The sequence below is a fragment of the Paenibacillus sp. M-152 genome (assembly GCF_003856555.1).
GTDB lineage: Bacteria > Bacillota > Bacilli > Paenibacillales > Paenibacillaceae > Paenibacillus > Paenibacillus polymyxa_C.
Genome location: NZ_CP034141.1, coordinates 3,562,572 through 3,620,242 on the forward strand (window position 1 = coordinate 3,562,572; position 57,671 = coordinate 3,620,242).

The 57,671-nt window shown below is 41.8% G+C and carries 48 protein-coding genes and 5 pseudogenes (2 of these 53 cut by a window edge); 22 read left to right on the forward strand and 31 right to left on the reverse strand.

The features are described 5' to 3' along the window. From EGM68_RS15630 to adhE, 4 genes are all read right to left on the reverse strand, one after another. A protein-coding gene (locus EGM68_RS15630; RefSeq protein WP_129549538.1) for a copper amine oxidase N-terminal domain-containing protein crosses the window boundary here: on the reverse strand, window positions 1–1,444 show its 5' portion. Its footprint begins 779 nt before the window's first position; the window shows 1,444 of its 2,223 coding nt (coding positions 1–1,444); the start codon lies at window positions 1,442–1,444; the stop codon falls past the left edge of the window. 217 nt (window positions 1,445–1,661) lie between these two features. Further along, complete coding sequence (pflA, locus tag EGM68_RS15635; RefSeq protein ID WP_013371803.1) at window positions 1,662–2,420, reverse strand: pyruvate formate-lyase-activating protein; 759 nt, start codon at window positions 2,418–2,420, stop codon at window positions 1,662–1,664. Window positions 2,421–2,485: 65 nt separating this feature from the next. Beyond that, complete coding sequence (pflB, locus tag EGM68_RS15640; RefSeq protein WP_013371804.1) at window positions 2,486–4,747, reverse strand: formate C-acetyltransferase; 2,262 nt, start codon at window positions 4,745–4,747, stop codon at window positions 2,486–2,488. Between the two features lie 327 nt (window positions 4,748–5,074). Continuing rightward, window positions 5,075–7,687: a bifunctional acetaldehyde-CoA/alcohol dehydrogenase gene (adhE, locus tag EGM68_RS15645; protein WP_013371805.1), complete on the reverse strand. Its 2,613-nt coding sequence runs from the start codon at window positions 7,685–7,687 to the stop codon at window positions 5,075–5,077. A 258-nt stretch (window positions 7,688–7,945) separates the two neighbouring features. On the opposite strand from adhE, the gene EGM68_RS15650 reads away from it, so the two are divergent. Further along, entirely contained in the window at window positions 7,946–8,662 is a 717-nt protein-coding gene (locus EGM68_RS15650) for a Crp/Fnr family transcriptional regulator (protein WP_014599995.1), read from the forward strand. A 145-nt stretch (window positions 8,663–8,807) separates the two neighbouring features. On the opposite strand, the gene EGM68_RS15655 is transcribed toward EGM68_RS15650, so the two are convergent. The 7 genes from EGM68_RS15655 to EGM68_RS26195 all read right to left on the reverse strand — a co-directional run bounded on the left by EGM68_RS15655 (window position 8,808) and on the right by EGM68_RS26195 (window position 14,688). Further along, window positions 8,808–9,575 carry a DODA-type extradiol aromatic ring-opening family dioxygenase gene (locus EGM68_RS15655; RefSeq protein ID WP_129549539.1) on the reverse strand — a complete coding sequence of 256 codons (768 nt, stop codon included), beginning with the start codon at window positions 9,573–9,575 and terminating at the stop codon, window positions 8,808–8,810. Window positions 9,576–10,280: 705 nt separating this feature from the next. Then, window positions 10,281–10,625, reverse strand: a complete 345-nt coding sequence (locus EGM68_RS15665; protein WP_013371810.1) for a winged helix-turn-helix transcriptional regulator — start codon at window positions 10,623–10,625, stop codon at window positions 10,281–10,283. 242 nt (window positions 10,626–10,867) lie between these two features. After that, window positions 10,868–11,599 carry a ThuA domain-containing protein gene (locus EGM68_RS15670; RefSeq protein ID WP_129549541.1) on the reverse strand — a complete coding sequence of 244 codons (732 nt, stop codon included), beginning with the start codon at window positions 11,597–11,599 and terminating at the stop codon, window positions 10,868–10,870. Between the two features lie 19 nt (window positions 11,600–11,618). Then, window positions 11,619–12,587: a sugar phosphate isomerase/epimerase family protein gene (locus tag EGM68_RS15675; RefSeq protein ID WP_013371812.1), complete on the reverse strand. Its 969-nt coding sequence runs from the start codon at window positions 12,585–12,587 to the stop codon at window positions 11,619–11,621. 78 nt (window positions 12,588–12,665) lie between these two features. Then, window positions 12,666–13,748, reverse strand: coding sequence for a Gfo/Idh/MocA family protein (locus EGM68_RS15680; RefSeq protein ID WP_129549542.1), 1,083 nt, complete (start codon window positions 13,746–13,748; stop codon window positions 12,666–12,668). Further along, the gene (locus tag EGM68_RS15685) at window positions 13,741–14,508 is read right to left on the reverse strand and encodes a sugar phosphate isomerase/epimerase family protein (RefSeq protein WP_040103432.1); all 768 of its coding nucleotides are present in this window, start codon (window positions 14,506–14,508) and stop codon (window positions 13,741–13,743) included. Before EGM68_RS15685 ends, EGM68_RS15680 begins: the two co-directional genes overlap by 8 nt. Window positions 14,509–14,541: 33 nt before the next feature. Next, window positions 14,542–14,688, reverse strand: coding sequence for a hypothetical protein (locus tag EGM68_RS26195; protein ID WP_233902221.1), 147 nt, complete (start codon window positions 14,686–14,688; stop codon window positions 14,542–14,544). Window positions 14,689–14,995: 307 nt separating this feature from the next. Between EGM68_RS26195 and EGM68_RS15695 the strand changes: the two genes are divergently transcribed. Continuing rightward, the gene (locus EGM68_RS15695; RefSeq protein ID WP_016822319.1) at window positions 14,996–15,814 is read left to right on the forward strand and encodes an AraC family transcriptional regulator; all 819 of its coding nucleotides are present in this window, start codon (window positions 14,996–14,998) and stop codon (window positions 15,812–15,814) included. Window positions 15,815–15,898: 84 nt separating this feature from the next. Here the strand turns inward: EGM68_RS15695 and EGM68_RS15700 are convergent, their stop codons facing one another. From EGM68_RS15700 to EGM68_RS15720, 5 genes are all read right to left on the reverse strand, one after another. Further along, window positions 15,899–17,383: an alpha-N-arabinofuranosidase gene (locus EGM68_RS15700; protein ID WP_129549543.1), complete on the reverse strand. Its 1,485-nt coding sequence runs from the start codon at window positions 17,381–17,383 to the stop codon at window positions 15,899–15,901. 324 nt (window positions 17,384–17,707) lie between these two features. After that, the gene (locus EGM68_RS26465) at window positions 17,708–17,986 is read right to left on the reverse strand and encodes a hypothetical protein (RefSeq protein WP_025674979.1); all 279 of its coding nucleotides are present in this window, start codon (window positions 17,984–17,986) and stop codon (window positions 17,708–17,710) included. 99 nt (window positions 17,987–18,085) lie between these two features. Further along, window positions 18,086–18,406 (reverse strand): protein YxiS, encoded by a 321-nt coding sequence (locus tag EGM68_RS15710; RefSeq protein ID WP_025674978.1) that lies wholly within the window; start codon window positions 18,404–18,406, stop codon window positions 18,086–18,088. Window positions 18,407–18,461: 55 nt separating this feature from the next. Then, window positions 18,462–19,406, reverse strand: coding sequence for a Gfo/Idh/MocA family protein (locus EGM68_RS15715; protein ID WP_129549544.1), 945 nt, complete (start codon window positions 19,404–19,406; stop codon window positions 18,462–18,464). Between the two features lie 162 nt (window positions 19,407–19,568). Further along, entirely contained in the window at window positions 19,569–20,258 is a 690-nt protein-coding gene (locus tag EGM68_RS15720; RefSeq protein WP_040103425.1) for a TerC family protein, read from the reverse strand. Between the two features lie 354 nt (window positions 20,259–20,612). Between EGM68_RS15720 and EGM68_RS15725 the strand changes: the two genes are divergently transcribed. Together EGM68_RS15725 and msrA are read left to right on the forward strand one after the other, a co-directional pair. Next, a complete protein-coding gene (locus EGM68_RS15725; RefSeq protein WP_058711553.1) occupies window positions 20,613–21,230 on the forward strand; it encodes a TVP38/TMEM64 family protein in 618 nt (205 codons plus the stop codon). A 181-nt stretch (window positions 21,231–21,411) separates the two neighbouring features. Then, window positions 21,412–22,383 (forward strand): peptide-methionine (S)-S-oxide reductase MsrA, encoded by a 972-nt coding sequence (msrA, locus tag EGM68_RS15730; RefSeq protein ID WP_013371823.1) that lies wholly within the window; start codon window positions 21,412–21,414, stop codon window positions 22,381–22,383. Between the two features lie 93 nt (window positions 22,384–22,476). Here msrA and EGM68_RS15735 read toward each other — a convergent pair whose 3' ends face one another. Further along, window positions 22,477–23,280: a lipid II flippase Amj family protein gene (locus EGM68_RS15735; protein ID WP_025674972.1), complete on the reverse strand. Its 804-nt coding sequence runs from the start codon at window positions 23,278–23,280 to the stop codon at window positions 22,477–22,479. A 152-nt stretch (window positions 23,281–23,432) separates the two neighbouring features. On the opposite strand from EGM68_RS15735, the gene EGM68_RS15740 reads away from it, so the two are divergent. After that, the gene (locus tag EGM68_RS15740; protein WP_013371825.1) at window positions 23,433–23,630 is read left to right on the forward strand and encodes a DUF2188 domain-containing protein; all 198 of its coding nucleotides are present in this window, start codon (window positions 23,433–23,435) and stop codon (window positions 23,628–23,630) included. A 210-nt stretch (window positions 23,631–23,840) separates the two neighbouring features. On the opposite strand, the gene EGM68_RS15745 is transcribed toward EGM68_RS15740, so the two are convergent. Continuing rightward, entirely contained in the window at window positions 23,841–24,545 is a 705-nt protein-coding gene (locus tag EGM68_RS15745; RefSeq protein ID WP_013371826.1) for a YitT family protein, read from the reverse strand. A 420-nt stretch (window positions 24,546–24,965) separates the two neighbouring features. Next, the gene (locus EGM68_RS15750) at window positions 24,966–25,892 is read right to left on the reverse strand and encodes a DMT family transporter (RefSeq protein ID WP_040103421.1); all 927 of its coding nucleotides are present in this window, start codon (window positions 25,890–25,892) and stop codon (window positions 24,966–24,968) included. Between the two features lie 305 nt (window positions 25,893–26,197). Between EGM68_RS15750 and EGM68_RS15755 the strand changes: the two genes are divergently transcribed. Then, window positions 26,198–26,611 carry a YhjD family protein gene (locus tag EGM68_RS15755; protein WP_040103420.1) on the forward strand — a complete coding sequence of 138 codons (414 nt, stop codon included), beginning with the start codon at window positions 26,198–26,200 and terminating at the stop codon, window positions 26,609–26,611. A gap of 175 nt (window positions 26,612–26,786) precedes the next feature. On the opposite strand, the gene EGM68_RS15760 is transcribed toward EGM68_RS15755, so the two are convergent. Continuing rightward, a complete protein-coding gene (locus EGM68_RS15760; protein ID WP_040103419.1) occupies window positions 26,787–29,312 on the reverse strand; it encodes a transglycosylase domain-containing protein in 2,526 nt (841 codons plus the stop codon). A gap of 180 nt (window positions 29,313–29,492) precedes the next feature. Here EGM68_RS15760 and EGM68_RS15765 point away from each other — a divergent pair. The 5 genes and pseudogenes from EGM68_RS15765 to EGM68_RS15785 form a co-directional block, all read left to right on the forward strand. Further along, window positions 29,493–29,855: pseudogene (locus EGM68_RS15765) on the forward strand (Y-family DNA polymerase); the annotation flags it as partial. A 136-nt stretch (window positions 29,856–29,991) separates the two neighbouring features. Further along, entirely contained in the window at window positions 29,992–31,164 is a 1,173-nt protein-coding gene (locus EGM68_RS15770) for a tyrosine-type recombinase/integrase (protein WP_240664053.1), read from the forward strand. Beyond that, complete coding sequence (locus EGM68_RS15775) at window positions 31,161–33,368, forward strand: site-specific integrase (protein WP_129549545.1); 2,208 nt, start codon at window positions 31,161–31,163, stop codon at window positions 33,366–33,368. The genes EGM68_RS15770 and EGM68_RS15775 overlap by 4 nt, the downstream gene beginning before the upstream one ends. Continuing rightward, window positions 33,355–35,016, forward strand: coding sequence for a tyrosine-type recombinase/integrase (locus tag EGM68_RS15780; RefSeq protein ID WP_129549546.1), 1,662 nt, complete (start codon window positions 33,355–33,357; stop codon window positions 35,014–35,016). Before EGM68_RS15775 ends, EGM68_RS15780 begins: the two co-directional genes overlap by 14 nt. Window positions 35,017–35,021: 5 nt before the next feature. After that, complete coding sequence (locus EGM68_RS15785) at window positions 35,022–35,546, forward strand: hypothetical protein (RefSeq protein WP_129549547.1); 525 nt, start codon at window positions 35,022–35,024, stop codon at window positions 35,544–35,546. A 198-nt stretch (window positions 35,547–35,744) separates the two neighbouring features. On the opposite strand, the gene EGM68_RS15790 is transcribed toward EGM68_RS15785, so the two are convergent. After that, entirely contained in the window at window positions 35,745–36,581 is an 837-nt protein-coding gene (locus tag EGM68_RS15790) for a helix-turn-helix transcriptional regulator (RefSeq protein ID WP_129549548.1), read from the reverse strand. A 175-nt stretch (window positions 36,582–36,756) separates the two neighbouring features. On the opposite strand from EGM68_RS15790, the gene EGM68_RS15795 reads away from it, so the two are divergent. The 3 genes and pseudogenes from EGM68_RS15795 (at window position 36,757) to EGM68_RS26410 (ending at window position 39,768) form a co-directional block, all read left to right on the forward strand. Further along, a complete protein-coding gene (locus EGM68_RS15795; protein ID WP_129550336.1) occupies window positions 36,757–37,908 on the forward strand; it encodes an MFS transporter in 1,152 nt (383 codons plus the stop codon). 19 nt (window positions 37,909–37,927) lie between these two features. Beyond that, complete coding sequence (locus EGM68_RS15800) at window positions 37,928–38,323, forward strand: carboxymuconolactone decarboxylase family protein (protein ID WP_129549549.1); 396 nt, start codon at window positions 37,928–37,930, stop codon at window positions 38,321–38,323. A 202-nt stretch (window positions 38,324–38,525) separates the two neighbouring features. Further along, window positions 38,526–39,768: pseudogene (locus EGM68_RS26410) on the forward strand (ISL3 family transposase). 34 nt (window positions 39,769–39,802) lie between these two features. Here the strand turns inward: EGM68_RS26410 and EGM68_RS15810 are convergent. Next, window positions 39,803–40,180, reverse strand: coding sequence for a helix-turn-helix domain-containing protein (locus EGM68_RS15810; protein WP_165264045.1), 378 nt, complete (start codon window positions 40,178–40,180; stop codon window positions 39,803–39,805). Between the two features lie 155 nt (window positions 40,181–40,335). Between EGM68_RS15810 and EGM68_RS15815 the strand changes: the two genes are divergently transcribed. Continuing rightward, complete coding sequence (locus EGM68_RS15815) at window positions 40,336–41,328, forward strand: DGQHR domain-containing protein (protein WP_129549551.1); 993 nt, start codon at window positions 40,336–40,338, stop codon at window positions 41,326–41,328. A gap of 62 nt (window positions 41,329–41,390) precedes the next feature. Here EGM68_RS15815 and EGM68_RS15820 read toward each other — a convergent pair whose 3' ends face one another. Both EGM68_RS15820 and EGM68_RS15825 read right to left on the reverse strand, forming a co-directional pair. After that, complete coding sequence (locus tag EGM68_RS15820; protein WP_129549552.1) at window positions 41,391–43,190, reverse strand: UvrD-helicase domain-containing protein; 1,800 nt, start codon at window positions 43,188–43,190, stop codon at window positions 41,391–41,393. Further along, window positions 43,187–45,238, reverse strand: coding sequence for an ATP-dependent nuclease (locus EGM68_RS15825; RefSeq protein ID WP_129549553.1), 2,052 nt, complete (start codon window positions 45,236–45,238; stop codon window positions 43,187–43,189). The genes EGM68_RS15820 and EGM68_RS15825 overlap by 4 nt, the downstream gene beginning before the upstream one ends. Before the next feature lie 179 nt (window positions 45,239–45,417). Here EGM68_RS15825 and EGM68_RS15830 point away from each other — a divergent pair. Then, window positions 45,418–45,920, forward strand: a pseudogene (locus EGM68_RS15830) (Y-family DNA polymerase); the annotation flags it as partial. A 495-nt stretch (window positions 45,921–46,415) separates the two neighbouring features. On the opposite strand, the gene EGM68_RS15835 reads toward EGM68_RS15830, so the two are convergent. From EGM68_RS15835 to EGM68_RS15855, 5 genes are all read right to left on the reverse strand, one after another. Next, a complete protein-coding gene (locus tag EGM68_RS15835; protein ID WP_129549554.1) occupies window positions 46,416–47,684 on the reverse strand; it encodes a DNA polymerase IV in 1,269 nt (422 codons plus the stop codon). A 244-nt stretch (window positions 47,685–47,928) separates the two neighbouring features. Beyond that, the gene (locus EGM68_RS15840) at window positions 47,929–48,366 is read right to left on the reverse strand and encodes a protein-tyrosine phosphatase family protein (RefSeq protein ID WP_129549555.1); all 438 of its coding nucleotides are present in this window, start codon (window positions 48,364–48,366) and stop codon (window positions 47,929–47,931) included. Between the two features lie 31 nt (window positions 48,367–48,397). Continuing rightward, window positions 48,398–48,817 carry an arsenate reductase (thioredoxin) gene (gene arsC, locus EGM68_RS15845; protein WP_129549556.1) on the reverse strand — a complete coding sequence of 140 codons (420 nt, stop codon included), beginning with the start codon at window positions 48,815–48,817 and terminating at the stop codon, window positions 48,398–48,400. Between the two features lie 25 nt (window positions 48,818–48,842). Continuing rightward, window positions 48,843–50,132 carry an arsenic transporter gene (locus EGM68_RS15850; RefSeq protein WP_129549557.1) on the reverse strand — a complete coding sequence of 430 codons (1,290 nt, stop codon included), beginning with the start codon at window positions 50,130–50,132 and terminating at the stop codon, window positions 48,843–48,845. A gap of 146 nt (window positions 50,133–50,278) precedes the next feature. Continuing rightward, complete coding sequence (locus EGM68_RS15855) at window positions 50,279–50,629, reverse strand: ArsR/SmtB family transcription factor (protein ID WP_058829790.1); 351 nt, start codon at window positions 50,627–50,629, stop codon at window positions 50,279–50,281. A gap of 131 nt (window positions 50,630–50,760) precedes the next feature. Here EGM68_RS15855 and EGM68_RS15860 point away from each other — a divergent pair, with 131 nt between their 5' ends. From EGM68_RS15860 to EGM68_RS15880, 5 genes and pseudogenes are all read left to right on the forward strand, one after another. Next, entirely contained in the window at window positions 50,761–51,210 is a 450-nt protein-coding gene (locus EGM68_RS15860) for a MarR family winged helix-turn-helix transcriptional regulator (RefSeq protein WP_058710339.1), read from the forward strand. A 61-nt stretch (window positions 51,211–51,271) separates the two neighbouring features. After that, entirely contained in the window at window positions 51,272–51,451 is a 180-nt protein-coding gene (locus EGM68_RS15865) for a hypothetical protein (RefSeq protein WP_129549558.1), read from the forward strand. Between the two features lie 61 nt (window positions 51,452–51,512). Beyond that, a pseudogene (locus EGM68_RS15870) lies at window positions 51,513–52,303 on the forward strand (arsenite methyltransferase). Window positions 52,304–52,327: 24 nt separating this feature from the next. Further along, window positions 52,328–52,822: an arsinothricin resistance N-acetyltransferase ArsN1 family A gene (locus EGM68_RS15875; RefSeq protein ID WP_129549559.1), complete on the forward strand. Its 495-nt coding sequence runs from the start codon at window positions 52,328–52,330 to the stop codon at window positions 52,820–52,822. Window positions 52,823–54,046: 1,224 nt separating this feature from the next. Then, window positions 54,047–54,994, forward strand: a pseudogene (locus tag EGM68_RS15880) (DNA polymerase IV); the annotation flags it as partial. A 127-nt stretch (window positions 54,995–55,121) separates the two neighbouring features. Here the strand turns inward: EGM68_RS15880 and EGM68_RS15885 are convergent. Further along, a complete protein-coding gene (locus EGM68_RS15885) occupies window positions 55,122–55,979 on the reverse strand; it encodes a GRP family sugar transporter (protein WP_058829805.1) in 858 nt (285 codons plus the stop codon). 136 nt (window positions 55,980–56,115) lie between these two features. Continuing rightward, window positions 56,116–56,955 carry an AraC family transcriptional regulator gene (locus EGM68_RS15890; RefSeq protein ID WP_129549560.1) on the reverse strand — a complete coding sequence of 280 codons (840 nt, stop codon included), beginning with the start codon at window positions 56,953–56,955 and terminating at the stop codon, window positions 56,116–56,118. Window positions 56,956–57,235: 280 nt separating this feature from the next. Between EGM68_RS15890 and EGM68_RS15895 the strand changes: the two genes are divergently transcribed. Beyond that, window positions 57,236–57,671: the 5' end (the start) of a glycoside-pentoside-hexuronide (GPH):cation symporter gene (locus EGM68_RS15895; protein ID WP_129549561.1), read on the forward strand. The gene runs 929 nt beyond the window's last position; 436 of the gene's 1,365 nt are visible here — the first part of the coding sequence; the start codon lies at window positions 57,236–57,238; its stop codon lies off the right edge, out of view.

Here is a 57,671-nt window from a genome sequence, read left to right on the forward strand (position 1 = left end):
TCACGTACATCTTCACATCTCGACCTGTTTCATTGACATGATGGACAAGAATACGCGTACTGCCTGAGCCTGTTTCCTGATACACGATACCATCCTGGAACACACGCTCTGGGCTGTTAGCACGAATCAGAAGACGTGGTGAAGAAGTGCTTGTCACTGGAATAGTGGCCATAGCAGGCACCTGACTGCCATCTACACTGTATTTATCGCCATATGGCGTGAAAATTTTATTGAAATCATCTTCGTTGTACAGCAGTTCATTTGTAATTTTAATTGTTTCACTTTTGGTACCTGTTGCGCCATGCTTATCAGTCACGGTCAGTTTAATTGTTACATCACCTGGTTGGAAGAAGGCAAGTTTCTTGTTCTCCCAATCACGCTTAGTGATAGCATTCTCATCGTCAGTACTCAGGTCGGTAATGGTGATTTTTTCACCCATCTTGTACTCTTTTTTATCTGTTGTAAACAGAGCCACTGGCGGCTGGTTTGGTGGTCTTACTGTAATTGTTACTGAGTAAGGATCACTCCAGTTCCCAGCAGAGTCAAGAACGGAATAGGTAACTACATATGTACCCGGCTCCTGAAATACGTCCTGCTTCCCTTCCCAACGTTGATTTACAATCGGAAGACCTGTAGGAGAAGATTCCTTGGTCAAATACGTAACTTGGGTTTCACCCGCGTAGATATCCTTTTGTTGAACCGTAAAAGAAGCTTTTGGTTTCTGATTCAAATCCATGATAACTTGTTTAGTTGTATTATTCACGGTATAAGGAATATTTAAGGCCTGTGTAATCGAGGTCAACGGCACCATAAATACGTTCTTTTGCTGGAAAGCCGGCCCCTTCATTTGTCTAGCTTCACCATTAACCGTATAAACCTTGCTGTCTGTTTTGAAGCGTAGAACATTCGTTCCTTGGGTGATTACGGTTTCTTTAGTGGCAGTGTCATAGCTAAACTGCAATCCGACACGACTGACAAGAGAACGGATAGCTACATAGGAAACTCCGTCTTTGACTGTCATCGGCTGAGTTGCTGTATATACCTGTCCGTTTTGTTCCATTTTAGCACTGTTCAAATACAAAATCAGTTGATTCGCATTCATGGATGTTGGAGCTCCACCAGGATTGGTAATCGTTCCGTCTCCACCGTATACATCATTGGTTACGTTCGATCCGTTAGTAGTATCTGTAGGCAGACCAGTCAATGGATCATTGGATACACCTGTGTTATTAGGTGTTACCGTATTATTTTGTGTGCTTATTCCATCTTGATCTCCGATACTATTCTGAACGCCGGAATCAGCAACATTGGTCTGAGCCTGCTGTGCGCTAACCGAATCGGTGGATTGAACAGTTGTTGATGCTGCTTCTGCTCCTACAGGGGCTACTGCAGCCACCTGAGATACCGCCAGGACGGTGAGCATGGTCCATTTCTTGAAATTCATTGTCTGTCTCCTTCTATCCCCAAATTATTATCATTCCCGTGAAAAGTCATACTATTAGACGCGACAGTTGTCAAAAAGTTTCTGGAAATTTTGACGATCATGAAAAAAAGGGAACATTCTCCTGTGATTGCAAAAATTCAACAACAAAAAACCGCCGTCCATCTGATCTGATGTGGCGGCGGCTTCATAACCTGAAAGTAGTTCTGATCCATTTACATTATGATGGACGACAGGCAGTATTCGTTCCTGCAGTCTCCAGACGACCCTCTTCAATGAGTCGATAAGCGCGTTGAACTTCTTCATCTGTAGGGGACGGAACTCCCTCCAGCGGATACGCCTTACCGAGCATTTCCCATTTATAAACACCCATTTGATGGTAAGGTAAAATTTCGAATTTTTCGACTCCGTTCAACGTTCCAATGAACCGTCCCAAATTTAGTAGATCTTGCTCGTCATCATGAATACCCGGTACAAATACGTGTCTAATCCACATCTTGCGCCCTTGCTCAGACAACCATCGGGCCGTACTTAACATACGGTCGTTAGACTTGCCTGTAAGCTTAATATGCTTGTCGTTATCGATGTGCTTAATATCTAGTAGTACCAAATCCGTTACGTCCAGCAGATCATGGATACGACCTGCATCATTAAAGCCGTTACTGTCCAATGTCGTGTGCAAATTCCAGCGACGTTTCACTTCTTTGAACAGCTCTGCTACAAAATGAGCTTGCAATGTCGGTTCTCCACCGGATACGGTTAATCCGCCTCCTGAAGAACGGTAATAGGCTAAATATGGCTCAATCTCAGCCAATACTTCTTCTAACGTCATCGGGTTACCTTCATTCAAGGCCCAAGTGTCCGGATTATGGCAATATTGACATTTTAACAAGCATCCTTGCATAAAGAGCACGAAGCGGATGCCGGGACCATCGACGGTCCCGAAGGTTTCCAATGAGTGTATGTGACCTTTCAACATGTTGCATCATCCTTCCCGCATCCGCTATGCGTGCGTCAGTGTATTATTTGATACGTAAAACTTATTTACATTGTACCGTGGAAAGTACGGTTAATAACATCCAATTGTTGCTCACGAGTCAGCTTGATAAAGTTAACGGCATAGCCGGAAACACGAATCGTAAGTTGTGGATAGTTTTCTGGGTGCTCCATTGCATCCAAAAGTTGTTCACGAGCAAACACATTGACATTCAGATGATGTGCGTGGCTTCCAAAATAGCCATCCATCATCGAAACAAGGTTTGTTTTGCGTGTTTCTTCTTCTTTACCCAGTGCTTTAGGCACGATAGAGAAGGTATTCGAAATACCATCTAAGCTGTGTTCATAAGGCAATTTGGCTACGGAACTCAGAGATGCCAGAGCACCTTTTTTATCACGACCATGCATCGGGTTTGCACCTGGTGCGAACGGTTCGCCTGCTTTACGTCCATCAGGTGTTGTACCTGTTTTCTTACCATATACCACGTTGGAAGTAATAGTCAGTACTGATTGAGTAGGAACCGCATTACGATAAGCTTTATGTTTGCGGATCATGCTCATGAAGCTTTCTACCAGTTCTACAGCGATAGTATCTACGCGGTCATCGTTGTTACCGTAGCAAGGGTATTCGCCTTCGATTTCAAAGTCAACAGCAATTCCTTTTTCGTTACGAATTGGTTTAACTTTTGCATATTTAATGGCGCTCAAGGAGTCGGTAGCAACTGACAGACCCGCAATACCACAAGCCATGGTACGAAGAATATCACGGTCATGCAACGCCATTTCAATGCGTTCGTAGCTATATTTATCATGCATATAGTGAATAACATTCAAAGTGTTCATGTACAGTTTTGCCAGCCATTCCATCATAGGTTTGAAACGGCTCAACACTTCTTCGTAATCCAGCACTTCGCTTGTAATGGCTGGGAACTCAGGTCCTACTTGAACGCCGGATTTTTCATCCTTACCACCGTTAATGGCATACAGCAGAGCTTTTGCCAAGTTGGCACGAGCACCAAAGAATTGCATTTGTTTACCAATTCTCATGGCGGATACACAACAAGCAATACCATAATCATCGCCGTAGATTGGACGCATCAAATCGTCATTTTCATATTGAATGGAGCTAGTTTCAATAGAAACTTTTGCACAATATTTTTTAAAGCCCTCAGGCAGTTTTTCTGACCACAGTACAGTCAAGTTAGGCTCTGGAGCAGGTCCTAAGTTGTACAGTGTGTGCAAGAAGCGGAAGCTGTTTTTGGTAACACGAGTTTCTCCAGTGACAGACATACCACCAATGGATTCTGTTACCCAAGTTGGGTCACCACTGAACAGTTCATTGTAGTCAGGTGTACGCAGGAACTTAACAATACGCAGTTTCATAACAAAATGATCGACCAGTTCCTGAGCTTGTTCTTCGTTCATCGTACCTTCCTCAAGATCACGTTGAGTATAGATATCAAGGAATGAAGATACACGTCCCAAGGACATTGCTGCACCATTTTGTTCTTTAATCGCTGCGAGATATCCAAAATATACCCATTGGAAAGCTTCTTTTGCATTGTTAGCAGGTTTAGAAATATCAAAACCGTGCTCAGCAGCCATTTGTTTCAATTCATTCAAAGCACGAATTTGTTCAGAAATTTCTTCACGTAGACGGATTACGTCTTCTTCCATGGAATCAACTTCAAGGCTTTTCAATTGAAGTTTTTTATCTTGGATCAAGAAGTCTGCACCATACAGAGCTACGCGACGATAGTCACCGATTATACGACCACGACCATATGCATCTGGCAAACCAGTAATGATGCCAGCTTTACGAGCTGCTCTCATTTCATCAGTATAAGCGTCAAATACACCTTGGTTGTGTGTTTTACGAATATGAGTGAAAATGTCAACAATGCTTTGTGGCACTTCAAAACCATAGGCTTTGCAAGCGTCGATCATCATCCGAATTCCACCAAACGGCTGCAAAGAACGTTTGAATGGAGCATCTGTTTGTACACCGACAATTTGTTCTTTGTCCCGGTCCAAATAGCCCGGTTTATGTGAAATAATGGTGGATGGCGTATTTACGTCTACATCAAGCACGCCGCCGTTTGCCAACTCTTTTTTAGTAAGATCAGATACAATTTCCCACAATGCAGTTGTATTGGCGGTAGGACCAACCAAAAATTCTTCATTGCCAACATAAGGTGAGATATTGGTTTCAATAAAATCGTTGACGTTAACTTCTCTAGTCCATTTTCCTTTTTTAAAACCTCTCCAGCCAGATTGTTGCTCTTGTAATTCTCTCTCAATCACCGACATGTAAATCCCTCCAAATTGTTTGGTCTTCCGGACTTGTGATTTTTTTCACGTTTAAACTATTTCTTGAGCCCGGCCTTTTCACCGATGCCTTACGCTCAGTGTCGGGACCTTTCTTACACTCTTATTGTAGAATAATGATAGAGTGTAGTATGTGACATAAATCACAATATGAGTGATTTTTATCACTTTATTTTCCCTAGCTTCACGCCTATACCTTCAGCCTCGCCGCTCACCTCCCTTCCCAAACCAAGAGGCCCTCTATATAGAGAGCCTGCATTGGTATTGTATAGGAAAATGCTTTGTTACAAGCCTCTTCATACTATTATATTATTGATCAAAGCGTCCGTAGAAGGCATTGCGGTATACATCAGCCAATTCAGTAACCAGCGGCAGCTTTGGATTTGCAGTTGTACATTGATCCTCAAAAGCGCGGTCAGCCAGATAATCTACACGTGATTCAAAGTCTTTTGGATCGAATCCGAGTTGTTGGAACGATTCCTCGATACCGAGCGTTTTGTTCAACTTACGGATCGCGTCAATTAAGCTGTTAACCCCTTCTTCAGTGGTACGTGCAGGCAGTCCCAGTATGCGTGCAATTTCTGCATAGCGCTCATCTGCAACAAAGTGCGAATATTTAGGGAACGAAGCAAATTTTGTCGGTTTTTTCGCATTGTAGCGAATAACGTGCGGCAGCAAGATAGCATTCGTGCGGCCATGCGCCGTATGGTATTGTCCGCCCCATTTATGTGCAAGACTGTGGTTAATACCCAAGAATGCATTAGCAAACGCCATACCTGCAAGTGTAGAAGCATTATGCATTTTTTCGCGAGCCAACTTGTCGCCGATCAGAGCCGATTGCTCCAGGTATTGGAATACCAGTTGAATGGCTTTAATTGCCAGACCATCTGTGTAATCATTGGCCATTACAGACACGTAAGCCTCGATAGCATGTGTCAGAACGTCCATACCTGTATCGGCTACAGCTGTTTTAGGCAGCGAATATACAAACACAGGGTCAATAATTGCCACATCAGGAGTCAACTCATAGTCAGCCAGCGGATACTTCGTGTTGCCCAGGTTTTTGTCTGTAATTACTGCAAACGATGTGACTTCCGAACCTGTACCCGAGGTTGTAGGGATAGCTACAAATTGTGCTTTTTGACCCAGACGTGGGTACTTGTAAATCCGTTTACGAATATCCATGAATTTTTGCTTCAAGTTATTGAAATCAGTATCCGGATATTCATAGAACATCCACATGCCTTTAGCAGCATCCATTGGCGAACCGCCGCCGAGTGCGATGATGCAATCCGGTTGGAAACGTCTCATCATTTCAGTACCACGCTCTACCGTAACTGTCGATGGATCTGGCTCAACTTCAGAGAACACTTCAATCGCAACTGGTGTTTGGCGCTGGTGCAAATAATGAATTACGCGGTCCACATATCCGAGTTTCACCATCATAGGGTCAGTGATAATGGCTACACGTGTGATATCAGGCATTTTAGCAAGATACTGTGTCGAATTTTTCTCAAAATAAATTTTGGAAGGTACTTTGAACCATTGCATATTCACCGTCCGTTTCGCCACCCTTTTCACATTAATCAAGTTAACTGCAGATACGTTCGACGAAGTCGAGTTACGACCGTACGAACCGCAACCAAGTGTCAACGAAGGAAGGTTGGTGTTGTAAATATCACCGATTGCACCATGTGTGGAAGGTGCATTTACAATGATACGACCTGTTTGCAAACGGTTTGCAAAGCGAGCGATAACGTCCTCATCTTGCGAATGGATAGCTGACGAGTGACCCATACCGCCGAACTCTACAACTTCAGCAGCACGTTGGATACCTTGCTCTGCATTTTTCACTTTGTAGCAAGCCAATACCGGACTCAATTTTTCCGCAGATAATGGGAATTTGGTTCCTACTCCTTCAATTTCAGCGACCAAAATTTTTGTTCCTGCCGGTACTGTAATGCCGCTCATTTCAGCTATTTTTACAGCAGACTGTCCGACGATGGCCGGGTTCACTGCACATTTTTCTACATTCATAGCCCCTTGAGTGAGCTTAGCTGCTTCTTCTTTATTTACAAAGTAGCAACCATTAGCAATCATCAATTTCTTCACTTGCTCGAAGATAGGCTCTTCGATAATTACGGCTTGTTCCGAAGCACAAATCATACCGTTATCAAAAGATTTAGAAAGGATAAGGTCGTTCACGGCCTGTTTGATATCGGCTGTTTTTTCAATAAAGCAAGGTACGTTACCAGGACCTACGCCAAGTGCAGGTTTACCACAGCTATAAGCTGCCTTAACCATGCCTGATCCGCCAGTTGCCAAAATCAATGCCACATCAGGGTGGTTCATCAGTACATTTGTTTTATCCATCGAAGGTGCTTCAATCCATTGGATGCAATCCGCTGGAGCACCATGTTTAACAGCTGCTTCAAGCAATACGCGGGCTGCTTCCGCACTACACGATTGAGCAGATGGATGGAAGCCGAAAATGATTGGGTTACGTGTTTTAATGGCAATTAACGCTTTGAACATCGTAGTCGAAGTCGGGTTTGTTACTGGAGTAATCCCCATGATGATACCGACTGGCTCTGCAATCTTTTGGAAGCTATCGAAATCATTATCTTCAATGACACCAACGGTCTTCTCATTTTTGATGCTGTGATAGATATATTCTGTTGCAAACATGTTTTTGGTGATTTTGTCCTCGTAAACACCGCGTCCTGTTTCTTCAACAGCCAACTTCGCTAGGTGCATGTGCTTATCCATCCCTGCGAGTGCCATAGCTTGTACGATTCCGTCAATCTGCTCCTGATTCATACTCATGAAAGCTTGCTGTGCCCGGTTCGCCCGGTCAATCAGCGTTTGAATATACTGCTCTGCGCTTTGCTCTTTTTGGATAACCTCGTTTTTAACAGCCATTTCCCTCATCCTCCTGTTATCTCGTGTACTATCTCTTGTTCACGCACTGATCGTAACACAGCTTTTCAAGATATTTTGTGATTTTTTTCACAATCTATTTAAAATTTTATTTTATGAAGTGAATTAAATCACAAAGTTTGGAATTCTGCCACTTTTACCCCCTCTTCTTGCCCCAAAAACTCATTGCACAGGTATATAATGAATTTGAATTGATCAAGTTGCAGATAAAAAACATAGGATACAAAGGGGAAATGGACGATGAGAAACCCTACAAATGTAATGGAAGCCCGCGGCAACACCTGTTGCTTCTCGGAGGCCAGCTTCAACCGGTTGCAAGTGATGATGAAAGATCGAGTTATGCCAGAAAGCTCGCATTTGTTCTGGGAAGGAGATACAGCGGATAAGCTGTTTTATATTAAGCGCGGACGCGTAAAGGTAACCAAAACAACGGATGAGGGTAAGGAACTTATTCTATATATGTATCAAAGCGGCGATCTTGTTGGTCAAGCTGATCCTTTCTTCGGCACCAAGCATTCCTTTTCTGCTGAGGTTCTGGAGGACAGTGATATTGGCGTAATCGATCATACAGATTTGGAGCTGCTTATTTGCCAGCATTGTGATTTTGCGATTGACTTTATGAAATGGATGGGATCGCATCATCGCATTACTCAGACCAAGTTCCGCGATTTGATGATGTACGGCAAGCCTGGCGCTCTATGTTCCACACTCATCCGACTATGCAACACCTATGGTGAGCCTCACGGCGACTATATCTTGATTCATAAAAAGATTACTCATACTGACTTATCAAATATGATCGGTGCTACCCGGGAAAGCGTAAATCGGATGCTCAGTGATCTGCGTAAGAAAAATGCAGTAGAATACGATAATGGTATGATTGTTGTCAAGGATTTGGAAATGCTGCAAGGTGTATGTCATTGTGAATTGTGCCCACGTGAGATTTGCCGGATATAATAAATTGTTTTTTAATGTAAAAGGGAGTGCTGTAAGCCATTATTAGCTTATAACACTCCCTAATTTTATTCCACTCCCCATTTTTTAGAGAACGGACGGGACAGTAACAAAGCACATAACTCGACCTTCTTCTGCCCTACACGCTTTAAAACTGAAAGCATAGATAACTTAAATTTCCCATCTCATAGCTTCTATGGATGACCTTAGCTTTGTTTGCAGGATTGCCACTACCCATTGCAATAAACAACGGTACAAAGTGTTCTGCTCTAGGTACGGCCTGACGAGCATATGGCGCTTCGCTTTCATAGTGATCCAAAGCTTCTATATCTCCGCTTTGCACTTTTTCGATAATCCAGTCATCAAAATCAATTGCCCAAGGCTCCGTTTTCGTTTCTCCCCATTTGACAATACGCAGATTATGGACAGTCACGCCACTGCCAATGACCAGAATATCTTGTTCTCCCAACTCACGCAACACCTCACCAATGGCAAATTGTGCTTTGGGCGAGAGGTACGGATTTACGGAAATCTGAACTACCGGAATGTCTGCCTCAGGATACATACGATGCAACAATGTCCAGGAACCATGATCCAGTCCCCTCACCCGATCAGTTTGTACATCGATGCCCTTTTGTTCATATAACTTTTTCAACTTATTAGCTAGTTCAACAGAACCATGTGCTGGATACTTCACTTCGTACAGTTCGGGTGGGAAGCCTCCAAAATCATAAATTGTATCGTATATGTCATCCATTGAACTAATCGTTAACACTTGCGTCTCCCAGTGAGCTGTAAAGATAACAATCGCCTTAGGGTGAACGCTTTTCCCCAACTGCTCTAGAAATGCAGTGTAGTCCGTCTGTTCAATAGCAAGCATAGGTGATCCGTGGGCTAAAAATAAAGATGGTACCATTAAAAAATCCCCTTATCGCAAACAATTTATTTTATTCACTTAGTAACTTTATGTAAGGAATAATACATAAGTAATATAGTAATGTCAATATAGATGCCAGCATATACTTAAAGATCAGCAATTCTTTAAATAAAGATTGATATAGGTATAAAGTCATAGTAATATGTAACTAATAAATTTAAAAATATTATTATATCCCGATACAAAGGACTGGTTTCTATGGAGATACATACTTCGAATTGCCCAAAATGCGGTTCCGTTTTCCGTCAAAATCTTAGAAACCTGTGTAATACTTGTATTCAAGAAGAAAATATATTCTTTGACCGCTGTTCTAACTATCTATGGAAGCATCCTTCTACTCATACCCACCAACTCAGTGATGTGACTGGCACACCTATGGATTTGCTCACAGAGTGGGTAAGAGCAGGCAAATTTCCCTCCACATACAGTCAGCTTGATTATCCTTGCGAGTCCTGCCGTTCTCCCATTTATGCAGGAAGACTTTGCCACTCGTGCTTAGGCACATTTCGTTCAGCCGCCCTGGATATTCAATCCCGTGTCCCTCGCCGTACAAAAGCCGGAGTATTCTCAGTAGCAGGGCGCGCTAAAAGCTATTAAGCCGTACTGCCTACCACAAAATAAAAAAACAGCCTTTTCCTAGGAAGAGGCTGTTTTGCTATGAGAAACACTTAATGAGTTTGGTGATCATCTAATCCATTCCTCAGCCCAAAATTGAATCTGCTCCATAACCGGCTGAAGTGCACGACCTTTGGTGGTTAGCTCATATTCAATGCGGACAGGAGTTTCCGGATATACATGGCGTGTAAGAATCCCTTCATTTTCCAGATCCTTCATCCGCTCTGATAACATTTTGTCACTCATTGTGGGAATCAGATTGGAAATATCCTTAAACCGCTTGGGACCGCTCATCATGGATTGAATAATCAATCCATTCCAGCGCTTACCCAGACATGAAAAGGCGGTTTCAAAACGCGGACACATTTTTGTAAATTGCGGTTGACTCTCCAAATTTTTCACCTTCTTTTGCATTTCGGTTTGATAAAGCTTTCCTTTTGTTAGTATATATCATTTTAGCATACTTTATCCCGAAAGAAAACACTTTCTTAAATTTAATACCTGTGCTGATAAAGTTGCCATGACCAAAACTGATTATACAACAAACCAATGGGCAGGTATATGTCTAATTCGTTAAATACAAAAAGGCGGAATCCCCAGAGGTTCCGCCTTTAAACCTGTTATTTATATAATTCATCAATATGTGATAATTGTAACTATACCAACACTCCACCAAGCGGCCTTACCGGTTCACTTCTACCATATACTGGTTTTTTATTACTTGTCGGTGAAGCCCAACGGATGCTGTTAGCAATGACCTTCAAAATATCAGGCTGGTAATAAGTCGGATAGGTCTCATGTCCTGGTCGGAAATAAAATATTTTACCATTGCCTCGATGGAAGGTACATCCAGTTCTAAATACTTCGCCGCCTTCAAAGTTACTGATAAAGACCAGTTCATCCGGCGCAGGAATATCAAAGAACTCGCCATACATCTCTTCCTGCTCTAAGAGAATTTTGCCGTCTATTCCTTCCGCAATAGGATGTGACGGATTTACTGACCAAATAATCTCCTGCTCGCCTGCAACTCTCCATTTTAAATCACAACTAGTGCCCATCAGAGCTTTAAATGGCTTGGCGAAATGGCCTGAGTGCAATACGATGAGGCCCATTCCTTCCTGCACACGCTTGACGACACGCGCTGTAACTTCATCGCTCACCTGATCGTGGGCTTTATGTCCCCACCACAGCAGCACATCTGTGGAATTGAGGATTTCTTCTTCCAAACCATGTTCGGCATTCTCACGCAAAGTAGCTGTTCTAATGGCAAAACCTTCATCTGCCAAGCCGTCAGCCAATGCTTGGTGTATGCCGTTAGGATAAATCCGTTTGGCTTCTTCATTTAACTTTTCGTTCAAAAATTCATTCCAAATGGTGACGTTAATCATCACAGTTCCCCCTATTAGGTTAGACCCACCACATCTCGCTCAGCGGTTCTTCAATCAGGACCTGGCGAAGATTATGGACAGCTTTAGTAAAGCCTTCTTCCACGGACATCAGACCGTCTTCATGCTCAATACTTACTACATAATCGTATCCCACCAGACGCAGAGCACTGATAATATCTGCCCAGGTTTTTACATCATGACCATAGCCCACAGTACGGAACTGCCATGCTCGATCTAACATATTCGTATACTCCTGCATATCGGTAAGTCCGTATTTATTAACATTGATCGGATCAATCGTCGTATCCTTGGCATGGAAATGATGAATGGCTCCCTCTCGGCCTAAAATTTGAACCGCCTGTACGGGATCAATTCCCTGCCACCACATATGGCTCGGATCCAGATTAGCACCAATGACCTCTCCTGCCGCTTCACGCAAACGAAGCAAGGTTGCTGGTGTATGAACGGAGAAGCCCCCATGTAACTCCAGCCCTATTTTAACATGGTGATCTGCTGCAAATTTACCCGTTTCAGTCCAGTAAGGAATAATTTTATTCTCCCATTGCCACTTCAGCACTTCCTGGAAATCATTAGGCCACGGAGCCACAGGCCAGTTTGGATACTTCGCATCCTCGTGATCACCTGGACAGCCTGAGAAAGTGTTCACAACAGGAACTTCCAGCTTTTCTGCCAATCGGACGGTTTTAAGAAATGTGTCATGATCTGCCTGTGCCAAATGCTTTTGTGGATGAAGCGGATTACCATGACAGCTAAGCGCGCTAATCGTTAATCCCCGGGATTCTACTGCCTTTTTAAAATTTTTGAGCGCCGTATCGTTCTCTAGCAACTCATCAGGCTTGCAATGCTTATCTCCCGGGTTGCCACCTGTTCCGATTTCTACAGCATCCAGTCCCTGAGAAGCCACATAATCCAGCGCCTCCTCCAATGAACGTCCACCGAACAACACCATAAATACTCCAAGTTTCAAAAGAAATCCCTCCCTGTATCATATGTGAAAAAAGCTGCTTTCATTATAGTGATTGTCTATTCGGGATCATTACAAGGCTTAGTCAAAATAAACTGCTTTTCCTGTACGGGCCGATTCATAGATGGCTTCCAAAATTTCAGTAACCACCAGTGCCTGCTCCGGCTTCACAAGGAGTTCTTTGTCGTCCAGAATAGATTCAATCCACAGACGGGCTTCACGGTCTGCCTCATTTTCCGTTTCACCGGAGTAAAAGGCCACTCCTCCTGCATCTAGATCTATTTTCGTGTCAAACAAGCGGCTGTTCTTTTCTCCGTTAATACGCAACCCATCCTGCATATCTGCTCCACCCTCGGTACCGCATAACAACGTCTTGGCTTCACCAAACTCTACAACATTTAATGCCCAGCTGGATTCCAATACAATTGTGGCTCCATTTTGCATGGTGATGAATCCAAAAGCTGAGTCCTCTACTTTAAATTCATCAGGATTCCACGGTCCAAAAGCATTGGCTGCATTTTTTCGATCTCCCAGCTTATGGAAGGTTGAACCTAGTACACTTTTAGGCTTGTAATTATCCATCAGCCAGAGTGTCAAATCAAGTGCATGTGTGCCGATATCAATCAGCGGGCCACCACCCTGTTTCTCTTCATCCAAGAACACTCCCCAGGTGGGAACCGCACGGCGGCGTAGAGCAATGGCTTTACCAAGATAAATCTCACCAAGCTCTCCTTGCTCGACCAATTGCTTCAGATACAGACTGTCATCACGATAACGATTTTGATAAGCAATGGATAGCTTTTTGCCTGTACGGTTGGCCGCATCAAGCATTTCCCGTGCCTGCTCAGCAGTTTTAGCCATTGGCTTTTCACATAATACATGCTTACCTGCCTCAAGTGCCGCTACCGTAATTTCTGAGTGCGAGTCGTTAGGGGTACATACATGCACAACTTCAATGTCTTTATTTTCTAGCAGCTGACGGTAGTCGCTATAAACTTGCGATCCTTCAGCACCATACTTTTCAGCAGCCTCTTCAGCACGTTTCTGTATAATGTCACAGAAAGCAATGATTTCTGCTCTCTTTTGCTTGGCAAGACTCGGCAAGTGTTTACCGTTAGCAATGCCCCCACAACCGATAATCCCGATCTTGAGTGTTTTAGACATGAATATTTCCTCCCTGAGCTGCGTATTGTTGGAGCCACTTCATACTGGTTTCAATGCTTTCGATTGGAGGATTTGAGCTGAAATCTTGTTCCACAACAACCCAATCCACACCTGCTTCAATAGCGGCATCTGTAATGGTCTGAAGCTGCACTTCTCCTTGGCCTAACTCTACAGTAACTGCTTTTTGCTGCTCGTCGCGTGCCATATCCTTTAAGTGAATGATAGGCAGGCGTCCACGATATCGTCCGATGTATTCCACTGGATCATAGCCCCCATAGTATACCCAACAAGTATCCATTTCGACCTGTAACAAATCATCGGGAACCGCATCATATAAAGCATCGAATACCGGGCGATCATTGATTTTCTCTGTTAGTTCAAAATCATGATTGTGATAAGCCAGTATCAACCCATGCTCCTTTACTTTTTCACCAATACGATTCAGATTAACAAAAAGGTCATCCCACTCCCGCTCTTCTTCGGTTAAATAAGGAACAATGAGGTACTTGTTGCCCAATTCTATGTGATATGCAATTTCCTCATCCAAATGATGCAGCAAGCGGCTGTATTGTATATGAGTTCCGACAACTTCCAGATTTAGTTCATCCAAAAGCGCCCTGACATCCTTGGCACTACGCCCAAAGAAGCTATGAAACTCAACCCCTTTATAGCCCAGCTCAGCTACCTTGCGCAATGTGCCTTCAAAATCCTGTTCAAGCTCTTCCCTAACTGTGTATAATTGTAATCCTACTTTAGTCAATCCCCTTCACCTCTTCGTTAGGATGAATTTTCATTATATCTGTTCCATTACACCTGCTTGCCCGCCTCTGGTATCGCACATCTGCAGTGCCTGGCAGCCAGGTACCGGCAGATAAAATGCAAACTCCATCTCAGGCCGAAGCATCGATCTATCCACTTTGTATACGTTTACAACACTCAATTTATCGACCCTCTCCTTGGCCCTTCCATTCAATAGATCACCAAAGGTCACTACTTCAAAGGGCGAGTTGGTTTGGAGAATTTTAAGATATACCGAGCTAGTGTTACCACAGCTGATAATCCCGGCCTTATTCGTTTTACGTCTTCACACTCCTTGGCCTCTAACATGTACTTTCTCATCTAACATGTAAGCTTTACAGTTCACATGGTATTCTATTTTGCTTTCGTTTAAAATGAATAATATGATTAAAACATGAACAATCTGGTCAATATTTGAAACAGCCATATGCCCAAAAGGAGTCATCATCATGTCTATCATTGAGCCTTGCCAGGTTCTTACCGCAGGCTATTCCTTCCACCGTAAGCCCTTTTATTCGAACCAGCCTGATGGAATCAAAAATTATTTATTCCGTCTGCAAACAGATGGACGCTGTCAAGCACGCATTGACGGGAAAATGACACGGATTGAGGCAGGTGATCTGCTGCTGTTCAATCCGACCGAGCCTTATGAACTGGATATTCACAGTGAGTTGAACCCCATGGGAGAGCAGGTTGTAGAAAGTGGGGATTATCACATTTTTTTCGGTGGCCCCTGGGTAGATGAGTGGTGGAATCATCACAAACGTCCCAACCGAATTAAGGTTCAGCTCACAGAAGCCCTGCTTGGCCTATTTCGTCAGCTCGTGTTGGAGCAGCGACGTATTTCTAATCCTTACCCGGAAATATCAAGCTATTACATACGCATTTTATGTTTGGAGTTTGACCGTATACTATCCGAGCAGCCCACTGCTACTCATCATAACTATCTTGCTTATCAGATAAAAAATTATATTGAAGAAAATGCATCATCTAATTTTAAGCTGGATGACGTGTCTTCGCACGTCGGGATCAGCGTATCCCGAGCGGTACACCTGTTTAAGGAAACGTTCGATACGAGCATTATGCAGTACACACTGGACGTCAGGCTCAACATGGCAAGGGAGCGTATCATTTTCAGTCCCATGTCACTGGAACAAGCCGCCGAATCGTCAGGATTTGCAAACTACACATACTTTCACCGTGTATTTCGTTCCCGCTTTGGTATGTCGCCCAAGGAATTCAGAATGATACACCGCGAGCAATTGTAGGAAAAAGAGAGCGTTCCCCTGAACGCTCTCTTTTTTCTAACAAATCATTTAACGGGTGCTGCTTACATACCACAATCTAATTTTTTAAGGAGCGATTGTCAGCATCACAACCGACATCGGTGGCAGTGTAACATCCAAATGCTGACCTTGCAGCTGATAAGATGTAAAGGCTTCCTTTTTCACACGCTCTGGCTGATCAAATGTATTATGTGCCTGCATATCGTCACTGGCTAAGACAACACCATTGATCTTCTTAACCTCTTCGATCCCTCTTAGCTCAAGGCTCAAATTTGCCGATTCGCCCGGATGGACATTGCATAAGCTTATATGAATAAAGCCATCTTGTGCCTTAGAGGCGGACACACTTACTTGTGGGATGGAGTCTCCATCATACTCATAATTGCCTACCTTCGCATGAATAGCCAGTGCTTGTGCATCCTGATGCACTTTGAACATTTCAAATACATGGTATGTCGGGGTCAACAGCATAGCAGGGCCTTCAGTTAGAACCATCGCTTGCAAAACGTTGACCATTTGAGCAATATTCGTCATCTGCACACGATCATGATGATTATGGAATATGTGCAGGTGTAGTCCGGCTACCAGCGCATCCCGCATCGTATTTTGCTGATACAGGAAGCCAGGATTGGTACCTGGTTCGGTCAGGAACCAAGTTCCCCATTCATCGACGATCAGCCCAACCCGTTTGTCAGGATCATATTGGTCCATAATGGCAGAGTGGCGAGTAATCAATTCATCCATGTGCAATGATTTTTTCATCGTCTCAAACCATTCTGCTTCATCAAAACCGACTGCGTGTCGTTTCCCTTCCCAACTCCCCGGTATTGTGTAGTTGTGTAGACTCAAACCGTCCATAAGGTGCCCGGCTTCGCGCATCAGTACTTCGGTCCAACGATAATCATCCACATTCGCCCCACCAGCTATTCGATAAATGCGATTCTCTCCATAATTACGGACATATGTCTGATAGCGGCGATACAGGTCAGCATAATATTCCGGGCGCATGTTACCGCCACAACCCCAGTTTTCGTTACCAACTCCAAAATATTTGAGCTTCCATGGTTTCTCACGACCGTTTTCCTGACGCCATGCAGCCATAGGGGACTCCCCGTCAAAGGTCATGTACTCTACCCACTCCGACATTTCCTGCACTGTACCACTGCCTACATTCCCACAGATATACGGCTCTGCATTCAATAGCTCACACAATTGGAAAAACTCATGTGTACCAAAATGGTTATTTTCAACCACACCGCCCCAGTGCGTATTTACCATTCTTTTGCGGTTTTCTTTCGGTCCGATCCCATCTTTCCAATGATATTCATCGGCAAAACAGCCCCCTGGCCAACGCAGCACAGGAATGTTCAGCTGTTTGAGCGCTTCCACCACATCATTTCGAATTCCGTCAGTGTTAGGGATTGGAGAGTCCTGTCCCACCCATAAACCTTCATAAATGCATCGTCCAAGATGCTCGGCAAATTGCCCATAAATATTTTTATTAATAACGCCCTGTTCCCAATCGGTATTTACAATAACAGAACCCTTCACCACAAAACCTCCCAAACATTAAAATTGTTGAAGTATCACAAAAATGATTACGCTTTCATAACCGCATAAATTACACTCACACTACCGTTCTCTTTTCGAACTCTAATATTACACATTGTCACACCTAACAATCCTTTTATTAATATAAATATAAATAATTAAACAAAAACATTTTACGTGTTTAATATATTTTATTGTCTACAATTTGTCAATTGCTAACAACAAAGTCCAAGCAAACCAAAAAGGTCTGCCATTAAGGCAGACCAGGGGATGACTACTTTAGCCTGTAATCTCAGATTTAATTGAGTCTGGGCTTTGCATTTTTCAAGCTGATCCTTGCCAACGTGAACCATGGTAGCTGGGACAATTTTGAGTTACTGCCAAGGCACGTATACGAACAATACTTCCACTAATGCCACATGTGTGACCGGACATTAACTCATTGCATTGTGCACAGGCCAACAGTCTGGCTTTGTATACTTCATCGTTTACACAATCCATTTTGGGTCTCATATTGTTAAGAATTCTGGTAATTTGCTCTTCCGATAAAGCGATATCTCTTTCACAGCCTTTACAAGTACTTGGCACAGGTATATCTTCCATCGTCAGCTTACCCTCCCCGATCAACAATATCCTCAGTAAAAACAGTTTATTTCCACGATGCCACGAATGACTTTGCCAGATGCTTTATTATAGGTGGACTTATTTCCGTTCCGACGGGAGCTGGGCGGCCGCCTCGGATACGACCATCGCCAAGTCCTCATTTCCGAACATGGACAGCACCCCTAATACCGTATCCAGCGGAATATCACCTGCTTCTTCGCGCGATACAGTCAGCTTGCGTATTCGCAGCAGACGCTCGTTGCTATCCTGCTGCGGATACGCTGTACGATATAATTCCTCTGGTTCCAAGTCGTTATTGATGCACCATTGAGCAAACACAAGGATCATCATATCTTCTTCTTGCTTATAATTTTCAATGATGGCTTCTTCTACCTGTTTACCGCGGTTGTCTTCTTCCATTGATACATTTCTCCTTCAACCTAATTCTTGATGTCTGGATCATCATGGTTCGATATTAATCACTCAAACCACTAATCAGTTCTTCTGCTAGCATATGGCTTTCCAACACTTTTCCAGCTTGTATAGCACACTCCTCCGGACGATGAATATGCTCCAGAAAATGATTCACCACCCCGGTGAATCCCCGTCTTTCCAATATTGTGTCCCAGCTTCCAAAAGTTTGCGTTCGTGATAAATGATTTTTTTGCATGAAAACAGCCTGTTCCATATTCGTGACTTCAACAGACCGTCCTGCCCCGTGAAGCTCCAGCTTCTCTATGTCAGCTCCTGCCTGTCTGCTCATACTGTATGTACCGGCAGCATTCCCCAAACGCAAAGTCCCGAACGCAGCGTCCATATATCCTTCACTTGTTGTATCCAGACTACTTTGCAGTAGCTCATAATTATCGCCACCCAGCCACAGTAGCAAATCAAGCATATGAATTAAATCATCATAAACCGTCTGTGTCGCCGGTCTACGATCATATCCAGTTCGGTGTTTAATCGCCGCACATTGACTGAAACCGCCCACTTCCTCTACCCAAGCTTTTGCAGCCACATAGTGCGGAGCAAAACGTCGATTAAAACCTACCGCCAGCAGTACAGCCTGTGCTTCCGCGAAAGCAGTCATTTCCAGATTCTGACGAACATCATAGGACAATGGTTTATCCACGTATACCGCTATCCCTTTTTCAATACACGCCATAACTAGGTCAAAATGAGCTTCGGTGGCCGCATGTATAAATACAGCTTCCGGCTCCCATGCCAGCATTTCCTTCACGTCCGTCGTTCCTCTTGGTAGTCTATACTGCTCCATAGTAGAACTGACCGGCTCCTGTGAACGGTTCATCACTCCTACAATGTCTACGCCTTGGTGTGCAGCCAGTAACGGCAGATACACTTTACGAGCGATTCCACCTAACCCTGCAATAGCTACTCTTGTCTTGATTTGCTTGTCCATATCGTTCCACCTCTAATCACTCATTTCATCTGTTGTCTAGTTTACATGGAAGTCCGCTGACAAGCAAAGAAAAGAGACTGCTCCTGATCCTGATGGATCTGAGGAACAGCCTCTAAGACTTGAGTATCCAGCTTCAGCCAGATTACTTCAATATAAGTTAGCTTATGCGTGCAACGCTTCTTTTTTTGTTTTCTCACTTTTTACTTTTTTAACACGCATCCCGATGGCTACAACCAGAACTACAATCAAGGCTTCAAAACCGTATTTAACAACTCCATTTGCGAACCAGTGTGCAATTAATGGCTCGGCCACCACCATTTTAGCAGCGGTATACGCTAATACTGCGGCTCCAATCGTGATCACTACTGGGTAACGTTCTGTCAGTTTCAGAATAATCGTGCTTCCCCACACCATGATCGGAACGGAGATTGCCAGACCGAGAATAACAAGTAGCATATTTCCATGAGCGGCTCCCGCAACAGCAAGCACATTATCGAGTCCCATCATTGTATCCGCAATAATAATGGTGCGAATCGCTGCCCACATCTGATTTGTAGCTGAAATTTCATGTTTTTTCTCTTCGACCAACAACTTATAGGCGATATAGATAAGGGCCAGACCCCCAACCAAACGCAATCCATATATTTGCAGTAAGTATGTGACCAGCACTGTAGCAATCACACGAATGACGACTGCTCCGACCGTTCCCCAGATAATGACCTTCTTTTGATTGGCCTTATCAACATTCCGCGCCGCCAAGCCAATTACGATCGCATTGTCACCAGCTAGCACCAGATCAATGATAATAATGGACAATAATGCGGTTAAAAACTCAATTGACAAAAAATCCATACGTTTCTCCCACCTTCTTTGTTTATTTGTTATACTGTACATAGTTCAGCGCTTTATACTAAAAAAAAAGCGCCATTTCGCGGAATCCGGAAACGGCGCTTGACCCAATTTTGGCATCAAAAAAAGACCATTTACCCGGATTCCTAAAATCCTGGCAAAGGTCTCGCTTACAACATTACGTTGCCAATAAAGCCGGGGATTAAGAATCCCGTAATGACGACTTTACTCGCTGAGCTACTCCCCTTTGGGAACTATTCTGTTAGTGGCAGTATAGCATACATTTTTGGGAATGTGAACCCCATTTTTTTCTGTATAAGCAATAAGCCGAACAGGGATATTGAAAGAGGTATATAAATGAAAAAATGGTTACTCCCCGCGGCTTATGTTTCGCTGCTCTGCATCGCGTTTATCTACAGATATGATTGGCTCGCATGGGCAAACAAGCAAACCTCCTTTCCGGTTCTGCTACTGCTCGCATTTTTATTCGCATTAATTCCGTTTATCCCTTACAAGCTGATTATCGCTTCCATTGCTTATGCAGCAGGCGCCTGGCAAGGTGCTTTGATTTGCTGGCTTGGCACTACTTTGGCTGCGTTGGTCGTTTACAGTGCTGTACGTACCCTGTTCCGTGACAAAGGACGTACATATTTGGAGCGTGTTCCCGCACTGGAGCGCTTCAACCAGGTCATGGAGAAAGAGCCTTTTACTGCTGTGCTACTGGCTCGCTTGATTCCAGTCATTCCTCAGGCAGCTGTAAATGTATATGCCGGAGTAGCAGGGTTTCCGTTTTGGAGCTTTATGCTAGGTACAGCGATCGGCAAACTTCCCGCAATTGCAGTGTATGCTTATGCAGGCGGTACCTTTGCGGAACATCCAATCACGGGTTTGCTTATTTTGCTGCTATATACTGCACTGGTAGGTGGAGGGTTTGTACTTTACAGAAAAAGAGTTAGGCGCGCCAACAAAACATAACACCAATGAGTTTGTATCGCTTCTGTAGAATGTTTCATTGCAGTTTTTGGGACACACTACAGCTACGCAACTGAGTACTTTCTGATGTTCCGTTGGATTTTGCAAAAATCCCGTATATAATTTAATTGTAAGCTATTTAAATAACAACTAATTAAACATTCTCAGATTGGAGTGATAAAATATGAGCACCAACAATCCAAATACGGTAGAAAAGGCAACTTTTGCGGGTGGCTGCTTCTGGTGCATGGTCTCCCCTTTTGAGGAAATGCCCGGTATTTTGAAGGTTAGATCTGGATATACAGGGGGACATACCGAAAATCCTACCTATGAAGAGGTATGCTCTGAAACAACGGGACATGTGGAAGCCGTACAAATTACATTCGACCCTCAAGTGTTCCCATATGAAAAACTGTTGGAGCTATTTTGGCAACAGATTGATCCAACGGATGAAGGTGGACAGTTCCACGATAGAGGTTCATCCTACCAAACGGCTATTTTCTATCATAATGATGAACAACGCATCAAGGCAGAGGCTTCCAAAGAAGCTCTCGCTCAAAGTGGCCGTTTTGACAAGCCCATTGCTACATCTATCCTGCCTGCGGCAACTTTTTATGAAGCAGAAGAGTATCATCAGGACTATCATAAGAAGAACCCCGCTCACTACAAACGCTATCGCAAAGGCTCAGGACGTGAAGATTTTATTGAGCAAAATTGGTCTGCCAAGATTGATAAATCCGATCTTAAAGATCGGCTGACGCCTATTCAATACGAAGTAACACAAAAAAACGCAACCGAGCGCCCATTTCAAAATGAGTTTTGGGATCATGAAGCTGAAGGCATTTACGTGGATATCGTATCAGGAGAGCCTTTGTTTAGTTCACTGGACAAATATGATGCGGGTTGCGGCTGGCCTAGCTTTACCCGTCCGTTGCGCAGTTACAATGTCAAAGAAAAGACCGATCTCAGCCATTTCATGATTCGTACCGAGGTGCGAAGTCGCGAAGCAGATTCCCATTTAGGGCACGTATTCGATGATGGTCCAGGTCCAGAGGGTTTGCGTTATTGCATCAATTCTGCCGCGCTACGCTTTGTGCCTCAGGAAGACTTGGAGCGTGAAGGATATGGAGCCTATAAGTCATTATTTGAAAAGTAAGTAGCCGTAAAAATAACGAGGCTGACCCGGAATCTATCTGTATTCGATGATCACGGGTCAGCTTTTTTTTGATATGGTAGCGCATCTACTGATTTAGCTCATCACCCACCCAAGCCAAATGGCTAGCGGTACCAGCAATAGCTGAGCTAATAAAGTTCCTGCCAAACGCGAGATGATCATCCATCCGTACACGCTGTTCATTCGGATTAGGGGCAGCTCCCCTCGTAGCGTTTTTTCTGACAACACCGCCAATCTTGGATCAATTAACAAGGTCAACAATACCGTCGCGACACCATTGATTAAGCCTGACGACATTGACATTGCCGTACCTTGAGCGGGCCATAGGAATGACGCATACAAGGCAGATACCACTCCGGTTGTATAAATTGCGGTAACGGCAATATTTAAAATAATTAGACGCTTGGGGATCACTCCACTGATTAGGGAGGTAAACATGGACCAGCTAGGGCGCTTTATGTAGTAGCCTGCATGCTTCCAGCGATTTCGCCTCATTAAATGACGTATTAAAGCCGGGATAGATCCAGTATTCTCCAAATGTACAATCCATCTGGCTGACATGCGTACTACTGTTGGATACAGTAATATAGCAAGCATAGTCCCAACGGTGGCGGCCAGCAGTACCCCGTGCATATACAGTTCCAGTCTCATATCCGTTCCGCCCAATTGTGCTGCCTCTTTAGCCTGATCGACCATCCCTCCAAGTAAAGGTCCCTGTGCCATATTGGAGGTACGTGAAACCAACAGCAGCATTCCGGCCACGGTTAATGCCAATCCAATCCGACGTGCTCGCAAACCACCAAGCCGAAGAGCATAGGACAAGCTATCGGTAGTATGAATGATGATGGTTAGTAAAAAAACGAAACCCCAGGCAAGCAAATGTTTCACTCCTTTTTCTGGTATTCTGCACACCATTATACGCTTTTTCTTAAGATAAATTTTACAATATATTCATTACTTTAATTTTTGTTTGTCTAAGCCGACAACGGGTAATACATAATACATCATCTGCTAAAAAGGAGTGTGCAACCATGCCTTGGAACAAACATGATTACCCGCCATCCATGAAAAATCTAGAACCCCGTGTGCGAGAAAAAGCCGTTGATATCGCTAACGCTCTACTCCGCGAAGGCTATGAAGAAGGGCGTGCGATTGCGATTGCCACTGCACAAGCTGAGGAATGGAACGATAATCATCCAGCCGCACGAGAATCGCCGAGCAATCAATGAAGAGAGAGACGAACAGCCCATTTCAACCTTTAAATACAAAAATGAATCGGTGGACGAAGCTCAAAGATTTGTAGAATAGCAATAGATTTCTGCAAATATTCATGAACAAAACGGACGTATCCATTCTACTTTAAAGCCTTTCTGATGAAGCTAAATACAGCGAAAGGGTGTCACGTAAGAAGATTTCTCTCCTGACGTAACACCCTTTCCTTATTGACGAAGGCTGTGGACGACCGGCACTGTTTTGGCAACTACCTTTTTAGCGGGAATAGCCGCTGGCAGTACCTTTTTCACAGGTCGGTGCAATTGGAACGTGGTCGTCCATGTAATTATTTTTCCGGCAAGCCACACAGCCAGTATTGTAAACATTGTTTCCTTCACAGGCAGATACAACAGCGATAATCCCAGTACGATGATGTCACTGACGATAAACACATTGCCGATTTTCCATCCGCGCCACTCGCTGATTAGCAGCGACAAAATATCATCGCCCCCGGTTGCTCCACCGAATCGCAGTACGATTCCGGCTCCTAAACCTGTGAGCACCCCACAAAGTAGAGCTGCTATTAGCAGATTTCCATGCAGGTCTATAACCAGAGTCGAATATTTCTCAAATCCTGCATAAAACAGTGAAAAGGCGACGGCTCCGATTAATGCTAGCATCATAAATCTTTTGCCCTTCAGTACCCATGCTAGCAATATGACGGGAACATCAAGCATCAGCATACTCCATGCTGGAGATATGCCAAACGCATAATGACCCAGCAAAGCTAAGCCTGCAAATCCGCCCTCTGATAAATGATTCTGGGCATTAATGTGATAGTACGTAAAAGCTAAAATGCATGTTCCGAGCAACATGACAGCAATCTGTCTCAGTGCTCCATTGTTCACGATAGATTCGTAAGTTTTCCTCATACAGGCTCCCTCGGTTTCTCGTAAGTTTGATGTGGATGAACCCACTCTTACGGAAGCAACCTGGTAAGATGTGCCTGGAGGACTTGGTCCTTCGCATGTACAATCCCCTCTTCCGCAGAGTTGGCTTTCGCAACTTGACGTTACTCCGCGGAAAAGCTAAGTATAAGACAGATCAAATCGTTTCCAAATCGTCCTTTGGGGAAGTATCCTTCGGGGACACATGGTATCCTGATCCTTTCTTTTGTGGAATAAAACTCCGACATTTCTGTGGTGCATATAATTCTATAATTTATTATACCACACCTTGTCACCTGCTAAACAGCTTGCTTTTTTGCTGCACCATATTTTATTTTATGTGTGAGCATGCTTTATTGTATGTGCGAGTTGACGCATTATACCAAAGGTTTGGCGAATACACACTTAATGACCTGAGTGTGTTTTATTTTCACTTGGAGCTATTACCCTTAGTTTGGCTGTTCTGCGCTGATTGGCCATAAAGACGCCCCCGAGTATAAGAACCAGCCCGGTCAGCACGTTCCAGCCGATATGCTCATTCAGAAGTAAAAAGCCCCATACGATGGCACTCACTGGTACAAAATACGTTACCGAAGAAGCGAATTCCGCACTCCCGCGCAAAATCATATAGTTGAACAAGATATATGCTACCCCTGAACCCAAAACTCCTAGTCCTATTAGGGAACCCAATACTCCCGGAACAGAAACGATCGACAAATCTGGTCTGTCTACTATTGCCATCATAATACCACCCCCTGCTGCCGCACCAAACAGTGTCGCAAAGGTAGCCTGATACATAGAAAGATTGGAGAGAAAACGTTTGGAGAGCTGTGTTCCAAATCCGTAGCAGAGAGTCGCAAGCAGCATACATCCAAAACCTACAGGATCAACAGAAATCATAGATGCAGGATTAATACCTAATAAAATAACAATTCCTATAAAAGCGAGACCCATTCCTAACCACTGCAGGCGATGAAATACAGCTCCGAAGAAGACAAGACCCACCAACATCGTCCATATTGGCGTAGTGGCATTTAATACAGAAGCCATGCTGCTAGCTATTCTGGTTTCACTAAAACCAATCAACGTCCATGGTAAAACCATATTTACACATGCTACCAGAATAACCGATTTCCACGGAATGCTTTTGATTTTAAACGGCTTACGCATAAGAAGCATTAATAAGACGATAAAAATAAGACCAAAGCTGGAGCGCAGAAATACAATGGTCCACGGTCCTACTTGATGTAGCAATAACACCTTAATAAACATAAAGGAACCGCCCCAAATAAGGCTCAACAATAATAAAGCTACATATAACGAACGTGACAATATGTAAACCTTCTTTCTCTACTTTCTTAAGTTAAATAGTAAAAAATGACCGCTAGCAGAACACTATCCCCTTCTATGTAAGGTTTTTTATCCATCAGCTTAACACAAACTCTGTTTGACTGTCATCGGTCATATACGATAGAGCCTTTAGACAATGGCACATGGAAGTAGGGCTCCCTGCCACTTTTCCAATAATTGATGATTGCTTTGGCAACAGAAAAATCCCTATGATAAGGTATATTTAGAACATATGTTCTATATACTTATTATATATTGTAATTTCACTCCGCGTAAAGGGGATATTAATGACAAACAAAAAGGTACTTGATAACAAGCATAAAGCTCCTTTGCCTTCTGAAGAAGACGCAGGGCTGATCAAGATGTGTGTACTTCTAACTCTTGTGCTGGATGTGTTGGAACGAGACATTCGTATTATGAATATCTCTCCTCTAAAAATGCCCGATTTGTATATTCGTAGCCTGACTGGAGTACAACAGCGCGTAACTGTTCAATTAGCAGAAACAAAAGCGCGAATGAAAAGACAGGGAGTGAAAATATACAGCGAAATCCGAAATCATGAAGGCGTAGAGGTTTTGTATGTATGCCGCGGTTACCAAAGGCGATTTTTCATGCTTTCATCCTTTGCCCGCAGTGAGGTTCGGCGTAAACTCGGATACTACCTGGGAATTGATCTGACCCAAGACTATGCCCCCTTATAATCTCGCCTTGCCTACTTGCCTAAACAAAGAGAAGATTTTAAAGCCCATTGGTTACATAGCAAATAATTTGGCTCGTATTTTCAAAAAGGAGAAATCTAAAATATGAAAAAAAAGAGCAGAGCCGCATAAAATGCTGGCTCTACTCATAATTACAACAGACTGATCGCCGTGTTGCTTAGTTGTTGGATTGATCAGCCGTTGGTTCAGGATAGATAACCTCGTCAGGCTGAGTTTTTGGAGCACCACTCTGGTTCTCTGATTCAGAAGGTGTCTCCGGTTCGTTTTCAATAGAAGGTTGCGATGTATCTGTTGATGGCACATCGTTATTCTCATCAAGCGGTTCGATCTCTGCATCTGTGTCAGGAACAGCAGGAGCTGTTTCCTCTGGTGGAACCTCCTCTTGATCTGTTGCAGGCACCTTAACCTCAGGGACATCTTCTTTCTTGACCTCTGGTTTGGACGGAACTACTGGTCTAGCAGAACGTGGAAGCTGTTCTCTTCCGACTTCGGTCGGCACATACTTTTGGTTAAACCAGTCAGTCACGAGGTGACCCGATTGGCGAGAATAACGCCCTGGCAGCTTACCTGTAAGACTAGATACTGTAACTTTCACAACGCCTTCCGGCTGTATAAAATGCTTATTCTTAAAAAGCTCAGGCTGGTCCTTGACCGCCTCATTCATGATCAGTGCCCACACAGACTGTGCTCTGGTGTGACCTTCTTGAGATAATGTATTAACCTGTTGGCGATAACCAGCCCAGACGCCTAGCGTAACGTCAGGTGTGTATCCCATAAACCACACATCACCAAAGTTCTGTGTCGTACCCGTTTTACCCGCGATATCAATGGTACCGTAGCTTTTAAAAGCTTTTTGCAGACGTTTGCCAGTTCCTCTCGGGTCTGATATAACGGTTCTGAGCATATCCGTCATCAAAAATGCGGTTTGCTGCGAATATACACGCTTTGTCTGTGGTTTAAATTCATATACAATCTTACCGTTGGCATCTGTAATTTTACTGATCAAGTGAGGGGCATTATACACGCCCATATTGGGAATCGTCCCATATGCTGCGGTCAGTTCTTCGACGGATACCCCCTTACTAAGTCCACCTAGCACTCCTGTTTGAGCATGTTCATCCTGTGGTTGAATCGTTGTAATTCCAAGAGAACGCACAAAATTCCAAGCGTTTGGAATTTTAACTTCATATAAAAACAGCCTCAGTGCAGGGATGTTGATTGACCGATTGAGTGCTTCACGGGCTGTCATAAGCCCTTCATACCTTCTGTTATAATTTTTAGGAATATGATAACCCTTACGTCCGTCTTTCAATATGATTTGTGAATCATCAATAAGACCGGCGGGCTGAGTGTAGCCCTTCTCCAAAGCAGGTAAGTAAGCAGCAATAGGCTTCATGGCAGAACCGGGCTGACGTGTCATTTGAGTTGCATAGTTCATTTGCTCGGTATTAAAATCCCGGCCCTCGATCATACCGAGGATAGCCCCTGTCTTATGATCAATCATGATTGCTGCAATCTGTTCTAGCCCCTTCTTCTTACTGTATGGAGAAAAATTTTGTGGATTGGCTGCAATCTGCCGCATATTGCTATAAATTTTTTTATTTATCGTTGTATAAATTCGATAGCCGGATCGTTGCAACTCTTCTCGCGTATTTTGAAGAAGTTCAGCATGCTCAGGCTTAGAAATCTCGGCTGCTGTGAGATTCGGATTTTGCTGGAGTGCTAACAACTGTGCGGCCTCCCGCTCTGTTTCCAGCATCAAATAAGGGAATGTGTTATAGCTTTTTTCGCGATGTGGAGCAAGAGTCGCTCTCACATCAAATTGAAGCGCCTCGTTATATTCGGACAGCGTGAGTTTGCCTGTTGCCAGCATTCTTCCCAACACAACGCGTTGGCGCTCCATCGCTTTATTGAAACCTTCTTCATCAAAATTCCCTTTACCATCAAAAGCGGAATAAACAGATGGCAGCTGTGGAAGACCTGCCAAATAAGCCGCTTGAGCAATATGAAGCTTATGTAGGTCGCTTACATTGAAAATCCCTAACGAAGCAGACTTGATTCCATACAAATTGTAACCAGCGGAACCATTACCAAAAGGCATTTTATTTAAGTAAGCCGTTAATATTTTGTCTTTGCCCATAAAACGCTCCATACGTAGTGCCAGCAGCATTTCCTTCACCTTTCGGCTGTCCGTTTTATCCAGACTCAGGAAAACTCTTCGGGCTACCTGCTGTGTCAGTGTGCTGCCGCCAGTTTGGCGGTTTTCATTCAAAAGCTTCTGCTTGACAGCACGAGCCGTCCCCTTTAAATCTACACCATGGTGCTCATAAAATTGGCTGTCTTCCGTTGAAATGAGGGCATCCACAATGGACTGAGGAACATCCTTCAGGTCAACGAGCTGTCGGTCCTCCTCCATGCGCATTCTTCCAACCGGAGTTACCTGATCATTAAAAAATACAAAGCTGGTCAGAGCATTCTCATTTACCTTTTCATATATCAATTGACGTGATCGTACAGGTTCATCATGAACCAGTGCCGCCACATAACCGGATATAAGACCTCCGGCAAACAGCACTCCAAGTACACCCGCAAGCGAGAACCACTTGATATTAATCAGCAAAACTCTGCCAAAAATGCGCCACCTACTGCGTTTTTGAGATGATGGTCGACGTTTTGGGTTCATAAAAATGGTTTTCTCCCCTCAATATTCATTCATTTCCACTTGTTTTTGTTCAAGATAATATGATACGCCATGCTAGGTTTCCCGTAAACTGTAATGTTCCAAAAAATACATTTGTATTAGGAACACTTGTTCTGTATATAATACTACTATAAGAGTATACGTTCAAGAATATTTTGGAATATGATCAATTACATATCAGGGGAGGAGACCAACATTGTGAAGGAGCGTGGAAGTAGAACCATATTTCTAGCGGACTGTCAAAGCTTTTACACCAGCGTCGAAAAAGCGGATAATCCCACTTACCAACATAAGCCGCTCGTTGTGGCCGGTGACCCTGCACTTCGTTCAGGCATTATTTTAGCTGCGTGTCCGCTGGCAAAAAAACTTGGTATATCCACTGCAGAACGTCTGGGAGAAGCTGTAAAAAAATGTCCTGACCTTATCATTGTACGCCCGCGCATGCAGCATTATATCGATGTCTCATTAAAAATAACAGAAATTTATAATGAATATACGGATTTGGTTGAGGTTTTCAGCATTGATGTTCTGTTATCATCGAATAAACGATAGAATAATAGTTTACAAATGAATTATTTTGTCGATACAATAGGCTTATTGGTTTCGTTTACATATATTTCATTGTCTACTAAACAGATATAATGTTGGAGGATGATAGAATTTGTTAGCTATTAACGAAGCTAGCGGGATATTGAGGGTGGAAATAGCCAAGGGAAGTAACGATATCCGCTATATGATAACTGAAGGTGGAATCCCCATTTATGATGCCTGTCTTTGGCTTGACTTAGTCAGCATAAACAGCTATTTGACTGGAGAACGATATGCATATGCCCTCTTGAGATATTTCCGATTCCTTAAGAGGCACTCATTAACCCATCGCGAAGTTACGAATAAGAGCATTATTGAAGAGTATATAAAAGACTTATTGGGATTAGATGAGAAAATAATTAATATCGAAAGTCGAATCACATTCACAGCCCTCAATACACACATTACAGTCCTCAAATCCTTCTATCATTGGTTAGAAGACGAGTTAAAGGTCATCAGCAATCCTGTCCTTTTTAACAGTAAAAGAGTAAAAAAACACTTGCTTACAAACACAAAATTACTGTACGGACAAGTATGGGATTATGAAATTGAAGAAAGTGTTTTTAGTAGAGTTACTTATCGAAAAAAAAGGGAGCACTTAAAGTGGTATACCCAAGAGGAAATTAACACTATATCTAATAACTTGAACTCCATTCGTGATAAGGCAATATTCATTATAAGCATTGAAACGGGTATGCGCATAGGTGAAATTCTTGGATTAAAACTGGAACACTTTGATCCCTTTGAGCCGTCCCTGCAAGTTGTTCGTGAATTAAATAGTGACAATCGTGCATTAGCTAAAACACAGGAACGAGTACTAATCATTCCTCAGACATTAGCAGACCTCATACAAACCTACCTCATCACAGAACGCTCTGAATCTGATCTGAGTTCTTCCAATTATCTGTTTTTAAACAATATAGGTGTTTATAAAGGAAGGCCACTTAAAACAAGAAATTTTTTACGCATACTCAAAAATGCTGGTGAAGCAGCTGGACTCTCTAGAACAGAAATTCGAACTCATAGTGGTCGTAGTACCCGTGCTCAACAACTGGTCGAACTCATGCGAGATAATCCCGAATTAGGGATTACACCAACATTTATTGATGAAGAAATGGGATGGAAAAATCCACGAACAGTCAAAATTTATGAAAAGGGCTACTCACTTAAACAAAAAAGAAAAATCATAAATCGGATTACCCCCATACTACTACAAAATATAAAACACCCTTCGGAGGAACAATGAAAATCTATCCAACAACCTCAAATGGTACGTTTTTGCTTCTTAAAGACAATTTATCTTTAGAAATTAGATGGGGAAAATCTCCGGATAGCTTGATCATGTTTGCAAATGAAGTAAAAGACGCTTTAAAAAATCAAGATATAAAAGCTATGGGTTCTCTTTTGAATAAGTATGAATTAATATCCGCAAGAAACATTTATCTAATATCTGAAGTATTCTACCCAGATTTATTTACTGAGCTTGTTTTATACTCCGGAAAGTCTGCTATTAACCAAGGTAAAAGATTCAGCAGAAAATCTTTTTGCAGACAAATTTCGAAAAGAAAGAGTTATCTTGGTTTGGAAATACATCAATTAGAACTCTTGACTAAAGCGATGGAACAATTTATAGATTACACCACTGGTTTATTATCAGATGCTTTCTCACAAAATGAATTCACCATAGTACATAAAATTGTTAAAGTATTGACTTTTAATATGTTTATAAATTTAGCCTGGACTCGCCTACAGCCTCAATTCAAATGCTATATCGAAGCGTGTGCCAATGAGTTATTATTGAGGAAGAAGGAAATCACTTGGAAAGGTATCTGGGATCAAGCTATACATTCCCAACAGGTATTTTTAACGGAGAAGCTAAATGTTGAAATCTCAACACATGTTACCCAACTAGTAAACCATTGGCGTGATAGACAGATGAATTTAAAAAATAAACCCCAAATTGAACTCGGTAATATTTTGTGGGTCATCCCTTCTAAGGATATCCAAGTCATTCGAACTACAACAATTGACTTTACTGATATGAATCCCATCCTCCTGTATGAATTGCAAGAATATTTGTTAGATTGGTATTCAAAAGGTTCCAAGGGGAAGGATATTGCTCGTAGATCCTTTCATATACAAGCCATTGATTTAGCTATCAGACTTTCACGAATTAATTACCAGTCTTTCCTTGATATTTCATATCCTGAAGTTCTTTTGATTGTTGATCTACTACATCAACAAAAAAAGTCTGGTAAAAGAAAATACCGAATTAAAACCATCCACACTCACATATCGGAGGCCCGACTTCTTTTTGACTGGTTATGCAAAAAGAAATCTGAAACACTAATTAAAAACCCTTTCCGAAGATTTAAAATGCATAATGTCGATGGCTTTGTAAAGAATGCTGAGTATATTCCAGAATACGTTATTGACCAAATATCCTCCGCTATATACGACTGCAGTGAAACGGTCCAACGAGTCTGGACAATTCTTATGAATACCGGATTGAGAGCACATGAAATAATTAATCTAGAAGAGGATTGTCTTTATTATGACACAAAGGATAGCTGTTATTATCTTAAAACATTCTCAAGCAAAACATTGAACGCTAAACGAAAAAAAGGGTTAGATGACCACCATACGATACCTATCATAAGTAAACAAGTTGTAGAAATTATTAAAAAGCAAATCGCTGAGACATTAGAATTTCGTAAACAAAGTAATTCAAAATATATATTTATTCGCCCTTCTAACGATAATAGAAAAACTGATCATGCCCCTGTTACTAGGTTTACAGGCATTAATATTTCTGCCGCAATTAACAAATGTATAAGACGTAACAATATTAATGACCACGAAGGGCAACTATGGCACTATACAAATCATCAATGCCGCAAGACCATGGGGGTTAGATTATTGACCGAAGGAAGTTCTATTCAAGATGTTGGAGTAATTCTAGGGCATATAGAAGAAAAAACAACTCGCCAATACTACCAAGATGTTGACAACTTAAAAATAGCAGAAATGGATCATGAACTATTTGAAGCACTATTTGACAGTATTGAGGTAGATGTACGTAATGCTTACTCCTCAGTAGAACTTGAAACTCTTAAACGTGAAATCATGATAGGGTCGCGCGAAACCCCAGAAGGTCATGGAAGCTGTCTAAAGCATGTTTCTTTTGGACCCTGTAAGAAGAAATCTTGTGTTGGCTGCTCCCTTTTACTGACTGGTCCTCAAAAGTTAAATATGTGGAGAAAACTAAGAGATGAACAATCTAAATATTTAGAGTCACTTGCAAATTCAATGATTGCTCAAGGTGTTCAGGATTACAAAACTTATCGAGATTATCAGCAAGAAGACCATCTACTTAACTTGTACCAAGACACTATAAATAAAATTGAAAAATTTATTCTGGAAAGGCTCCCTAATTATGAATCAAACTGAACCCAATATAATTTTGCGCAAAGATAACTCACATAAACTAAAATATATTTTAGTGAATAAAATTGATCAGCTAGGTAATTTTAAATTCTCGGATGATTCTTGGTATTTTTATAGATTGCATAATAATAATCTTCCTCGAGGTAACTATACCATTTACTTTTACCAAGTTCCCGACAAATACAAAGACTGGGTAAAGTTTTACGCTTTAAGCTGTACCTCTGGAACCAGTCAAACACAAAAAAAAGTGTTGAAAATAGCCTATTTTTTAAAATTTCTTCAAAATCACCATAACTCAATTGTTCTTGAGAAAGTTACCCGGACACATATTAATGCATTTGAATTTGAATTAAAGCATTCTGAATTATCTATAAACACCCGTCAGTGTACTTACGCATCAATTCAAGACTTTTTTATTAAATTAAGTGATTTCCCTGAAATGCCCAACGTCTTGCCTGTTAAGCAAATCAATCCTTTTAAACAAAGTCGACGAGGTCGAAAAGAGTTACTTCCCTCAAAAGTATTAAGGGCCTGGGATCGAGCGATGAAAAATGAAAGTTTAGCTATACCTCTTGAGTTAAGGGTGGTCTATTGGTTGCTCCGCTCTTTTCCCAACAGGATTACTGAAGTTTTAAGCCTAAAGCATGATTGTTTAAAGACATTTTTTAGTGAATATGTTCTGCAGATGCCAACTTATAAACAGAACGGCGGTTATTCCGAACCTGAGGTCAAGCAAATTCCAATTATTTATGCGGGTCATGGAAAGTATATAGTGGACTTAATAAAAAAATTGCAATTGCAAACTCAAATGTTCGTCTCCACTTTTCCTCTTTCTAAACACACTAAAAAGGAGTACCTGTTTACAATAAGATATTGGAATTTTGACATTAAAAGAAAAGATTTTTCAATAAGATATAACCGTAATCTTCTTTACAATAATCATCTTCAAAATTGGACAGGTCCTAAAGTAAATGACCTTTTTGAACAGCTAGCCACTATTCTGGATATTAGAGACAGTCAAGGCACACTTGTCATTCCTAAAACGCATTTATTTCGACATCAAGCTGTAAGTGATCGCCTATACACAGTAGGTTATACGATCGAACAAATCCGTAAGTTGACTGGCCATAAGAATCAAGCTATGCCAAACTTTTACACCCATCAACTTATTGAAAAACATAAGGAAATTCATCTTGGTATTTCCGAACTTAAGAATCCTAAAGAAAGTTCTTATGAATTTCGAGGAAAAATTCTAAATTTAGATGAGCGAACAGTGAAGCAATTATCTAAAAATCCAAAGCGCTATTTAACATGGGAGGCTAATGGTAAAAAAGGTGTTGGCATTTGTTCAGATATTACAGGGTGCAATCCAAAGGGCACATCAGTTCATTTTGAATGCTATGCATGCAGTTGGTTTGTACCAAAACTCGATTACTTAGATGATTATAAAGCTGAACTTCTTTACTGGCTTGATGTTATGAATAGAAATGCTGATAATCCTACACGTGTCGCACACTTTGAAAATGCTATTCGTAATGTTAGTTACTTAGAAAGAATTGTAAAAATTTGCGAATCAGGCATTAAAACGTTCCAGGAAGAACTCGTAGGAAATAAACTCGAGAACGAAAAAATATATGTAGATTGGGAGTGAAGTTTTTGATCAATGAAGGACTGATACATGCCCAACAATTAAGACGAAATGACAGTAAGGAGCGAGTTGAATGGGCAGTACAATTCCTAAAAGATTCCGAAGGAAAGCATGCTAAGATAACTGCTGCCAAAATTGCGGAAATTTCCGGTTTAAGCAGAGCAGTATTATACAAAACACATTTAAGAACGCTATGGGATACAAAGTACAGTTCTTTTACTAACCTGGGCATTAATCATGACCATCTCATTGAACAACAACTAAAAGGACTACAGGATAAATTAGCGCATCTAGAACTGCAATTAGAAAAAAAAGAAAAACAGCTGGAGCGTTCATTCAAAGAAAATGAAAGAGAAAAATTGCGAGCACGAGTATATCGAGAAGACTATGAAGAATTAAAAGATAGGCATCAGAAACTTCTATACTATAACTTAAAAATACTAAGGAAATTGCATATTCACGGGATTGATACTAAAGAATTGGATGAAATCCATAATGATTTTCAAAAACCATATGAAACTGACAAAAAATAACCTATTTTCTAGGCTCAATGCCAAAATCAGTGCTTGATAATAAAACACTGTGATGTTGGGTTAGTATGGGTTTACGAATTTGTCGGACCCCAACACGCTATAGAAGGTTCTTACAATACCAAATGGTTAAGCAATCACTTAAGCGTGCTGAATCTGAGTGCTTAAAAGGTTTGAGGCTCGGCCAATGCCGGCAGCCTCCTATTCGTTTAGTAAACGGATCATTTTCTGCACAGTATCATTCTCTTGAAGAGGGCGATAAACAGTTAGCTTCAGTTCGGGGGCATCGTAAACTCGAAAGGTGATATGTTCCATAACCATGGTTCCAACACGCGGATGATTGATCATTTTCTTACCAATTGGTGTACCCGATATATCATAGCTCGGCCACCATTGCCTGAATTCGGGGCTGATCTCCATTAACTCCGCGACCAGATCCTTAAACCAGTTTTCCCCTACAAAAGGAGTGCTTGTTGACCGGAATTGCGCCAATAGCCGTTTTGCGTGATTTTCCCAATCCCCAATTAGATTCCGGTAAGCGGGCGAAGCAAAGCATCGCCAAATCGCGTTTCTCTCTTTTTTATCCATATTTTCAAAATCCCCAAAGACCCGCTCGCCCGCTTTATTCCAAAGTAATATATCCCACCGCTGATCTGTCACATAAGCCGGACATCTCTCATATTCATTCATGAAGTTTTGTACGATCGGAATAAGGCTTTCCTCGATCGAAGCCGTTTGTTCTACTGGTAACTGCCCGAGAGCTAGATTGTACAGATGATTCCTCTCCTCGGCATTAAGCTGCATGACCGTTACGAGACATTCAAGTACCTGGGTAGAAACTTGTATATTTTTTCCTTGCTCCAGCCATGTATACCAGGTAAGACCGATGCCTGCAATCTGCGCCAACTCTTCTCTGCGCAGGCCTTGGACTTTCCGTCGCGGTCCTACGGGCAATCCGAATTGTTCAGGAGTAAGTCTGGAACGTCTCGATTTTAAAAACTTTCCTAACTCCCTGCGTTTCTCTTCCTGATCGCTCATGATCAACTTCCTTTCGTTAAAACCATTACTTTTAATACTATGATAAATACGATTCTATTCATAGTATTGCATCTACATTAATCTTACAACTGTAGCAACCCAATTTGAAGACAAAGGAGTGATTGTATTGCACAGTAACGTCAGACCCGGGCTTACGCAAGGTCTGATTGCGCTTATGGCGGCAGCCTGCGGATTTGCCGTAGCGAACGTCTATTTGAACCAGACTCTTCTGGTCGATATAGCCGGAACATTCGGGGCGGCTGAAGCCGAGGCGGGGATCGTGACGACGCTCACCCAGGTTGGTTATGCCCTAGGGAACCTTATGATCGTGCCGCTGGGAGATATTTTCGAAAGACGCCGACTGATTCTTGCCTTGCTGGGTGTGGCAAGCCTGTCACTGGTATCAGCGGCTCTCTCCGGTTCGCTTACATGGTTGATCGTCAGTAATTTCTGTCTTGGCTTAACCACGGTAATTCCGCAAATTATCGTTCCTTTGGCCGCAGGGATGGCGGATGAACGCAATCGCGGAAAAGTGCTGGGGACGGTAGCCATCGGACTGGTCTGTGGCATATTGGGAGCCAGACTTGTCAGCGGCTTGGTGGACAGCTTGTGGGGATGGAGAAGCATGTACTGGATTTCGTTCGGATGCATGCTTCTGCTTGCCCTACTGATTCGGCTGCGCTTTCCCGTAAGCAAAGGAACGGCCTCATTACCTTATCGAAGACTTCTTCTTTCCCTGGGGCCTCTATTTATGAAAGAAGACGTGCTTCGGCGTTCTTGTTTAAGTCAGGGGATGATTTTTGGATCCTTTAGCGTATTTTTTACGACAATAGGATTCCTGTTGCAAGCGCCCCCTTACTCTTATAGTAGCGCTGTCGTCGGTCTGGTCGGACTGGTAGGAATCGGTGGCGCGATCGCTACACCTATAATCGGAAGGGTCATCGATAGAAAGGGTGCTTCTTTCGCTAACAAAATGTGTATGCTTGCGGCTATGATCTCCTTCCTGATCGCCGTGACAGCGGGACACTGGCTACCGGCTTTGATCTTGGCCGCTTTTTTGTTGACGGTCGGAACACAGGCGAATCAGGTAGCCTGTCAAGCTAACATTTTCAACCTCTCCGCTTCCGCGCGAAGCCGATTGAACGGGCTGTATATGGTTTGCACCTTCCTGGGGGGAGCATTGGGATCCTATTTAGGTGTATGGGCATGGACCCGGTGGCACTGGACGGGGGTTTGCATTTGCGGCATGGTCATGATTGCGGCCGGGATGAGCGCTGCTCTGGAGAACAAAAAACGGCGGGAACAGTCACAAACGATAAGTTCATGAAGAAAGGGATGGATCTAGCATGACATTTGTTGATGAAAACTACAAAAAAGGAATGGAAGTTTTGTCTAAAATCGATGGTGAAAATTATAAGGCCATCGTGGACAGCTTTCAGGATTCCGTAGCACCGGATCTGGGCAGATTGGCCGTAGAATTTAACTATGGGCAAATTTTTTCCCGTCCCGGCTTAGATTTGAAATCGCGCCTTCTTGCCACCGTGGCTGGTCTTACAGCCATGGGAAATACGCAGCAGCTGAAATTTTACATCAATGGCGCGTTAAATGTAGGGTGGACAGAAGAGGAGATCGTCGAATGCATGATGCAAATGATCATCTACGCGGGATTTCCGGCGGGGTTAAACACGATACTTACCATCGCAGCAGAAGTATTTGAAGAAAGAAAACATAAATCAAAATAACCCATTATCTTTGGACCTCTGGGAGGCATAAATTGGCAGGGACGATCGCTTGCCAAAGAAACCGACCGAGCTGCTACAGAAGCAGCCGCAAGACACATACACGGCGAACTATCCATAGCGCAAGAATAACCAACACGGTTTATCCGGGTTGGTTATTCTTTTGGAAGGCAGGCTAGTTGAACAAAACAAAGGAATGGATAGTTTGAAAATCCAGTATATCAATGAACTGCTCGACATACCAGAGCTAAAGACTCACCAAATTTTGTCCATTGATCGCGATGAACTTCATATAGAAACCCTGCCATTGAGTGACAAGCAATGCTGCCCGATTTGTAAATCCGATCAAAACGTTATTCGTAAAGGAAGTAACAGTATGCGGACCGTTCAGCATCTTCCTGTGTTTGAAAAGAAAACCTATCAGCACGTGCCGTCCATTCGCATGTATTGCATAGCTTGTGAGATTGGGTTTGTTTGGGTGTACGCATTTGTCGGACCCAAACAGCGTTACAGCAAGCTCTTTCGCTCCCATACTATCGAACAGACTCTTGGGTCAACGGCAACTCATAGCTCCCGCATGCATCAAGTACCCGCTAGCACCGTACAGCGTATGCATAACGAGGCGGTCCCGGCTGAATACGAGCGGATCTACGAGCAAGTTTGGGGAGAAGCAAAAGAAGCAGAAAACCTGGTTTTAGGTATCGATGACTTTGCCAGCAAAAAAGGTCATACCTATAACACGGGCATACACAATCTCAGAGGCGAGACGATGCTGGATCTGCTGCCGGGTCGAAAGCTAGAGGATCTACGGACGTATGTCAAAGAAAATCCTAGCTTCCTTTTACTAACCCCCAAAGCGGTGATCATGGATCTAGCTCAGGCTTACCATACTTGGGTCAGCGAATGCTTTCCGAATGCGATTCGTATTGCAGATCGGTTTCATGTTCACGGTTATGTGATAGAAAGTGTACAGGAAGTTCGTAAAAGCGTCCAGCGTACGCTGTCGCCGCTTGCAAAGGCTTATCTGAAAGCTGGTCATCGCTTGCTGAATCCGCCTGTAGAAACGCTTGGTGAGGAAAGGTAGAAAGCGCTTGGAAGTGCTGCTAAAATACTCTCCGCTTCTTCAAAGCGTGTGGGAATGGAAAGAAGCGTCCACTAATTGGTATGACTGCTCACCTAATTTTACCGTTGCCAAACTGGGGTTTGAGCGTTGGTGCGAACAAGGCGATCAAATTGACCACGCCGCCATTCGAAGCGCCCTCAAGACGATGCGTAATTGGAAAGAAGAGATCGTGAACTATCATCAGTGACGCTGGATTAACGCGATAGTAGAAGGCCGCCATAATCGCATTAAAGTCTTTCAACTCCGTCATTATTTCACACGAAATCACAGTCGCTATAAAGCAGGTATTCTCATCGAATGCAACCGCTATCAGATGTTAAGCTAACAATCAAGCACTGATTTTGAGATTGAGCCATTTTCTATAGATTATTTTTTTCTATATGAGAATCAAGTGTAACCAAAACATGATGAACTATTTGTTGGATCATACGGATCTCCTGAGCTGACCTGTTAACCAACAAATCATTTAAACCATCCAGAGCGGATTCTCTCGCTCTTTCATCTTCAGAGAGGTAATTGTCTTTATAGTACTGAAAAAAATCGTTTGGAGCGGAATCTAGTGCCTCTAAAATTCTCTCTAATGTGTCCAAAGAGATATTCCGTTCCCCTCGCTCTATCGCACCAATATAAGGCTGGGGTAAACCAACTTTCTCTCCTAACTGTTCTTGAGTATAATTTCTGTTTTTTCGGATAGTTCTTATTCGTTCTCCTACATATGCAGTGATATGTACCTCCACAGCAACCACCTCTCTTTAAAGAGTAGGTAAGTTAGCACAAGGGATACAGACACTCATGTTATATATTGTTATTTGAAATTATATGTTTTAAGGTCTATATTACTTTTTATGAACTGCGCTAAGTGAATTTTTTTAGAAAAGGTGACTAAACTTCTATGAATAGCTTACCAAGACCTATTGTCATTGAAAATGTACTTCAGTATAAAATGCGAGGAAAAGTGGCTTATCAGAGTTACTTACCCTCATCTACTGCACTGAGTGTCACTTATGTTAAACATTATGATCATCCAGCTGGAAAAGGCTATCAACGGCCTATTGATACTAAAAGAAGCACGGATTTTGCAATTTATTTATCCAAAGGCGACGACGCTCTATTCACCCCAATTTTGTTGAATGCAGCTGGAGGTTGGGAATTCTCTGCATATGATAACATTAGGACAAACTATGGACGGCTTGTATGTAAAGGAAAAGCATCCCTTATGGATGGACAACATCGTTTGGGAGGGATCGAACGGTATATCCAAGAGACAAATTCCGAGCTTAACATTCCATTTCTGGCATTTCATCATCTTGATGACGATGAAGAAATTCAATTATTTGATACCATTAACACAAAAGCAAAAGGAATTGGGACATCTTTGAGCAAATATTTACGTCGTAATTCAGATGAGTATAGCTGGATTGCAACTGAACTAATCACTAGACCTGAAAGCCCATTCCATAACATTGGTAGTATCATTGGTAAGCGTACACGGGGGCGTCATATCACACTCCAAAATTTATATCGAACGCTTCAGTTTTTATTCAAGGAACAAAAATTACTTGGAAAGAGTAACGAAGAAAAATACCAGGTTGCACTAAACTACTATCGATCCGTTAAAGATATTTTTTCAAAGGAATGGATCGACTATGGAGAATATCGAATAACTCATATCGTCTGTCTTGATGCCCTTTCAATCGCTGGATCCAAGCTTTTAACAAGGTGTATAAATGATCGGGGAAGAATAGACTATAATCAGATGGATAAATACGTAAAAAAACTTAGCACAATGAACTGGTCGTCTGACGGCCCATTAAAGTATGTAAAAGGTGTAAGTGGTTCAAAATCTTTAGCTGTTGATCTAATTGACATTATGTCATTAGAGTAAAATAAAAAAACTACACCCATTCTATCTGTAGGTGTAGTTTTTTTTGTTTAATCATTATAATTTTACTTGTTATCATTCTTTAATTCAATTATATTGAATAAGCTGTTTAACTTGGTAAAGTATTTTTTTTCGAGTGAGGGAACGCTTATAAATAGTCGATCTCTTGCTCGGCTCAGCGCAACATAAATTATTCTGTGTTCTTCATTATTTTTCAAATCAGGATTTAAGAATATATTCATTACAGTATTTTTTTTGAGTACGATAAGTACATTATCAAATTCGTCGCCTTTTGCCTTGTGGATAGTTTTGTGCTGGCTAATATCTTCGGCAAGGTTTACACATAGAGCCAATTGCTCATATGTATATGTTTCATAAAAAGTTCTTGCAGCACTTTTACCTAGGTTAGATATCTCGGTTCTCACTTGTTTTTTTATTAGAGAAAAAAAATCATATAAGCACTTACCCTTATATTCTTCATAGTATTTCATGAGCAGAGAAAGTGATTTTAGAGCATTTTTCCTCCTTTCTTGATTATTGGCGAAATCTCTCATAATGCCCTCTAGTTCTTTAACAGCCAGATTTATATTTCCTCCTCGGGCATACTCTGTAGATTTTAAACAAGCTACAACAACTCTACTCCTGTAATTATTACTTTTTGTTGATTTATCCGTGTTGAGAAGTTCCTCTATTAATTTATCATCTAACGAAATTTCTTCATCCAGACCTTTTTTCATCATATTAGAAGTTAAATTGTCGCGAGAAAGTGAATATACGTTTGTCTCACCGCTTATTTCTTTTGCTTTTTTTAAAGATTCGTTTTTCTCGCCTACCAGAAGTATTGGTTTATCACCATCTGTATTTCTAATTTTATTTTGTGTTATATCTTTTCGGATGTGATTAAGCAAATCAATAATCTGATTAGTACTTCTCCTATTATCATCCATAATATAATCAACCATATTTGGTAATGAGAAGGAAATAAATTGCTCTGGATCAGCTCCTTGAAACCCGTAAATAGATTGTGCTTCATCACCTATTATTCCTACTACTGTTTCTTGTGCTCCTATTAGCTTTAAAATTTCTGTTTGTATTGGGTTAGTATCTTGAAATTCATCAATATATAAGTAAGGGAACTTTGCCCGCAGAACTTTTAATATAAATGGAAATTTTATAAGAAGTTGATAACTAAAAAAAAGTAAATCATCATGATCTAAGATTCCATTTATCCAGTATAGTTTTTTGTAACTAAGCAAGTCTTCACTAAGAATGTTTAAACAATTCGTACTGATGTATTTCCGAACCTCTTTCCCTTCTTCATTTACTACTGTGCACGCTTCTTTTTTGTCATCTACGATTTTTACATTATTTAATTCATCAAGTTTATAAGTCAAAGAATATAACCATCTAGTAATGGATGCCTTGTTTTTTTCCAGTTTGGTTAATTGATTTACAGTATAAGGATGCTTTAATTGACTTACATTTGGATGATTTTCAATCCATTGCATTACCTTCTTGAAGTGAACTACTTTATCATCATGCCCTTTGATTTCCTCAACATTTAAACCATATGCATCTTTTATAAAAAATGCATATGGCTTAACAACATGCTTATACAAAAAACTATGGAAAGTAGAAACTTCTGCCTGTTCAGCACTAGTCCCTAATCGTTTCAAAATGGTTTCAACTGCAATATTAGTATAGGTTATACAAGCAATCTTGCGAGTTTTTTGTAATCTTTTTGAATGATGTAGTACATTTTTTATGTGTTGTATTAACCAATGGGTCTTCCCTGCTCCCGGACCTGCTGCCACACGGAAATGTTCTTCTATAGGAATTTGTGTTTGTGAATTAATAATGATCATTGGATTATCCACTTAATGGCTTTTGTTATATACTCCGGCACAATAAATTCTTGAAAGCCATCTTTCCCCTTTTTAATTAAATTATCTGTTAGTGTGTAGGCTAATTCTAATGCATTTTCTCCTTTCCCTACAGAATTCAGATAACGAGATGCAATAATTGCTTTTGCCTTTTGGTCTTTAGTCCATAAAATATTCAAATCTATGCTTTCAATAATTCTGTCATTCTCCTTACCATCTCTTAGTATAGCTTTGTACTCTGACAAATCGGCTTTTCTCTTGTATAAGCTCATCATTTCTCTTAGTTCTCCTTGATTTCGCATGGAAGGAGTCACTAACAACTCCAGTGTGGGATTATATAAAATCAAATCATATTCAAAAGTCTTTCCTTCTTCTCTATCTTGGCTGAATATAGCAATATTAGTATGTTGGTTATTGGGATACAATTCAAAAGAAGGATTCTCTTGATAATCATATTTCTCTATTTGAGTTTTATATTCAAAAGGATAACATTTTTTAAAACTGGCACCTTTGGTCCTACTCTTCCTCTCTGGATCTCTGTCCGTCAAACATGCTACCTTTTTATTTAAAGCATACGGATTTTGCATATTAAACAAATATAAAAAATGATCAAAATACCTCCCTCCAACATTAATAACAGCTACATGATTTTCTTCTAATGAAACACCTAAATACTTTGCTAAAATTGATAGCAATAATTGTTCAGCTACTCCTTCAACTAAAACTACCTTTTGTGCAAAAAGCATATCTGACTTTGTAGCATCTAAAAATCGTTGTACATATTTCTTACTTTTTTCATTAGATCCAAATACCTTCCCTGGATAGCCTACACTAGTTTCTCCTACTTCATTATGTAAACAGATCAGTTCATCCAAGGAAACAGAGGAAGTAATGTGCGTTGAATGTGTTGTTACAAATATCTGTCTAACTTTATTATCATTTTTATTTTTCATTAAAAAGTTTAAAAATTGATACTGCATAGCTGGATGTAAATGGGCTTCTGGTTCTTCAATCGTCAGAATAGGAAAAACTTTTGCATTACTTCCCAAATAGCCTCCATCCGAATTAACTTGCATTTTAGATAGTAATAACGACATAAATATTAGGTTATTATAACCGAGCCCGTTATGGGTTGCGGGAATCTTAATACCTGTTTCATACTCAACAATTAATTTAAGAGCTGAAAACATTTCAACATCAGAAATACTTCCTTCAAAATTCGGTAGAGCTTTGTTAAATGATGCGCCAGTATCCCGGGCATACGCTAATATTTGTTCTTTCCCAAGTCGCATTCTGTTCTGCAGATCTGCTAGTAAGGACTCTGCAGTATTAGAGAATTTCTCCTTTTTGAGATTAATTTCCGTTTTCCTTTCTTCCTCTGTTTTTAAATGATCCGATTTTATATCGTAATCCATGAAAAAGTCCAATACATCTCGAAGTAGTGTGTTTTTACCTGTCAGCATATCTCTTTCAACATCACGAATAGCATCCAAAAATTGAAAATCAAATTTCTTTAACGATTCGCTATCAGCTACTACCTGATTACTGATGTTGCCACCCCATATTTTATATACATAAAGCCTTATAAAATCGTGTTGGATTATCCTCCAAGCTTTATCTAGATTTTCTGCGCTTGCAATAGCACTTATATACTTTTCTTTTTCTTTCTCCGGAAGATAAAACTCGTATGTTAGAAGTGACTCATATGGTTCCTCCAACTTAATCAACCAATTTCCTACTGTTACCAAATCATCAGAATTGATATCTTCGTCCTTGCTTTGTTTTATTGTAAGACTAATTCTTATCTTGGGAGGGGCAGCCTGTAATTCATCAAGAGAAATGTTTTTGTTAAAGTCGTAGATATCTAGTCGCCTTGTTCCATAGCTATCTAATACTAATGCCAAAGCTTTTATCAAATTAGTCTTTCCTGCGTTATTATGTCCAATTATTACGTTGACTCCATCATTAAATTCAATCATTTTGTTTTTAAAATTCCGAAAATTCTCGATTTCAATTTTAGATATGTACATAACCAATCTCCTTTCAATTTATGCCCAAGATCTCTCTATAATTATATCGCTAAAAGTCTGTATAAACTTAAGTATTGCATAAAAACCAAGTTAATATCAAAAAATTACCATCAACACAGAACAAACGTTTGGTTTACAACACAAGAATACACGTTCGCATTTTTTTTTGGAGGATTATCATGACTAAGACAAATGAGCGGACCATTTTTTTGGCAGATTGCCAGAGCTTTTACGCCAGCGTAGAGAAAGCAGATCACCCTGAATATAAAAACAAGCCGCTTGCGGTAGCCGGCGATCCTGCATCTGGGCCAAGAAAAACGAGAGCGGACTGTTTGCACTGCCCAAAAGCGAGATCGAACCTCGGCTGTGGCCCCAGCCGGTGAATAAAATGTTCGGCGTGGGCTCGCGCATGACAGCCCATTTCGCGCGGCTTGGCATGACCACCATCGGGGATATCGCCAGAACGCCCTTGCCCGAGTTGAAGCGCAAATTCCACGTCCATTTCGGCAAGCAATCGGATATTCAGGCCGAAGTGATGTGGAGAACGGCCAACGGCCTGGACGACAGCCCTGTCGCTCCGCATACGTTCAGCAGACATCAGAAGTCGATTGGCCATATGATGACCCTGCCTAAAGATTACTTGGAGCCCTACGAGATTGAGACCATTCTGCTCGGTATCAATATAAGAATAGATGTGCATAAATTTAAAAATTCATTATTCGCCCGAAAAAACAGTATTTTCGAGCAGTTGGATAATGAGCATAAATAAAAAGATTTATGCTCATTTCTGCGATAATGTGTGAACAAAAGTTTATTCACCGCTTTTTCAATTTATTTTCACTACTTTCAGAACAATTAGATATATCCTCTTTTCTAATTTTTCTCCATCTCACTTAAATGATTTTCCAATTTCTTTAACTTGATCTGGATAGTATCTTTTAAGGACTAAATAGAGTTTTACAGACTATTTCCCACTAAAATGTTGAGAAAGACTATTCAATGTTCTTGTCATTTATTTTCTACACTCTCATTATAAATTGGCACATTTTATACATTATGTCCCTTTAGTAATATAAACATATATTTTTACTTTAATTATTGATTTATGGTTTATCCTTAAAGTAGTATTCTAAACGCATAGTGGTAGATATTGGTCTCTTCCTGATTCCTGAACTGTTTATTTATAATGCCCCCCGATTTTTAGGGATCTCTCCAGTGCCTGACCAGCATGGGTCAAAGAGGACGCTCTTACGATAGCTGCGCTACCATAGCGTTCTTTAATTTTATCTGTTGCTTCTTCGAGGGAACGGATACGCTCATGATCCTCAAAGAAGGAAAGTTGATAAGTTTGGTTGTCAACCAGCCCACTTAATGTAACACCTAAGCGTCGTATCGGCATACCGTTCCAAAAATTATAAAATATTTTTTTTGCTGCGTTGTACACTTTATTCGTATTGTTAGTCGGATCTGGAAGCTTCATTTGCCTTGAAAATCCGGTAGGTGCTTCATATCGACTACAAGTACAACTGACAGTCACGACAGAGCCCATATACCCTTTACGGCGACTGTCTCGACAAACTTCTTCCGAGAGTTCAAGCAATATTGTGTCTACTTCATTTGGTTCCAAATAATCCTGGGGTAGGGTCATCATATGACTTATCGACTTTTGTGGGGAACTTAAGGTATGTGGAGTCACAGGACTCTCATCTAAGCCATTGGCAGTTTTCCACATGACCTCCGCCTGTATATCCGACTGTTTTCCAAAACGAGCACGAAATTTGGTCTTAAGCTCTGACAAAGACATTCTGGCAATATCGCCAATGGTTGTCATACCAAGCCGCTCAAAATGGGATGACATCCGCGAACCTACCCCAAACATTTTATTAACTGGCTGCGGCCAGAGCAGCTGCTCTACTTTTGTCTTGGGCAACGTGAATATACCGCTCTTATTTTTTTTAGCCCAAATGTCGGTTGCACTTTTGGCAAGAATCTTGTTGGAACTGATTCCTATTCGTACCCAAACCCCGGTTTGTAAAAGAACCTTTTTTTGAATTTCTCTTGCAACGCTTAAAGAGTCTCCAAAAATTTTAAAACTCCCCGAAATATCCAGAAACTGCTCATCGATACTAAACACCTCTACCAAGTCAGTGTATTCCTTGTATATATCCGTAATTGCTAAAGAGACATCAATATAATGCTTCATACGGGGACGAACGATCACAAGCTCAGGACACTTCTTAAGGGCTTCACCGAGCCGTTCTGCTGTAGACACCCCGAAACTTTTGGCCATAGGACATGCCGCTAAAATAATTCCAGATCTGCGTGCAGGATCGCCTGCTACCACAAGCGGTTTATTTTTGTACTCTGGGTAAGAAGCTTTTTCTACACTCGCATAAAAACTCTGACAATCCGCTAAAATAATTGTCCGCTCAGTTGTTTTAGTCATGCTGTATCCTCCAAAAAACCGATTACGTATATACGAACATACATTCTTAATTATTATAATACCAAACACTAGTTCTGTATTCAGGTAATTTATAGGGCTTGTATGATTTGCAAATGAAAAGATTGGGGAGTTTAAATGATTTTCTCCATAGGTAATGAAGTCAAAGAAACGTGCTCCTTGTTGTCAAAAAGCTAAAGAGGGACTATCTCCCATTGGAAATAGTCCCTTTGCCATATCGATTTAATTACTTGGATGGATAAAGACCTTTCAACACATCACGCATCTCTTGCTTGATATTGATATCCGGACGTTTTTCTTTGGCCAAGGCTTCAGCCTCTTCCACTGTGGTAGCGACACCCAGCTCAAGTAAGACTCCAGTAGCTACGGTTCCTGTACGATTCCGTCCACCAGCACAATGGAAATACACGGTCTTACCGCTGTTCACTGCTTCTTTTACCGCCTGAATAGCGGCTTGTACTGAAGCCTCTTGCCCAGTCTCATGTTCCACAATCGGATAATGGTGACGTGTTACTTTCGCCGGAAATCCTTCTGCCACAGTACCGTTATCTCGCAGATCAAAAACATCCGTGATATCTTGCTCCCGAAGAACTTGAAGTAATGCACTTTCTCCGCCAATATATACTTTGTTATCAACAAGCGCGTGATAATTCACCTTAATCATTCTCCTTCTATCGAGTTCATAGCAGGAACTGCTATTCTCCGGTTTCTGCAAATTGTTTAATGCGTTCTCCTACCTGGTCACGAACCCGCTGAAAGACGCCCCATTTCTCTTCTTCCGATCCTTCAGCTTTGGCCGGATCATCAAATCCCCAATGCTCACGGCAAACTTGTGGAGGAGTGATAGGGCATTTATCGGCCGCGTCCCCGCACAGCGTCACCACCAGATCGGCGCTGTTCAGCAAGACAGGATCAATAATATCCGAAGTTTGACCAGAAATATCGATACCTACTTCACTCATCGCTTGCACCGCTTTAGGATTAAGGCCGTGCGCCTCAATGCCTGCACTATATATGTTCCAATTGTCACCTAGATATTTCTTAGCCCATCCTTCTGCCATTTGACTCCGGCAAGAGTTACCAGTACACAAAAAGTAAATTGTCTTTTTCTCCATGGGAAACGTCTCCTTTAATGTTCAATTATGAAATGACTAACCACAGATATAAGCCTAATAGCGTAATAAAAAGAGTAGGGATCGTTAAAACAATGCCTGTTTTAAAATAAGTTCCCCAAGATATTTTCACACCTTTAGAGCTAAGCACATGTAGCCATAGCAATGTGGCCAATGAACCAATCGGAGTTATTTTCGGACCCAAATCCGATCCAATTACATTAGCGTAAATCAGCGCTTCTTTGACCATTCCAGTCGTATGGGTGGCATTAATGGCAAGTGCATCAATCATGACCGTAGGCATGTTATTCATCAACGACGAGATAACCGCCGCGATAAAACCCATGCCCATGGTGCTTACAAACATACCTTGATCGGCAGCCGCTTGAATCACATGAGCCAGCAGATCCGTCAAACCGGCATTACGCAGACCATACACCACTACATACATGCCGATAGAGAAAAATACGATTGCCCATGGAGCACCCTTGATGACTTCTTTCAACGGTACCGCAGGACTTTTTCTCGCCAGCAGCAAGAAAAAGATGGCTATGATACCGGCTACGACTGAGACAGGAATACTAAAAAATTCGCATGCAAAGTAGCCAATCAACAGCACCACAAGAACAATCCAGGACATACGGAACATTTTTGGATCTTTAATCGCTTCTGTAGGTGCCATTAATTGTGCATCATCAAACGTTTTTGGAATCCTTTTGCGGAAAAAAAGATACAGAACTACAATACTAGCCAATAAGGAAAATAAATTAGGTACGACCATACGACCCGCATATTCCATAAACGTGATACCAAAAAAATCGGCTGATACAATGTTCACCAGGTTGCTGACTACAAGCGGAAGCGACGTCGTATCTGCAATAAAACCACTCGCTATGATAAACGGAAAAACCATTTTCTCATCCAATTTAAGTGCTCGAACCATCGCTAGAACAATGGGTGTCAGAATTAAGGCCGCACCATCATTCGCAAAAAAAGCAGCGACAACAGCTCCAAGAATGGTCACATACACGAACATCCGAGTTCCACTTCCCTGTGCAGCTCGTGCCATGTGAAGCGCCGCCCATTCGAAAAATCCAATTTTATCAAGCACCAACGAAATCAGAATGATGGCCACAAAAGCTAGGGTTGCATTCCAGACAATTTGAGTCACTTCCCAAACATCATGCAAATCGACGACACCTACCAGTAGAGCAAGTACAGCTCCTCCGCAGGCAGACCAGCCAATAGACAAATTTTTAGGCTGCCAGATCACCAACACTAAAGTGGCTAAAAATATAATGCATGCCAACCAAACCAATGTTCAAAACCTCCATTACCCAAGATATCCGTAGTCCTCATCTTCTCGTTTTTCTGATTCCTCCTCTTTGTAATCCATAATCTTATAACCATATACTTATATTGAAGGCAACATTTATCCCCGCAAGGAGATAAACTGAACAACCTTTAGGAAGAGCAGCCTGAGGAATCCGGTCCACAAGTTGCTATGGGTCCCTCTTTATTCAGCCATTTTAAAATCCGCTTTGAATCCGGCATACACTCAAGAACAGCTTGAATATGTGGTTTGTCGTCTACGTTTAAGGAATAGTATACCCACTGACTTCGTCTTTCTTCTTTAACCATCCCTTGCGACTTTAATTTTCTCAAATGCTGGCTAATGGCAGGCTGCGACATATCAAAGATATCTACAAATTCGCAGACGCACCATTCTTTTTCTCTCAATAGAGAAAGCATTGCCAGCCGGGTTTTATCCCCCAAAAGCTTTAAATGATCGGCTACATAACCAAGTTGCTCCAATGCGTAGCCTCCTTCCATATATATAACTATATGCTTATATGCTAATTCAAATTCATTTTGAAATCAACAAAGAATATTACTTGCAATTTGCAAATTAATAATATATAACTAAGGCATGAGGTGAAACATACATGGAAAATACACGAGAGTTATTTCAAAACATGACCCGTCGTTTAGGCTTATTGAACAAAAACTGTTGTACGGTTGGTGGGCACGACATTTCTCCGGTTCAAAGCCATATTCTATATGAAATTGATCGTCAGCACAAACCTTCCATGCAGCAAATTGCTGAAACCCTTGGAACCGATATCACCACATTTAGTAGACAGGTTCAGAGCTTAACCAAGATGAACCTGGTTGAGAAAACGCCGGACCCTAGTGATCGTAGAGTCTATACCTTGTCCCTCACCGTGGAAGGTAAATATGTAGCGACCACCATTGACACACAAATGAATGACTACTTAAACGAAGTTTTTTCGTATTTGACCGACTTTGAACGAGAAACCGTGATTCGATCCGTAAAACTCTTTAATGATGCTATGGCTCGATCCAGCAAATGCTGTTTTCCGGTGAAAGGATAATACTCACCCCTTATACTTGCAAATTACAATTATCAAATTCAAATCGTTGGAGGTATTAAAAATGAATGAAAACATCTATGTTGCAGAATACCTGATGAAAGCTCATGAACTGGAAAAGCAGTACCGATCTCAATCCGTTTGGAAATGGTCACATGCAAATTCTAAAAAAAGCCGGTTATCTTTTGACTTTTTTCTTCCTAAGCCAGTGCAAACCTCCATCTGCTGCGCGCCTTGCTGCTAACTAAAACTTAATAGCTGTTAAAATTCTGTTCCATCTATCCAATTTAAAGGAGTGTTTTGTGATGAATAAACCTACGAATGATGAGATCCGCCAAAATGTACGGAAGCATTACCAACAAATTGCCGTTAAGGAAGTCAATCCCCCCGCAGCAGGTAGCTGCTGTGGGGCCCCGTCCGATGTGGATGCCCTCTCATCACAAATGGGTTATTCCACAGAGGAGTTAACAGCTGTTCCCCAAGGAGCAAATCTCGGGCTTGGCTGTGGTAACCCGCAAGCTATTGCTGAATTAAAAGTCGGTGAAATCGTCTTGGATTTGGGCAGCGGCGGTGGATTTGACTGCTTTTTGGCCTCACGACAAGTAGGGGGGAATGGTAAAGTCATCGGAGTCGATATGACCCCAGATATGGTCAGCCGGGCCCGCAGTAACGCAGTTAAAGGGAATTTCACAAACACTGATTTTCGTTTAGGAGAAATCGAACATCTACCAGTAGCAGATGGCACAGTAGATGTGATTATCTCCAATTGTGTGATCAACCTTTCACCGGATAAACAGCAGGTCTTCAACGAAACCTTTCGTGTTCTGAAATCGGGAGGCAGACTAGCAATTTCCGATATTATTACTACTGCAGAGCTTCCTTCTGAAATAAAAAATGACCTGAGCGAGTTGTATTCCGGCTGTATTTCCGGCGCCTCTTCATTGGAAGAAGTGAAGTCTATGCTTCTGCAGAGTGGATTTACGAGTGTTAGCATTGAGCCTAAAGATGAGTCCAAATCATTCATCAAAGATTGGTACCTGGTGCAAACGTGGATAATTACATTGTTTCTGCGATCATAAAGGCCAAGAAAGCCTAATGTGCTTATGGGTGGGGGATCAGCATGCCAATATTGAATGTTCGAACAGCAACCTCAGAAGATCTGGATCGTATTCTAGACATTTACAATCAGGGGATTGAAGATCGGATAGCTACACTAGAGACGGAAGCCAAAGACTTCGACTATATAGTTAACTGGTTTAGAGAACATCAAAATCGTTACACCGTATTGGTCGCAGAAACGGATGGGATCGTGGTTGGTTGGGCTTCTTTGAATCGTTATTCTCATCGTTGTGCTTATGATGGTGTAGCAGACCTATCAATTTACGTAGACCGAACCTTCCGCAGTAAAGGCGTTGGTAGTACGCTTCATTCGGAATTAGAGAAAGAGGCCAAGAAAAACAATTTTTATAAGATCGTCCTATTCACCTTTCCCTTTAATGAAAACGGTCAGATGCTTTATCGAAAAATGGGTTACCGTAAAGTCGGCATTTTTGAAAAACAAGGGGTTATGGACGGCCAGTATATAGACGTTATGATTATGGAAAAACTGATATAGTTCATGAAAGAGCAAGCCCCATTAAAAGGGCTTCCTCTCGTTATCTAACCAAAATAAAGTATGTTCAATGTAAATGGGGCGGTATCAGCTTCGCTGGTACTACCCCAACAAGTGAACTATCGCTTCTTAGTCCGAATTTCTTTTTTACTGAGACCTGATTACCGGATGGACAAGTTGCTAGTTCTACGGGAGAAGATATTCTCTAAGCACACTACTATTGAGTTGCTACCAGTTCATTCTGCACAACTTCCAGCAATTTTAACACGGAAAGCGTAGCACTCTGGCGATTTTTTATGATGGATTTATATCCATCAAAATATTTTAGAGATACCGGCACGTACTCATGTGAACTCGTTGGGTTACGGACAGCCCTTAAACTGCAAGCTGCCATTATTCAGAGTGAGCCTTGAAAAGCTTCTCTTTAGACGTGATCAGAAGAATGACGGATCTGATCATCTTAACTGTATCCGAGTCGATAAATGCATCGGCATGATCAAGATCGCTGCAGAAAAGTAATCCCTCTGTAAGGAAAAGTCCAAAACATCGCATCGTAATAATCCAAAATGACACAGCAATTTTGTACTCGTATCCCCTTCTCTTTTCCACTCACACCATCAACAGGTAGGAAGCGGTTGAAAGACAAACCATGTATATGAGTAAAGCAACCCACCAAATGGAGCTTACAAATAAATAAAGAGTTGCGAAGCTATGAGCAATGGTAAAGGAGTATTTTGAAGAGCTCGTGCGCATGACGATGATAATACTCTTACTAGCGGCTAAAATGTATTTCACATTGAGATCATTTAGATATTTCCATTTATACTGTTTTGAGTGAAAAGTAAAACTGATTAGCGAAGATGCCAACAATTGAGACACTCAAGAAATCAATGGCTAGCCGGACAGCCAACGACCGCTCATAGAAATTCTCTTTTCTACACGTTTCTTCTTTATTTATCGTCATCTTTTATGTGATATTTGAGAAGCAACAATTCAATCAAAACCATGAGTAGAACTTATTTGGTACTATAATCAGGATTCGTTCTACTGCTTCAACCAACCAGTTAAATCAGTTCATCCAATTCGTTCAGATAATGCTGCCAGTCTGACCGAGAAAATTAATTCTTTTACTAACTCAAATGGATATCATAAATGCATTATATTGAAGCTAATTTATAAAATTCTATTATTTCGTAAACAAATGGTATACAAGTACTTGACAACAGAATTGATGAACAATTTCTAGATATGAGCGGAAGTCTCTCCCTGTTCGGAGATCCGATGAGCATTGCAAGTGAAATTCAGCAGAAAGTGCTCGCACAAACAGGAGTATGGATTCGAATTGGTATCGGTCCCAATAAAATGCTGGCTAAAACCGCAACAGATATATGGGCTAAAAAAAATGACAGCGGCATTTTCTTGTTGCCTGCGTCTGACATTGCAACTTTGCTGTGGCCCCAACCAGTACGTCTTATGTTCGGTATCGGTTCGCGTATGGAACGACATTTGGAGAGGCTTGGACTGTATACCATTGGGGACATCGCCCGTACTCCCTTACCCCGGCTTCAGGACAGATTCCGCTCTCATTTCGGCAAACAATCCAACATACAGGCAGAGGTGATATGGCGAACTGCTAACGGGATCGATCATAGCCCGGTTAAGCCGGAAACATTTGAGACACCTCCTAAATCCATCGGTCATATGATGACTCTTCCCCGAGACTATCTCCAGCCTGCGGAAGTGGAAACCGTTCTGCTCGAGCTCACCGAGGAAGTATGTCAAGACAGCCGGCGCAAAGGGTATATGGGGTATGTCGTTACTGTCAGTTGCATGTGCAGCCCGTTTGAGTCGCCCACCGGGTTTTCGCGCCAGATGAAGCTGCCCGATCCGACTAACAACACGAATAAAATTTACAAAGCCGCCAAGGAAATTTTCTATAAATTTTGGGACCGCATGCCGGTAAGGCGACTGGGCGTTAGCCTAAGCAGTCTAATGGATGCGGAAACGTACCAGGTTTCCTTTTTTGAGGATGAGAAACGGGCACGCTCCCTAGAGAAAGCCACCGACAGCATTAAGGAGCGCTACGGCAATACGGCGATCATAAGAGCTTCCTCCCTCACTCATGTCGGCCAGGCCCTGGAAAGATCCAGGAAGATTGGGGGGCATTATAAGTAAGACATTAAATAGATCTACTTTACAACCTGAAAGGATTCTGGATCACACAAATCTATTTAATCATCGACTCATATACCCTAACCATCTGTAGCCGTACTGCATGTACAGTTCTTAATTCTGAATATTCTCAGAGCTTGACTAGGCTAATCAATCCCACTCCGACCATGATTACCATAATGCCGGCCAATAGACGAAGCCATTCCCCCGGGCTCTTCTTTTCCCTGAAAATCAGAATACTGCCAACGCAGGAGATGGCGATACTCGCCTGAGAGATGGGAAAACTGGCAGCGACCCCAATAAGCCCATTCGAAATAAATAGCGCCAAATTCGCTACGCTCCACGACAAACCCGTAGACAAATTGCGCAGCACCTGAACCAAATGGAGCTTCTGCCCTCCCTTACAGTTCATTAAAAGCGCTGAACACAACATGCCAAGTGATTGCGGTAAGATGACTGACAGACCGGAGACATGAAAGATTTGATTAATAATAACATACAAGGTTAAGGCTATACCTGAACAAACCAACATGACAAGAATTTGAAGGGGCAAGGGCTTGGACAAACCACTTGATCTCCCCTGATAGCTCGTCAGCAAGATGCCAGACAAAATAAATATAAGCGCTGCTGATCCAATACCAATTTGGTACCCAGTCGTCCATTCGCCCAAGATTAGTGCTGCAAAAAGCGTCGTTCCCATGAGTTGCAGCCCGCAAATAATAGGAATGGCCGTTGAAACGCTTACTTTCTGGAAAGCTTGAAATTGAAGCAACTGTCCTACGGACCAAAACACACCAGAGACAAAGCTCACAATAAATGGTGTGACTTGAAAGTTAACAGGTGAGTACGAATACAGGCACAGTGCGAACAATACGGCACCGATGACCGTCCCCGTCAGTTGCTCGCGAGGACTGGCTTTTGTCAGTTGCGCCAGTATTGGCATGAATCCCCAGCCTATGGCTGGAATAAAGGCAATGAGTGTATCCACATGCAGTTCCCCTCTCGTAAAGTGAGTTCTTCCGTGCAATCCTTCAAAATACCATGCAGGAAAAACCAACAGCTTTACGATATCAAAACAACCCTACCTCAAGCACCAGTATTTTTAGAAGATATATATAGTAAAATCAAAGAATTTTCTTACGATAAGCGCTGGGGGAAATGCCCATCATATTTTTAAATGCCCGCGAAAAGGTCAGTTGATCCGAGTAACCGACAGAATTGGAGATTACTTGAATAGAGTAACTGGTATCCTGTAACAGCTCGCATGCCTTTTTAATCCGAATGTTCATTAAATACTGCTTCGGTGTTTCACCTATTTCCTGCTTAAAAACAGAGGTCAAGTAATTTGGGTGAAGTCCGAGATACTCTGCCACCTCACTAATTTGAATGCCACCGTTGTAGTTTTTCTCCATATAGTTGATAGCTTGAACTGAATAGGGAAGCTCTTCTTTCACAGGCATTGTTTCACCTGATTCATGTACCAACTTGGCGAGAATATGGCACAAATAGCCCTGAATAGCCAAGGATGAAGAAAGTGTATTATCCCCTATACGAAGCATTTCAAGAATAGTCGAATGAAAAAAAGTGATGTCTCCGATACTTACCACATACGGATTATCCTGAACAAGAGAGATATTCTGCAAGTACATTTCGGATTTGATCCCCATAAACCCTACCCAGCTGTACTCCCATGGCTCGTACTCATCAGCTTGATAATAAGCGGCCTTATTGGCAGGGATTAAAAAAGCCTGTCCCTTCTCTATGTTATATGTTTCCTTATCTAATACCAGCTTGCCTCTACCCTTTAATACAAAGTGAATAAGATTGAAATCCCTGGCGATAGGTCCGAAATCCTGGTTGGGAGAACAAGGCTCCGAGCCACAATTATACAGAATTAAATCTGTAATATTTTTATGTTTTGAACTGGTGCGTGTGTCTACAAATTGAATCATATTGTCACCCATCCCTAACCTCCATGCTTCAAAATTTTATAGTTAACCAAAGGGCAGTGTCCTCGTAACAAATATAGCATAAATTAAGAAGCATATCCTAAGACCTAAAATGAAACCTTAATCCGTAAATGTATGCAATAATCTTTGTTTTTACTATCTTCTACTTTAGAAAAATCATGTACTCCTTCTACAGCTTTTGTTATTCTGTATCTCAAGATAACGCTTACAAGTTCTCATAACAAAATATCATAACAGGCTGTTATGATCGTCAATTTTTGAAAGGGGTTAAAATATGCTTACTTCTGCAGCTGCAAAAAATAACGACAAAGTCAGTTTAAAAACACTTATCTCTTACTCACTGAGTAGTTATGGGATGAATGTTATTTACAATTTAACCGCCGTTTATCTCATGTTCTTCTATACTGACAGCTTCGGATTAAATGCGCTTGCAGTCGGAACATTGCTGATGGTGGCACGGGTGATTGACGCGGTCGTTGACATCTTTATTGGCATTGCAGTCGACAACACGAATACGCGTTGGGGGAAATTTAGGCCTTACATGTTCATCGGGGCTTTCTTGGTAACACTCACCACCTTGGCGCTTTTCCTCAGTCCGGACCTTTCTTCCGCCGGGAAGCTGGTTTATGCCTATGTTACCTATATCGCTTGGAGCATTAGCTATTCCATATTGGACATTCCGTATTGGTCACTGTCCGCCGCCATAACCA

Excerpts from the sequence above, each read along its gene's own strand:
- EGM68_RS15835 (WP_129549554.1), bottom strand. The coding sequence starts at position 47,684 with ATGACTAAAACAACTGAGCGGACAATTATTTTAGCGGATTGTCAGAGT.
- arsC (WP_129549556.1), bottom strand. The coding sequence starts at position 48,817 with ATGGAGAAAAAGACAATTTACTTTTTGTGTACTGGTAACTCTTGCCGG.
- pflB (WP_013371804.1), bottom strand. The coding sequence starts at position 4,747 with ATGTCGGTGATTGAGAGAGAATTACAAGAGCAACAATCTGGCTGGAGA.
- EGM68_RS15745 (WP_013371826.1), bottom strand. The coding sequence starts at position 24,545 with ATGAGGAAAACTTACGAATCTATCGTGAACAATGGAGCACTGAGACAG.
- EGM68_RS15695 (WP_016822319.1), top strand. The coding sequence starts at position 14,996 with ATGTCTATCATTGAGCCTTGCCAGGTTCTTACCGCAGGCTATTCCTTC.
- adhE (WP_013371805.1), bottom strand. The coding sequence starts at position 7,687 with ATGGCTGTTAAAAACGAGGTTATCCAAAAAGAGCAAAGCGCAGAGCAG.
- EGM68_RS15795 (WP_129550336.1), top strand. The coding sequence starts at position 36,757 with ATGGCGGCAGCCTGCGGATTTGCCGTAGCGAACGTCTATTTGAACCAG.
- EGM68_RS15755 (WP_040103420.1), top strand. The coding sequence starts at position 26,198 with ATGACAAACAAAAAGGTACTTGATAACAAGCATAAAGCTCCTTTGCCT.
- EGM68_RS15875 (WP_129549559.1), top strand. The coding sequence starts at position 52,328 with ATGCCAATATTGAATGTTCGAACAGCAACCTCAGAAGATCTGGATCGT.
- EGM68_RS15825 (WP_129549553.1), bottom strand. The coding sequence starts at position 45,238 with ATGTACATATCTAAAATTGAAATCGAGAATTTTCGGAATTTTAAAAAC.
- EGM68_RS15670 (WP_129549541.1), bottom strand. The coding sequence starts at position 11,599 with ATGATTAACGTCACCATTTGGAATGAATTTTTGAACGAAAAGTTAAAT.
- EGM68_RS15860 (WP_058710339.1), top strand. The coding sequence starts at position 50,761 with ATGGAAAATACACGAGAGTTATTTCAAAACATGACCCGTCGTTTAGGC.
- EGM68_RS15760 (WP_040103419.1), bottom strand. The coding sequence starts at position 29,312 with ATGAACCCAAAACGTCGACCATCATCTCAAAAACGCAGTAGGTGGCGC.
- EGM68_RS15715 (WP_129549544.1), bottom strand. The coding sequence starts at position 19,406 with ATGGACAAGCAAATCAAGACAAGAGTAGCTATTGCAGGGTTAGGTGGA.
- EGM68_RS15865 (WP_129549558.1), top strand. The coding sequence starts at position 51,272 with ATGAATGAAAACATCTATGTTGCAGAATACCTGATGAAAGCTCATGAA.
- EGM68_RS26465 (WP_025674979.1), bottom strand. The coding sequence starts at position 17,986 with ATGGAAGATATACCTGTGCCAAGTACTTGTAAAGGCTGTGAAAGAGAT.
- EGM68_RS15720 (WP_040103425.1), bottom strand. The coding sequence starts at position 20,258 with ATGGATTTTTTGTCAATTGAGTTTTTAACCGCATTATTGTCCATTATT.
- EGM68_RS15840 (WP_129549555.1), bottom strand. The coding sequence starts at position 48,366 with ATGATTAAGGTGAATTATCACGCGCTTGTTGATAACAAAGTATATATT.
- EGM68_RS15800 (WP_129549549.1), top strand. The coding sequence starts at position 37,928 with ATGACATTTGTTGATGAAAACTACAAAAAAGGAATGGAAGTTTTGTCT.
- EGM68_RS15890 (WP_129549560.1), bottom strand. The coding sequence starts at position 56,955 with ATGGGTGACAATATGATTCAATTTGTAGACACACGCACCAGTTCAAAA.
- msrA (WP_013371823.1), top strand. The coding sequence starts at position 21,412 with ATGAGCACCAACAATCCAAATACGGTAGAAAAGGCAACTTTTGCGGGT.
- EGM68_RS15655 (WP_129549539.1), bottom strand. The coding sequence starts at position 9,575 with ATGGTACCATCTTTATTTTTAGCCCACGGATCACCTATGCTTGCTATT.
- EGM68_RS15775 (WP_129549545.1), top strand. The coding sequence starts at position 31,161 with ATGAAAATCTATCCAACAACCTCAAATGGTACGTTTTTGCTTCTTAAA.
- EGM68_RS15815 (WP_129549551.1), top strand. The coding sequence starts at position 40,336 with ATGAATAGCTTACCAAGACCTATTGTCATTGAAAATGTACTTCAGTAT.
- EGM68_RS15780 (WP_129549546.1), top strand. The coding sequence starts at position 33,355 with ATGAATCAAACTGAACCCAATATAATTTTGCGCAAAGATAACTCACAT.
- EGM68_RS15665 (WP_013371810.1), bottom strand. The coding sequence starts at position 10,625 with ATGCAAAAGAAGGTGAAAAATTTGGAGAGTCAACCGCAATTTACAAAA.
- EGM68_RS15710 (WP_025674978.1), bottom strand. The coding sequence starts at position 18,406 with ATGGAAGAAGACAACCGCGGTAAACAGGTAGAAGAAGCCATCATTGAA.
- EGM68_RS15740 (WP_013371825.1), top strand. The coding sequence starts at position 23,433 with ATGCCTTGGAACAAACATGATTACCCGCCATCCATGAAAAATCTAGAA.
- EGM68_RS15650 (WP_014599995.1), top strand. The coding sequence starts at position 7,946 with ATGAGAAACCCTACAAATGTAATGGAAGCCCGCGGCAACACCTGTTGC.
- EGM68_RS15820 (WP_129549552.1), bottom strand. The coding sequence starts at position 43,190 with ATGATCATTATTAATTCACAAACACAAATTCCTATAGAAGAACATTTC.
- EGM68_RS15680 (WP_129549542.1), bottom strand. The coding sequence starts at position 13,748 with ATGTCTAAAACACTCAAGATCGGGATTATCGGTTGTGGGGGCATTGCT.
- pflA (WP_013371803.1), bottom strand. The coding sequence starts at position 2,420 with ATGTTGAAAGGTCACATACACTCATTGGAAACCTTCGGGACCGTCGAT.
- EGM68_RS15790 (WP_129549548.1), bottom strand. The coding sequence starts at position 36,581 with ATGAGCGATCAGGAAGAGAAACGCAGGGAGTTAGGAAAGTTTTTAAAA.
- EGM68_RS15725 (WP_058711553.1), top strand. The coding sequence starts at position 20,613 with ATGAAAAAATGGTTACTCCCCGCGGCTTATGTTTCGCTGCTCTGCATC.